General features: G+C 57.0%; 59 protein-coding genes, 2 tRNA genes and 1 pseudogene (2 of these 62 only partly in view). 44 read left to right on the forward strand and 18 right to left on the reverse strand.

Going from position 1 to position 55,059, the window contains the following annotated elements:
- The 4 genes from gpmI to ACZRKZ_RS20555 form a co-directional block, all read left to right on the forward strand.
- Positions 1-691 carry the final stretch of a 2,3-bisphosphoglycerate-independent phosphoglycerate mutase gene (gene gpmI, locus ACZRKZ_RS20540; protein ID WP_463982567.1) on the forward strand. 836 nt of this gene lie to the left of the window's left edge, so 691 of the gene's 1,527 nt are visible here — the last part of the coding sequence; the start codon falls outside the window, past its left edge; it ends in the stop codon at positions 689-691.
- 137 nt (positions 692-828) lie between these two features.
- Positions 829-2,115, forward strand: coding sequence for a murein hydrolase activator EnvC family protein (locus ACZRKZ_RS20545; protein WP_463982568.1), 1,287 nt, complete (start codon positions 829-831; stop codon positions 2,113-2,115).
- A 31-nt stretch (positions 2,116-2,146) separates the two neighbouring features.
- Entirely contained in the window at positions 2,147-3,454 is a 1,308-nt protein-coding gene (locus tag ACZRKZ_RS20550; protein WP_463968977.1) for a S41 family peptidase, read from the forward strand.
- A 1-nt stretch (position 3,455) separates the two neighbouring features.
- Positions 3,456-4,235: a divergent polysaccharide deacetylase family protein gene (locus tag ACZRKZ_RS20555; RefSeq protein ID WP_463968976.1), complete on the forward strand. Its 780-nt coding sequence runs from the start codon at positions 3,456-3,458 to the stop codon at positions 4,233-4,235.
- Here the strand turns inward: ACZRKZ_RS20555 and ACZRKZ_RS20560 are convergent.
- The 7 genes from ACZRKZ_RS20560 to ACZRKZ_RS20590 form a co-directional block, all read right to left on the reverse strand.
- Positions 4,232-4,987 (reverse strand): substrate-binding periplasmic protein, encoded by a 756-nt coding sequence (locus ACZRKZ_RS20560; protein WP_463982569.1) that lies wholly within the window; start codon positions 4,985-4,987, stop codon positions 4,232-4,234. The two genes, ACZRKZ_RS20555 and ACZRKZ_RS20560, sit on opposite strands and share 4 nt — an antisense overlap.
- Positions 4,988-5,053: 66 nt before the next feature.
- Positions 5,054-5,824 carry an imidazole glycerol phosphate synthase subunit HisF gene (gene hisF, locus ACZRKZ_RS20565; RefSeq protein ID WP_133101251.1) on the reverse strand — a complete coding sequence of 257 codons (771 nt, stop codon included), beginning with the start codon at positions 5,822-5,824 and terminating at the stop codon, positions 5,054-5,056.
- Positions 5,825-5,833: 9 nt separating this feature from the next.
- On the reverse strand, positions 5,834-6,571 hold the full coding sequence (gene hisA / locus ACZRKZ_RS20570; protein ID WP_463968974.1) for a 1-(5-phosphoribosyl)-5-[(5-phosphoribosylamino)methylideneamino]imidazole-4-carboxamide isomerase: 738 nt from the start codon (positions 6,569-6,571) through the stop codon (positions 5,834-5,836).
- 39 nt (positions 6,572-6,610) lie between these two features.
- Positions 6,611-6,868: a DUF2164 domain-containing protein gene (locus tag ACZRKZ_RS20575; protein WP_463968973.1), complete on the reverse strand. Its 258-nt coding sequence runs from the start codon at positions 6,866-6,868 to the stop codon at positions 6,611-6,613.
- A complete protein-coding gene (gene hisH, locus ACZRKZ_RS20580; protein ID WP_133101249.1) occupies positions 6,868-7,506 on the reverse strand; it encodes an imidazole glycerol phosphate synthase subunit HisH in 639 nt (212 codons plus the stop codon). Before hisH ends, ACZRKZ_RS20575 begins: the two co-directional genes overlap by 1 nt.
- Entirely contained in the window at positions 7,506-8,099 is a 594-nt protein-coding gene (gene hisB, locus ACZRKZ_RS20585) for an imidazoleglycerol-phosphate dehydratase HisB (RefSeq protein ID WP_133101248.1), read from the reverse strand. Before hisB ends, hisH begins: the two co-directional genes overlap by 1 nt.
- Before the next feature lie 170 nt (positions 8,100-8,269).
- Positions 8,270-9,931: an OFA family MFS transporter gene (locus ACZRKZ_RS20590; protein ID WP_463982570.1), complete on the reverse strand. Its 1,662-nt coding sequence runs from the start codon at positions 9,929-9,931 to the stop codon at positions 8,270-8,272.
- 346 nt (positions 9,932-10,277) lie between these two features.
- Here ACZRKZ_RS20590 and ACZRKZ_RS20595 point away from each other — a divergent pair, with 346 nt between their 5' ends.
- The 21 genes from ACZRKZ_RS20595 (at position 10,278) to ACZRKZ_RS20695 (ending at position 26,163) form a co-directional block, all read left to right on the forward strand.
- Positions 10,278-12,488, forward strand: a complete 2,211-nt coding sequence (locus tag ACZRKZ_RS20595) for an AsmA family protein (protein ID WP_463982571.1) — start codon at positions 10,278-10,280, stop codon at positions 12,486-12,488.
- A complete protein-coding gene (mutY, locus tag ACZRKZ_RS20600; protein WP_463982572.1) occupies positions 12,485-13,552 on the forward strand; it encodes an A/G-specific adenine glycosylase in 1,068 nt (355 codons plus the stop codon). The genes ACZRKZ_RS20595 and mutY overlap by 4 nt, the downstream gene beginning before the upstream one ends.
- On the forward strand, positions 13,549-13,821 hold the full coding sequence (locus ACZRKZ_RS20605) for an oxidative damage protection protein (RefSeq protein WP_133101244.1): 273 nt from the start codon (positions 13,549-13,551) through the stop codon (positions 13,819-13,821). The genes mutY and ACZRKZ_RS20605 overlap by 4 nt, the downstream gene beginning before the upstream one ends.
- A gap of 103 nt (positions 13,822-13,924) precedes the next feature.
- Positions 13,925-14,000 (forward strand) — tRNA-Phe (locus tag ACZRKZ_RS20610).
- A 230-nt stretch (positions 14,001-14,230) separates the two neighbouring features.
- Positions 14,231-15,436: a tyrosine-type recombinase/integrase gene (locus ACZRKZ_RS20615; protein ID WP_463982573.1), complete on the forward strand. Its 1,206-nt coding sequence runs from the start codon at positions 14,231-14,233 to the stop codon at positions 15,434-15,436.
- Between the two features lie 158 nt (positions 15,437-15,594).
- Entirely contained in the window at positions 15,595-16,551 is a 957-nt protein-coding gene (locus ACZRKZ_RS20620) for a hypothetical protein (protein ID WP_463982574.1), read from the forward strand.
- A gap of 125 nt (positions 16,552-16,676) precedes the next feature.
- On the forward strand, positions 16,677-16,937 hold the full coding sequence (locus ACZRKZ_RS20625) for a helix-turn-helix transcriptional regulator (protein WP_169863949.1): 261 nt from the start codon (positions 16,677-16,679) through the stop codon (positions 16,935-16,937).
- Positions 16,938-17,303 (forward strand): hypothetical protein, encoded by a 366-nt coding sequence (locus tag ACZRKZ_RS20630; RefSeq protein WP_069550819.1) that lies wholly within the window; start codon positions 16,938-16,940, stop codon positions 17,301-17,303. It begins immediately after the preceding gene.
- Positions 17,300-17,773 (forward strand): Rha family transcriptional regulator, encoded by a 474-nt coding sequence (locus tag ACZRKZ_RS20635; protein WP_463982575.1) that lies wholly within the window; start codon positions 17,300-17,302, stop codon positions 17,771-17,773. Before ACZRKZ_RS20630 ends, ACZRKZ_RS20635 begins: the two co-directional genes overlap by 4 nt.
- 490 nt (positions 17,774-18,263) lie before the next feature.
- Positions 18,264-18,584, forward strand: a complete 321-nt coding sequence (locus tag ACZRKZ_RS20640; protein WP_463982576.1) for a hypothetical protein — start codon at positions 18,264-18,266, stop codon at positions 18,582-18,584.
- A complete protein-coding gene (locus ACZRKZ_RS20645; protein WP_463982577.1) occupies positions 18,581-18,793 on the forward strand; it encodes a hypothetical protein in 213 nt (70 codons plus the stop codon). Before ACZRKZ_RS20640 ends, ACZRKZ_RS20645 begins: the two co-directional genes overlap by 4 nt.
- Positions 18,790-19,089 carry a hypothetical protein gene (locus tag ACZRKZ_RS20650; RefSeq protein WP_069550814.1) on the forward strand — a complete coding sequence of 100 codons (300 nt, stop codon included), beginning with the start codon at positions 18,790-18,792 and terminating at the stop codon, positions 19,087-19,089. Before ACZRKZ_RS20645 ends, ACZRKZ_RS20650 begins: the two co-directional genes overlap by 4 nt.
- Before the next feature lie 6 nt (positions 19,090-19,095).
- On the forward strand, positions 19,096-19,383 hold the full coding sequence (locus ACZRKZ_RS20655; RefSeq protein ID WP_069550813.1) for a hypothetical protein: 288 nt from the start codon (positions 19,096-19,098) through the stop codon (positions 19,381-19,383).
- Positions 19,376-19,600: a hypothetical protein gene (locus ACZRKZ_RS20660; RefSeq protein ID WP_069550812.1), complete on the forward strand. Its 225-nt coding sequence runs from the start codon at positions 19,376-19,378 to the stop codon at positions 19,598-19,600. The genes ACZRKZ_RS20655 and ACZRKZ_RS20660 overlap by 8 nt, the downstream gene beginning before the upstream one ends.
- On the forward strand, positions 19,597-20,475 hold the full coding sequence (locus tag ACZRKZ_RS20665; protein ID WP_069550811.1) for a toprim domain-containing protein: 879 nt from the start codon (positions 19,597-19,599) through the stop codon (positions 20,473-20,475). The genes ACZRKZ_RS20660 and ACZRKZ_RS20665 overlap by 4 nt, the downstream gene beginning before the upstream one ends.
- On the forward strand, positions 20,462-22,258 hold the full coding sequence (locus tag ACZRKZ_RS20670; protein WP_463881735.1) for a DUF927 domain-containing protein: 1,797 nt from the start codon (positions 20,462-20,464) through the stop codon (positions 22,256-22,258). Before ACZRKZ_RS20665 ends, ACZRKZ_RS20670 begins: the two co-directional genes overlap by 14 nt.
- 352 nt (positions 22,259-22,610) lie before the next feature.
- Entirely contained in the window at positions 22,611-22,916 is a 306-nt protein-coding gene (locus ACZRKZ_RS20675) for a hypothetical protein (protein ID WP_463982578.1), read from the forward strand.
- The gene (locus tag ACZRKZ_RS20680) at positions 22,913-23,842 is read left to right on the forward strand and encodes an RNA polymerase sigma factor sigma-70 region 4 domain-containing protein (RefSeq protein WP_177031690.1); all 930 of its coding nucleotides are present in this window, start codon (positions 22,913-22,915) and stop codon (positions 23,840-23,842) included. Before ACZRKZ_RS20675 ends, ACZRKZ_RS20680 begins: the two co-directional genes overlap by 4 nt.
- Positions 23,843-24,313: 471 nt before the next feature.
- Positions 24,314-24,661, forward strand: coding sequence for a hypothetical protein (locus tag ACZRKZ_RS20685; protein WP_463982579.1), 348 nt, complete (start codon positions 24,314-24,316; stop codon positions 24,659-24,661).
- A 716-nt stretch (positions 24,662-25,377) separates the two neighbouring features.
- Positions 25,378-25,578 (forward strand): hypothetical protein, encoded by a 201-nt coding sequence (locus ACZRKZ_RS20690; RefSeq protein ID WP_069550807.1) that lies wholly within the window; start codon positions 25,378-25,380, stop codon positions 25,576-25,578.
- A 306-nt stretch (positions 25,579-25,884) separates the two neighbouring features.
- Positions 25,885-26,163, forward strand: a complete 279-nt coding sequence (locus ACZRKZ_RS20695) for a hypothetical protein (RefSeq protein WP_141718192.1) — start codon at positions 25,885-25,887, stop codon at positions 26,161-26,163.
- Between the two features lie 889 nt (positions 26,164-27,052).
- Here ACZRKZ_RS20695 and ACZRKZ_RS20700 read toward each other — a convergent pair.
- The gene (locus tag ACZRKZ_RS20700) at positions 27,053-28,018 is read right to left on the reverse strand and encodes an arsenic resistance protein (RefSeq protein WP_463982580.1); all 966 of its coding nucleotides are present in this window, start codon (positions 28,016-28,018) and stop codon (positions 27,053-27,055) included.
- Between the two features lie 171 nt (positions 28,019-28,189).
- Here ACZRKZ_RS20700 and ACZRKZ_RS20705 point away from each other — a divergent pair, with 171 nt between their 5' ends.
- A complete protein-coding gene (locus ACZRKZ_RS20705; protein WP_463982581.1) occupies positions 28,190-29,110 on the forward strand; it encodes an alpha/beta hydrolase family protein in 921 nt (306 codons plus the stop codon).
- A 70-nt stretch (positions 29,111-29,180) separates the two neighbouring features.
- Complete coding sequence (locus tag ACZRKZ_RS20710; RefSeq protein ID WP_463982582.1) at positions 29,181-29,591, forward strand: hypothetical protein; 411 nt, start codon at positions 29,181-29,183, stop codon at positions 29,589-29,591.
- Between the two features lie 69 nt (positions 29,592-29,660).
- On the opposite strand, the gene gabP is transcribed toward ACZRKZ_RS20710, so the two are convergent.
- Positions 29,661-31,052 carry a GABA permease gene (gene gabP, locus ACZRKZ_RS20715; RefSeq protein WP_463982583.1) on the reverse strand — a complete coding sequence of 464 codons (1,392 nt, stop codon included), beginning with the start codon at positions 31,050-31,052 and terminating at the stop codon, positions 29,661-29,663.
- Between the two features lie 554 nt (positions 31,053-31,606).
- Here gabP and ACZRKZ_RS20720 point away from each other — a divergent pair.
- The 11 genes from ACZRKZ_RS20720 (at position 31,607) to ACZRKZ_RS20770 (ending at position 40,803) form a co-directional block, all read left to right on the forward strand.
- Entirely contained in the window at positions 31,607-32,380 is a 774-nt protein-coding gene (locus ACZRKZ_RS20720; protein WP_149411347.1) for an ABC transporter ATP-binding protein, read from the forward strand.
- 13 nt (positions 32,381-32,393) lie between these two features.
- On the forward strand, positions 32,394-33,149 hold the full coding sequence (locus ACZRKZ_RS20725) for an ABC transporter substrate-binding protein (protein WP_133103118.1): 756 nt from the start codon (positions 32,394-32,396) through the stop codon (positions 33,147-33,149).
- Positions 33,150-33,227: 78 nt separating this feature from the next.
- On the forward strand, positions 33,228-33,923 hold the full coding sequence (locus ACZRKZ_RS20730; RefSeq protein ID WP_149411348.1) for an ABC transporter permease: 696 nt from the start codon (positions 33,228-33,230) through the stop codon (positions 33,921-33,923).
- A gap of 38 nt (positions 33,924-33,961) precedes the next feature.
- Entirely contained in the window at positions 33,962-34,651 is a 690-nt protein-coding gene (locus tag ACZRKZ_RS20735; protein ID WP_463982637.1) for an ABC transporter permease, read from the forward strand.
- Complete coding sequence (locus ACZRKZ_RS20740) at positions 34,632-35,855, forward strand: methyltransferase (RefSeq protein WP_463982584.1); 1,224 nt, start codon at positions 34,632-34,634, stop codon at positions 35,853-35,855. The genes ACZRKZ_RS20735 and ACZRKZ_RS20740 overlap by 20 nt, the downstream gene beginning before the upstream one ends.
- A gap of 25 nt (positions 35,856-35,880) precedes the next feature.
- The gene (locus ACZRKZ_RS20745) at positions 35,881-36,087 is read left to right on the forward strand and encodes a hypothetical protein (RefSeq protein WP_463982585.1); all 207 of its coding nucleotides are present in this window, start codon (positions 35,881-35,883) and stop codon (positions 36,085-36,087) included.
- Positions 36,088-36,674: 587 nt separating this feature from the next.
- Positions 36,675-36,750: transfer RNA gene (locus ACZRKZ_RS20750), tRNA-Thr, on the forward strand.
- Between the two features lie 96 nt (positions 36,751-36,846).
- Positions 36,847-37,416 carry a hypothetical protein gene (locus tag ACZRKZ_RS20755; protein WP_463982639.1) on the forward strand — a complete coding sequence of 190 codons (570 nt, stop codon included), beginning with the start codon at positions 36,847-36,849 and terminating at the stop codon, positions 37,414-37,416.
- Between the two features lie 1,019 nt (positions 37,417-38,435).
- On the forward strand, positions 38,436-38,687 hold the full coding sequence (locus tag ACZRKZ_RS20760) for a hypothetical protein (RefSeq protein ID WP_463982586.1): 252 nt from the start codon (positions 38,436-38,438) through the stop codon (positions 38,685-38,687).
- A gap of 12 nt (positions 38,688-38,699) precedes the next feature.
- Positions 38,700-38,996 (forward strand): hypothetical protein, encoded by a 297-nt coding sequence (locus tag ACZRKZ_RS20765; RefSeq protein ID WP_463982587.1) that lies wholly within the window; start codon positions 38,700-38,702, stop codon positions 38,994-38,996.
- A gap of 79 nt (positions 38,997-39,075) precedes the next feature.
- Positions 39,076-40,803: a hypothetical protein gene (locus tag ACZRKZ_RS20770; RefSeq protein WP_463982588.1), complete on the forward strand. Its 1,728-nt coding sequence runs from the start codon at positions 39,076-39,078 to the stop codon at positions 40,801-40,803.
- Here the strand turns inward: ACZRKZ_RS20770 and ACZRKZ_RS20775 are convergent.
- The 6 genes from ACZRKZ_RS20775 to ACZRKZ_RS20800 are packed head-to-tail and all read right to left on the reverse strand — an operon-like array spanning position 40,783 to position 45,395.
- Positions 40,783-41,760, reverse strand: coding sequence for a hypothetical protein (locus tag ACZRKZ_RS20775; protein ID WP_463982589.1), 978 nt, complete (start codon positions 41,758-41,760; stop codon positions 40,783-40,785). The two genes, ACZRKZ_RS20770 and ACZRKZ_RS20775, sit on opposite strands and share 21 nt — an antisense overlap.
- Entirely contained in the window at positions 41,733-42,437 is a 705-nt protein-coding gene (locus ACZRKZ_RS20780) for a hypothetical protein (protein WP_463982590.1), read from the reverse strand. Before ACZRKZ_RS20780 ends, ACZRKZ_RS20775 begins: the two co-directional genes overlap by 28 nt.
- Positions 42,434-42,982 (reverse strand): baseplate complex protein, encoded by a 549-nt coding sequence (locus ACZRKZ_RS20785; RefSeq protein ID WP_463982591.1) that lies wholly within the window; start codon positions 42,980-42,982, stop codon positions 42,434-42,436. The genes ACZRKZ_RS20780 and ACZRKZ_RS20785 overlap by 4 nt, the downstream gene beginning before the upstream one ends.
- Positions 42,979-43,902, reverse strand: a complete 924-nt coding sequence (locus tag ACZRKZ_RS20790) for a hypothetical protein (protein WP_463982592.1) — start codon at positions 43,900-43,902, stop codon at positions 42,979-42,981. The genes ACZRKZ_RS20785 and ACZRKZ_RS20790 overlap by 4 nt, the downstream gene beginning before the upstream one ends.
- The gene (locus ACZRKZ_RS20795; protein ID WP_463982593.1) at positions 43,899-44,318 is read right to left on the reverse strand and encodes a phage tail assembly chaperone; all 420 of its coding nucleotides are present in this window, start codon (positions 44,316-44,318) and stop codon (positions 43,899-43,901) included. Before ACZRKZ_RS20795 ends, ACZRKZ_RS20790 begins: the two co-directional genes overlap by 4 nt.
- A gap of 12 nt (positions 44,319-44,330) precedes the next feature.
- On the reverse strand, positions 44,331-45,395 hold the full coding sequence (locus ACZRKZ_RS20800) for a gp53-like domain-containing protein (protein ID WP_463982594.1): 1,065 nt from the start codon (positions 45,393-45,395) through the stop codon (positions 44,331-44,333).
- 8 nt (positions 45,396-45,403) lie between these two features.
- Between ACZRKZ_RS20800 and ACZRKZ_RS20805 the strand changes: the two are divergent.
- Positions 45,404-46,243 (forward strand): annotated as a pseudogene (locus ACZRKZ_RS20805) (site-specific integrase); the annotation flags it as partial.
- Between the two features lie 316 nt (positions 46,244-46,559).
- On the opposite strand, the gene ACZRKZ_RS20810 reads toward ACZRKZ_RS20805, so the two are convergent.
- Both ACZRKZ_RS20810 and ACZRKZ_RS20815 read right to left on the reverse strand, forming a co-directional pair.
- Positions 46,560-46,907 (reverse strand): hypothetical protein, encoded by a 348-nt coding sequence (locus ACZRKZ_RS20810; RefSeq protein WP_133103088.1) that lies wholly within the window; start codon positions 46,905-46,907, stop codon positions 46,560-46,562.
- Between the two features lie 573 nt (positions 46,908-47,480).
- The gene (locus ACZRKZ_RS20815; RefSeq protein WP_463982595.1) at positions 47,481-47,681 is read right to left on the reverse strand and encodes a hypothetical protein; all 201 of its coding nucleotides are present in this window, start codon (positions 47,679-47,681) and stop codon (positions 47,481-47,483) included.
- 224 nt (positions 47,682-47,905) lie between these two features.
- Here ACZRKZ_RS20815 and ACZRKZ_RS20820 point away from each other — a divergent pair, with 224 nt between their 5' ends.
- The 4 genes from ACZRKZ_RS20820 (at position 47,906) to ACZRKZ_RS20835 (ending at position 52,646) form a co-directional block, all read left to right on the forward strand.
- Complete coding sequence (locus tag ACZRKZ_RS20820) at positions 47,906-48,886, forward strand: integrase domain-containing protein (RefSeq protein WP_463982596.1); 981 nt, start codon at positions 47,906-47,908, stop codon at positions 48,884-48,886.
- Complete coding sequence (locus tag ACZRKZ_RS20825; RefSeq protein WP_463982597.1) at positions 48,883-49,170, forward strand: hypothetical protein; 288 nt, start codon at positions 48,883-48,885, stop codon at positions 49,168-49,170. Before ACZRKZ_RS20820 ends, ACZRKZ_RS20825 begins: the two co-directional genes overlap by 4 nt.
- 462 nt (positions 49,171-49,632) lie before the next feature.
- On the forward strand, positions 49,633-50,367 hold the full coding sequence (locus ACZRKZ_RS20830; protein WP_463982598.1) for a hypothetical protein: 735 nt from the start codon (positions 49,633-49,635) through the stop codon (positions 50,365-50,367).
- On the forward strand, positions 50,364-52,646 hold the full coding sequence (locus ACZRKZ_RS20835; RefSeq protein WP_463982599.1) for a DEAD/DEAH box helicase: 2,283 nt from the start codon (positions 50,364-50,366) through the stop codon (positions 52,644-52,646). Before ACZRKZ_RS20830 ends, ACZRKZ_RS20835 begins: the two co-directional genes overlap by 4 nt.
- 98 nt (positions 52,647-52,744) lie before the next feature.
- Here the strand turns inward: ACZRKZ_RS20835 and ACZRKZ_RS20840 are convergent, their stop codons facing one another.
- On the reverse strand, positions 52,745-53,386 hold the full coding sequence (locus ACZRKZ_RS20840; RefSeq protein ID WP_463982600.1) for a hypothetical protein: 642 nt from the start codon (positions 53,384-53,386) through the stop codon (positions 52,745-52,747).
- Positions 53,387-54,512: 1,126 nt separating this feature from the next.
- On the opposite strand from ACZRKZ_RS20840, the gene ACZRKZ_RS20845 reads away from it, so the two are divergent.
- On the forward strand, positions 54,513-55,059 hold the start of the coding sequence (locus ACZRKZ_RS20845) for a CHASE2 domain-containing protein (protein ID WP_463982601.1). It continues 797 nt past the right edge of the window; only the first 547 of its 1,344 coding nucleotides appear in the window; its start codon is at positions 54,513-54,515; the stop codon falls past the right edge of the window.

Below are 55,059 nucleotides of genomic sequence, written 5' to 3' on the forward strand. Positions count from 1 at the left end.
GCGCGCCCGCCAGCCAAAAGCCCACTTTGTCATGCTGACCCAATACGCCGCCAACATCCCGGCCCCGTCGGCCTTTGCCCCGGGCAGCCTGGAAAACGTGCTGGGTGATTACCTGGCGAAAAACGGCAAGACCCAACTGCGTATCGCCGAAACCGAGAAATACGCCCACGTGACCTTCTTCTTCTCCGGCGGTCGCGAAGAACCGTTCCCGGGCGAAGAACGCATCCTGATCCCGTCGCCAAAAGTCGCCACCTACGACTTGCAGCCGGAAATGAGCGCACCAGAAGTCACCGACAAGATCGTCGATGCCATCGAGCACCAGCGTTATGACGTGATCGTCGTCAACTACGCCAACGGCGACATGGTCGGCCACAGCGGCAACCTGGAAGCGGCAGTCAAAGCAGTGGAATGCCTGGACCTGTGCGTGGGCCGCATCGTCGACGCACTGGAAAAAGTCGGCGGCGAAGCGCTGATCACTGCCGACCACGGCAACTGCGAGCAAATGTCCGACGAATCCACCGGCCAGGCACATACCGCCCACACCACCGAGCCAGTACCGTTCATCTACGTCGGCAAGCGCGACCTGAAAGTACGTGAAGGCGGCGTGCTGGCAGACGTGGCACCGACCATGCTGATGTTGATGGGGTTGGAGAAGCCGAAAGAGATGACTGGCACTTCGATATTGGTTTAACCGCAAAACCGACCAATGAAACAGCCATAAACGGCTTTTTATGACGAACGCCTCAAAGCAGTTGGCTTTGAGGCGTTTTTTTTGCAGCGCTTGGCGGGCATACTAGGCCGTCCCTTTCCCTGGTGTCGCCCGCCTCTATGCTTCGCGCCTTGATTACCCTTGCTCTTGTCTGCCTGCTCCAACCGGCCTTTGCCGACGAGCGCGCGCAAACCCAACAACAGTTGGACGCCACGCGTCAGGATATTACTGAGCTGAAGAAACTCCTCGGCAAACTCCAGGAAGAAAAATCCGGCGTGCAGAAAGACCTGCGCGGTACGGAAACAGAGATGGGCAATCTGGAGAAGCAGGTCCAGGAGTTGCAAAAGGAACTAAAGAAGAGCGAGTCGGAACTGGAGCGGCTCGACGGTGAGAAAAAAAAACTCCAGAGCGCCCGCGTTGAACAGCAACACCTGATCGCTATCCAGGCCCGCGCCGCCTACCAGAACGGCCGCCAGGAATACCTCAAGATGCTGCTCAACCAGCAAAACCCGGAAAAATTCGCCCGCACCCTCACTTACTATGACTATCTGAGCAAGGCCCGCCTGGAGCAGTTGCAAAGCTTCAACGAGACCCTGCGCCAGCTGGCCAATGTCGAGCAGGAAATAGCCCAGCAACAGACGCAATTGCTGGAGCAGAAAAGCAGCCTCGACACCCAGCGCGATGAGCTGGACAAGGTCCGCAAGGAGCGCCAGCAGGCGCTGGCCAAGCTCAACAATGACGTGAAGGCCCGCGATGCCAAGCTACAGGCCCGTCAGCAAGACCAGGCCGACCTGGGTAAAGTACTGAAAACCATCGAGGAAACCCTGGCACGCCAGGCTCGTGAGGCTGAAGAGGCGCGGCAAAAAGCGCTGATCGCCCAGCAGGAAGCAGAAAAAAAGCGCCAGCGTGAGGCCGAGGCGGTCGCCACCGACGCCCCGCGTAAATCGGCGCGCGCAGCCCCTGGACCACTGGTTTCCAGCACAGGCGAATCCTTTGGCGGACCTTTTGCTTCAGCTCGCGGCAAACTTCCATGGCCAGTTGATGGTCGATTGCTTGCACGCTTTGGTCAAACCCGTGGCGATGACACCCGCACCAAATGGGATGGCGTGATGATCAGCGCCTCCGCCGGCAGCCAGGTGCACGCCGTTCACGGTGGCCGCGTGGTGTTTGCCGATTGGCTGCGCGGCGCCGGTTTGCTGGTGATTCTTGACCACGGCAATGGCTATTTGAGCCTTTACGGCCACAATCAGACTTTGCTCAAAGCGGCAGGTGATCTTGTAAAAGCCGGTGAATCCATCTCCACTGTCGGTAACAGTGGTGGCCAGGATACCCCGGCGCTGTACTTCGCTATTCGTCAGCAGGGCCGCCCGAGCGACCCTGCACAATGGTGTCGCGCCCAAGGATAAGGGCCGTACCTACATTAGGAGTTCGTTCGACATGCTGCATTTGTCCCGCCTCACTTCGCTGGCCCTGACGATCGCTCTGGTGATCGGCGCGCCTCTGGCATTCGCCGACCAGACCGCTCAGACAGCCACGGCCGCGACCACCAAGGCACCGTTGCCGCTGGACGAATTGCGCACCTTTGCCGAGGTCATGGACCGGATCAAGGCAGCCTACGTCGAACCCGTGGACGACAAGACCCTGCTGGAAAATGCCATCAAGGGCATGCTCAGCAACCTCGACCCGCACTCCGCCTACCTGGGCCCGGAAGACTTTGCCGAGCTGCAGGAAAGCACCAGCGGCGAATTCGGTGGCCTGGGGATTGAAGTGGGCGCCGAGGACGGCGTCATCAAGGTGGTCTCGCCCATCGACGATACTCCCGCTTCCAAGGCCGGAATCCAGGCCGGTGACCTGATCGTCAAAATCAACGGCCAGCCGACCCGTGGCCAGACCATGACCGAAGCTGTCGACAAAATGCGCGGCAAGATCGGCCAGAAAATCACCCTGACCCTGGTTCGCGACGGCGGCAACCCGTTTGACGTGACCCTAGTGCGGGCGACCATCACGGTCAAGAGCGTGAAGAGCCAGTTGCTGGAATCGGGTTACGGTTACATCCGCATCACCCAGTTCCAGGTCAAGACCGGCGACGAAGTGGCCACGGCCCTGGCGAAGATGCGCAAGGACAACGGCAAGAAACTCAGCGGCATCGTCCTCGACCTGCGCAACAACCCAGGAGGCGTGCTGCAGTCGGCAGTGGAAGTGGTCGACCACTTCATCACCAAGGGCCTGATCGTCTACACCAAGGGCCGCATCGCCAACTCCGAACTGCGCTTCTCGGCCACCGGTAACGACCTGAGCGAAGGCGTGCCGATGGTGGTGCTGATCAACGGTGGCAGCGCCTCGGCTTCGGAAATCGTCGCCGGTGCCCTGCAAGACCAGAAACGCGGTGTGCTGATGGGCACCACCAGCTTTGGCAAGGGTTCGGTACAAACCGTGCTGCCGCTGAACAACGAGCGTGCACTGAAGATCACCACGGCGCTGTACTACACGCCGAACGGGCGCTCGATCCAGGCCCAGGGCATCGTGCCGGACATCGAAGTGCGCAGGGCCAAGATCACCAACGAGCAGGACAGCGAGTACTTCAAGGAAGCCGACTTGCAGGGCCACCTGGGCAATGGCAACGGCGGTGCCGACCAGCCAACCGGCAGCGGCACCAAAGCCAAACCGATGCCTCAGGACGATGACTATCAGTTGGCTCAGGCCTTGAGCCTGCTCAAGGGCTTGAGCATCACCCGCAGCCGTTGATATGCGCTGTGGACTGATCATCGCTCTGCTGTGCTGTGTGGCGGGGGTTGCCCAAGGCAACCCTGCCGTTACACCCTCCCCCCACAAAGCCTACCTGACCTTGATCATCGACGACCTGGGCCAGAACCTGCCGCGGGATCGGCGCGTGCTGGCGCTGCCCGGCCCGGTTACCACGGCGATCATGCCCGATACACCCCATGCCGCCGAATTCGCCCGCGAAGCCCACCGCGCCGGCAAGATCGTCATCCTGCACATGCCCATGGACCCCGCCACCGGTCCCTTCGCCTGGCATCCGGAGTTGCCCATCGAAGAGCTGGGCAAGCGCCTGGACGCTGCCTTCAAGGCCGTGCCCTACACCGCCGGCATCAACAACCACATGGGCAGCCGCATGACCGCGCAACCTGAAGCCATGGCCTGGCTGATGGGTGAGTTGCAGCGCCGTCACAAATTCTTCGTCGACAGCCGCACCAGTGCCAAGACCGTGGCAGCCGCCGAGGCGCAGAAGATCGGCCTGGCCAGCGTTTCGCGGGACGTATTCCTTGATGACGAGCGCACCGAAGCGGCGATTACCACGCAACTGCAGACCGCCATCAAGCTGGCTCATAAACAGGGATCTGCCGTGATGATCGGCCACCCCTACCCGCAAACCCTGGCGGTGCTTGAGCGCGAACTGCCCAAGCTCAAGGCCCAGGGCATCGAGTGGATTGATATCAAATTGATGATCAGTGTGCGCAGCAATAAGGCCATGGCCGGGCACGGGAAGGATGGGGCTTACCGCTAGAGATACCGCGCCATGATCTCATCCACCACGCCGTCCTTGCGTAGCTGATCAAGCGCTGCCTGCAACTTGGCCACCACCTCATCAGACACGTCCTTGTTCAGTGCCAGGAATAGCTCGGCACTGTTGAAGCGCAGCACGGTCTTGAGCCCGGTAATCCCGACCTGCCGAGCCAGGTAACGCCCGGCCGGATCGCCGGTGGCCCACAGGTCGATCTGGCCATCGTTCAGTTTTTGCGCGTTGTCCTGGTCACGCAGCACAATCACCGGTTTGAGCCCCTGTTTTTCCAGGGTCTCGGCAATGGCATCGCCCTTGTAGGCGCCGATCCTGTAGCCCCGGGCCTGCTCAAGGTCAGTCAGCTGAATCTTGCTGTCGGCCTTGGCCAGCAGCACCCAATCGTCTGGGCCGATGGGGCCAACCCACTTGAATAGCGCCTCGCGATCCGGCAGGCGCGCCATCACAAACACGCCGTAACCCGGTTTTTCCAGGGTGAGCTTGTAGATTCGCTCCCAAGGGAAGCGCAGGGTCAGGTTGTAGGGAATACCGGCACGCTTGAAGGTCTCGCGGACGATGTCCACGGCAATACCTTCGATGTTCTCGTCCTTGGCGAAGTTCTTGCCGTTTTTCGCCATGTTGTAGGGCGGGAAATTTTCCGTCAGCAGCACCAGGGAGGCGTCAGGCCGCTCTGCAGCTTGGGCCGAACCTGCCAACAAAATCGAGATGCTGGCAAGGGCAAGAAGAAGGTCTTTGAACATGAAGAGTTACCGAAATCCATGGCAAGCCCAAGAGTGCCGCGAGCCTGCCATGGTGTCCAGTGACGTTTAGCGAACGACGATGCCGCGTGCGGCCATGTAGGCCTTGGCCTCGGGCACCGTGTATTCGCCAAAGTGGAAAATACTCGCCGCCAGTACCGCGCTGGCGTGGCCTTCGATAACGCCGTCGGCCAGGTGCTGCAGGTTGCCGACACCGCCCGACGCGATCACCGGAATGCCCAGGGCATCACTGATGGCGCGGGTCACGCCCAGGTCGAAGCCGTTTTTCATGCCGTCCTGGTCCATGCTGGTCAGCAGGATTTCACCGGCGCCCAGGGCTTCCATCTTCATCGCCCACTCCACCGCGTCCAGCCCGGTAGGTTTGCGACCGCCGTGTGTGAAGATTTCCCAGCGCGGGGGTTCGCCAGGGCCTGAGACTTTTTTGGCGTCGATGGCAACGACGATACATTGCGAGCCAAAGTGCTGCGCCGCTTCGCCGACAAACTCCGGATTGAACACCGCTGCAGTGTTGATCGAGACCTTGTCGGCACCCGCGTTGAGCAAGTTGCGGATGTCCTGCACGGTGCGCACACCGCCGCCGACAGTCAGCGGGATAAACACCTGGCTGGCCATGCGCTCGACGGTATGCAGCGTAGTGTCGCGACCATCGACGCTGGCGGTGATGTCGAGAAAGGTAATCTCGTCGGCGCCCTGTTCATCGTAGCGACGGGCGATTTCCACCGGGTCGCCGGCGTCACGGATGTTCTCGAACTTGACGCCCTTGACCACCCGACCGTTGTCGACGTCCAGGCAAGGGATGATGCGTTTGGCCAGCGCCATGGTCAGTCCTCAGCCTTTGTAGGAATCGCAGAAAGCCTGGGCTTCGGCGACGTCCAAAGTACCTTCATAAATCGCCCGGCCCGTGATAGCGCCGATAATTCCTGGCGCCTTGGCGTCCAGCAGCGACTTGATATCGCCCAGGTTGTGGATACCGCCGGAAGCGATCACCGGGATCTTCGTTGCTGCGGCCAACGCGGCGGTAAACGGCACGTTGCAGCCCTGCATCATGCCGTCTTTGGCGATGTCGGTATAAACGATGGCAGACACGCCGTCGGCTTCAAAGCGCTTGGCCAGGTCAATGACCTGCACAGTGCTGATTTCAGCCCAGCCGTCGGTGGCGACAAAGCCGTCCTTGGCGTCCAGGCCGACAATGATCTTGCCCGGGAACGCGCGGCAAGCCTCAGCGACAAACGCAGGGTCTTTCACGGCCTTGGTGCCGATGATCACGTAGCTGACGCCCGCTTTCACATAATGCTCGATGGTTTCCAGGGAGCGGATACCGCCACCGATCTGGATCGGCAGGTTCGGGTAGCGCTTGGCGATGGCCGTGACCACTTCGCCGTTGACCGGGCGGCCTTCGAAGGCGCCGTTCAAGTCCACCAGGTGCAGACGGCGGCAACCGCCTTCCACCCACTTGGCAGCCATGCTCACCGGGTCATCGGAGAACACCGTGGAATCTTCCATGCGGCCCTGGCGCAGACGTACGCAGGCACCGTCCTTGAGATCGATAGCGGGAATAATCAGCATCTGGCAAACCTTATTCGATATTCAGCATTGCTCGGAAAATCAGGGTTTTTCGAGCGCCCACAAGTCGCTTTCGATGCTTTCGAACCTTTCTTTAAGGTGCGTCTGCACATCGAAAATCGCCCTGTTGTAATAGTGCGGAGCAATTTCAGTGGTGAACAGCTCGAGGATTTCCGCCACCTCGAACGAGCCGAGCTTGAGCTCGAAGCGCTCCTCCATGAAACGCTTGATCTTGTCCGTGGCCTCACTCTCCTGCTGGGGAGTGAGGTTGAGGATCGGCGGCTTGGCCTTCTTGGCCATTACCAGCGCCCGTCCCAGGCAGCGAAGTTCTGCAGCAACTGCAGGCCATGGGTATGGCTCTTCTCCGGGTGGAACTGCACGGCAAAGCGCGAACCATCGGCCAGGGCCGCGGCGAAGTCGACGCCGTAGTGTCCGCCACCTACCACCTGGCGCGGGTTACCGGCGGCGATGTAGTAGCTGTGGACGAAGTAGAAGCGCGCAAGGTCAGGGACGTTGTGCCACAGCGGGTGATCCACGGTCTGGCGAACCTCATTCCAGCCCATGTGCGGGACTTTCAGATGTTCGCCGTCTTCATGCAGGTCTTTGCCGAAGAACTTCACCTGCCCAGGGAACAGGCCGATGCAGTCGACGCCATTGTTCTCTTCACTGCTGTCGAGCAAGGCTTGCATGCCCACGCAGATACCAAGAAACGGACGGTCCTGGCTGACTTCGCGCACCAGAGCGTCGAAGCCCAGGCGGCGAATCTCGGCCATGCAGTCGCGAATCGCGCCGACACCGGGAAACACCACCCGGTCGGCTTCGCGAATCACCTCGGCATCGCTGGTGATCAACACCTTGCCAGCGCCTACGTGCTCAAGAGCCTTGGCCACCGAGTGCAGGTTACCCATGCCGTAATCGATAACCGCGACCGTCTGCATTACAGGACGCCCTTGGTCGACGGCATTTGCCCGGCCATGCGCTCATCCAGCTCCACGGCCATGCGCAGGGCACGACCGAAGGCCTTGAACACGGTCTCGATCTGGTGGTGGGTGTTGGTGCCACGCAGGTTGTCGATGTGCAGGCTGACGTTGGCGTGGTTGACGAAGCCCTGGAAAAATTCCTGGAACAGGTCAACGTCAAAACCGCCGACGGTGGCGCGGGTATACGGCACGTGCATCTGCAGGCCTGGGCGGCCGGAGAAGTCGATAACCACCCGCGACAGCGCTTCATCCAGCGGCACATAGGCGTGACCGTAGCGACGGATGCCTTTCTTGTCGCCGATGGCTTTGCTGAAGGCCTGACCCAGGGTGATACCGACATCCTCCACGGTGTGGTGGTCGTCGATATGCAGGTCGCCCTTGCTTACGATATCCAGGTCGATCAGCCCGTGACGGGCGATTTGGTCCAGCATGTGCTCAAGAAAAGGAACACCGATATCAAATCGGGCCTTTCCGGTGCCATCCAGGTTGATCGAGGCTTTGATCTGGGTTTCCAGAGTGTCGCGCTCGACTGACGCCTTACGTTCGGCCATCACCAGCTCCGCAAAATCATTGGGCGAAAAAGGCAGCCAGTATAGGGGCGCGGGCGCTAAACAGAAACATCGGAGGGGATAAGACTGACGAGTTGAAGCGAAGGGTGTCGGGGATAGACATGTCAGTACAAGCGGGCGCTCCAGGATGGTGCGCCCGCTTGACGATCAGCTTAGTGGAACAGTACCGCCGTCTTCTGCAGGGTCACCCAAACACCCCACGCCAACGGAATACCTACCGCGAGCCAGGCAGCCACAGCCAACGGCACGCTGCCGGAAGAGGCTTTCCATTCCAGCACGGTGCTGGAATCGGCGCCCTTGTCATGGCCCAGTGCCTGTTCGGCGGCCAGTTCAGCGTCGGTCATGAAGTACTTGTCTGCCACCGGACGTACCAGCATGTTGCAGACAAAGCCCAACACCAGCAGGCCGGCGAGGATGTACAAGGTGATGTCATAGGCCGCGGCGCGTTCCACGCCGATGCTCAACTGATACTCACGCAGGTAGTTGACCAGCACCGGACCCAACACGCCCGCTGCCGCCCACGCCGTCAGCAGACGGCCATGGATCGCACCGACCATTTGCGTACCGAACAGGTCCGCCAGGTAGGCCGGGACGGTGGCGAAACCGCCGCCGTACATCGACAGGATGATGCAGAACGCTGCGACGAACAGCGCCACGTTACCCAAATGGCCCAGGTTCGGGATCAATGCATACAGGGCAAAGCCCAGGGCGAAGAACACAAAGTAGGTGTTTTTACGGCCCAGGTAGTCGGAGAACGACGCCCAGAAGAACCGGCCACCGATGTTGAACAGGCTCAGCAGACCCGTGAAACCGGCAGCGATGGCAGCAATGGAAGCCAGTTGCCCTGCATCCAGTTGGCCGAACGCCAGGTCATTACCCAGCAACTTGCCACCAAACACTTCCTGCAGCAGCGGCGAAGCCATGCCAAGGATGCCGATGCCAGCGGACACGTTCAGGCACAGCACCAGCCACACCAGACAAAATTGCGGAGTTTTCCAGGCCACGTTCACGTGTACGTGACGGTGGGTGATCATCGCATTGCTGGCTTTTTTCGCAGGTGCCGTCCAGCCTTCAGGCTTCCAGCCGGTGGGCGGAACGCGGTAGGACAAGGCACCACCGATCATGAACACGAAATAGATCGCAGCCATCACCAGGAAGCTCTGCCAAACGCCAACGCTGGTCGGGGAGCCGAAGTGGCCCATCAGGGCTGCCGCCAACGGAGCACCCACCATCGCGCCGCCGCCGAAGCCCATGATCGCCATGCCGGTGGCCATGCCGCGCTTGTCCGGGAACCACTTGATCAGGGTCGAAACAGGCGAGATGTAGCCCAGGCCCAGGCCGATACCGCCAATGACCCCAGAGCCGATCCACATCAGCCATATCTGGTGGGTATAGATCCCCAACGCTGAGATCAGCAGGCCGCCACACCAGCACAGCGCCGACACGACGCCAGCCTTGCGCGGCCCGGCATGTTCCAGCCAGCCGCCCCAGATCGCTGCCGAGCAGCCCAGGAAGATGAAGAACAGGGTGTAGATCCAGCCCAACATGGAGATGGGCCAGTCACACTGGGAAGAGAAAATTTGCGCGATAAAACTCATGTCCGGCGTACAAGCGACCGGCGCGGTGACGCCCAGGGCTTTGGACAGCGGCAACCAAAACACCGAGAAGCCATAGGCCATACCGATGCACAAATGGATGGCCAGGGCGGCCGGTGGTACCAGCCAGCGGTTGAATCCCGGCTTGGCGATAATGCGTTCCTTGGACAGGAAAGCAGGCTGTGCGGCAATATGACCTGCCGCAGTGCTAGTGCTCATTGGTGTTTCCCCCAGTTATTAGTATGTGTCCGTCAGGCGCTCTCTCCCTCGGCCTTGCACGCAAAGCGTGGCCGTTTTGTTGAGTGAAGCTCCATTGACGCGCGACGTTAAGTCGCAGAAGGCGGACGAACGTGCGCAGATTAGCATCTGCGGATGACAGAAAAACCAAACTGACATCACCTTTTTTGGTCTGTCTGTTTTTTCTGACGCCAGGGTTCCGTTTGCCGCGCCTACGGGGGATCAGCAGGGGCCTCTAGATACAATGTAACGATCCGTGCACAGTCGCGGGCCTGCGGGCGTTATACTCTGCGGCTAAATTTTGAAATCGACATACAAGGACTCGCCCATGAAAGCGTTCGGCAAAATCCTGGGTCTGGTACTTCTCGGGCTGTTGCTGATCATTGTGGCTCTAGGCTTTGCCCTGACCCATCTCTTCGATCCCAACGACTACAAAGACGAGATTCGCCAGATTGCCCGCGACAAGGCCCACATCGAGCTGACGCTCAATGGCGATATCGGCTGGAGCCTGTTCCCCTGGCTGGGCCTTGAATTGCACGAAGCCAGCGTTGCGACCCTGAGCAACCCGACCCAACCGTTCGCCGACCTGCAGATGCTCGGCCTGTCGGTGCGGGTGCTGCCGCTGCTGCGCCGCGAAGTGCAGATGAGCGATGTGCGTGTCGAAGGCCTGAACCTGCGCCTCAACCGCGACAAGCAGGGCCACGGCAACTGGGAAGACATCGGCAAGGCCGCACCTGCCGCCAGCGCCGAAGCGCCAACTGCTGCGGTGCCGGCCACTGCGCCAACCCCGGAAAAACCGGCGCAACCGATCCGCCTGGACATCGACAGCCTGACGGTCAACAACGCCCGCATCGAATACAACGACGAACAAACCGGCAAGCAGTACAGCGCCGAAAGTATCCAGCTGAGCACCGGCGCCGTGCATGAAGGCACCAGCATCCCGGTCAAGCTCACCGCGTTTTTCGGCAGCAACCAGCCGGTCATGCGGGTCAAGAGCGAACTCCGCGGCGAACTGCGCTTTGATCGCGCCCTCAAGCGCTATCAGTTCGAAGACATGAAAGTCGCAGGCGAAGCCACCGGCGAGCCGCTGCAAGGCAAGACCATAACCTTCGCCACCCAGGGCCAGTTGCTGGTGGACATGTCGGCCAACATTGCCGAATGGACCAACCTCAAGTTCTCGGTTAACCAACTGCGCGCCCTTGGCGAACTGAAGGTCAACGACCTGGACAAGACCCCGCAGATCAGCGGCGCCCTGTCGGTTGCCCAGTTTGACCTGGCGAAGTTCCTCGACAGCGTCGGCCAACCCCTGCCAGCCATGGCCGAGGGCAGCCTGAGCAAGGTCGAGCTGGTCAGCCGCCTCAAGGGCACGCCTACCAGCATGGCCCTGGAAGACCTGAGCCTGAAACTCGACGCCAGCACCTTCACCGGTCGCGTGGCCGTGGACGATTTCGCCAAGCAATCCCTGCGGGTACAACTCAAGGCCGACACCTTCAACGCCGACAACTACCTGCCGGCCAAGTCCGAGGCTGCCAACAGCGCAGCGGTCGCTCGCCAGGCTGAAGTGCAAAGCAGTGAAGCGGGCGCCATGGCCGCCGGCGGCACCACGCCACTGCCGGACGCTCCGACCAAGGGTGCCTGGAGCACAGACAAGCTGCTGCCGCTGACCCGCCTGCGCACCCTGGACGTGGATGCCGACCTGTCGTTCGGCCAACTGACCCTGAGCAAACTGCCGATCCAGAACGCCGCCCTGAAGGCCTCCGGCCAAGGCGGCCAGCTCAAGCTTGATACCTTGAGCGGTGGCCTCTATAACGGCACCTTCCAGGCCAACGGCAACCTCGATGTGCGTGAGGATGTACCGGTACTGGCGCTGCAAACCCACATCAAGCAAGTACCGGTTGAACGCATCCTGCAAAGCCAGGGGCAGAACCCGCCGATCAAGGGCCAGATCACCCTCGACAGCAATCTCAGCGGTCGCGGCAACAGCCAGAAAGCGCTGATCGACAGCCTCAACGGCACCGCCAGCTTTGTGATCAACAATGGCGTGCTGCTTAACGCCAACCTTGAGCAACAGCTGTGCACCGGCATTGCCCTGCTCAACCGCAAAACCCTCACCAGCGAGCCACGGGGCAAGGACACGCCATTCCAGGAACTCAAGGGCAACCTGACATTCCGTAACGGCGTCGCCAGCAACCCGGACCTGAAAGTGCGCATCCCCGGCATGACCGTCAACGGCAACGGTGACGTCGACCTGCGGGTGCTGGGCATGGATTACCGCGTCGGCATCATCGTCGAAGGCGACAAGCGCGACATGCCGGACCCGGCCTGCCAGGTGGGTTCCAACTTCCAGGGCATCGAAGTTCCGTTGCGCTGCCGTGGCCCGCTGGAACTGGGCGCCAAGGCCTGCCGTCTGGACAAGGACGGCCTGGGCCAGGTCGCCGTCAAGGCGGCGGGCAACAAGCTCAGCGAAAAGCTTGAAGAGAAGCTCGACAAGGTCAACCCGAAGCTCAAAGACGCGCTTAAAGGCCTGTTCAATCGATGAGAACCGAGCAATTTTCCACTGCGGTGCTGGATTGGTACGACCGCCACGGTCGCCATGACTTGCCCTGGCAACAGGGCATCACCCCTTACCGGGTGTGGGTCTCGGAAATCATGCTGCAGCAGACCCAGGTCAGCACCGTGCTGAACTACTTCGACCGGTTCATGGCATCGCTGCCAACGGTCGAAGCCCTCGCCGCCGCGCCGGAAGACGAAGTGCTGCACCTGTGGACCGGGCTGGGTTACTACACCCGGGCCCGCAACCTGCAAAAGACCGCGAAAATCGTGGTTGCCGAATACGGCGGCGAGTTTCCCAAGAATGTCGAGAAACTCACCGAGCTGCCAGGCATCGGCCTGTCCACCGCAGGTGCCATTGCCAGCCTGAGCATGGGCCTGCGGGCACCGATCCTGGATGGCAACGTCAAGCGGGTGCTGGCGCGCTTTACTGCCCAGGAGGGCTACCCAGGCGAGCCCAAGGTCGCCAAGCAGCTGTGGGCCACCGCCGAGCGCTTCACCCCTCACGACCGTGTCAACGCCTACACCCAGGCGATGATGGACATGGGTGCCACCCTCTGCACCCGCAGCAAACCCAGTTGCCTACTGTGCCCGCTGGAAAAAGGCTGCGAAGCCCACATGCTGGGCCTGGAGACACGCTACCCGATCCCCAAGCCGCGCAAGACCGTGCCACAAAAGCGCACACTGATGCCGCTGCTGGCCAACGGCGAAGGCGCGATCCTGCTTTACCGCCGCCCTTCAACGGGCTTGTGGGGCGGCCTCTGGAGCTTGCCGGAGCTCGATGACCTGAGCGACCTGAAACACCTGGCCAACCAGCACTCGCTGGCACTGGGCAGGCACCAGGAGCTGCCGAGCTTGATCCACACCTTCAGCCACTTCCAACTGGCTATCGAACCCTGGCTGGTCCAGGTCGAGGAATCCGCTCATCACGTGGCCGAGGCCGACTGGCTCTGGTATAACCTCGCCACCCCGCCGCGCCTGGGCCTTGCCGCCCCGGTGAAAAAACTGCTGAAGCGCGCGGCTGAAGTATTGAACGCAGGAGTTTCGTCATGACCCGCACCATCATCTGCCGCAAGTACCACGAAGAACTGCCCGCCCTGGAACGCGCCCCGTTCCCCGGCGCCAAGGGCCAGGACATCTACGATCACGTCTCCGCCAAAGCCTGGGCCGACTGGCAAAAGCACCAGACCCTGCTGATCAACGAAAAACGCCTGAACATGATGAACGCCGAAGACCGCAAATACCTTCAGGGCGAGATGGACAAGTTCTTTTCCGGCGAGGATTACGCCAAGGCCGACGGCTACGTACCACCTGCTGAATAAGTGATCAAAATGGGGGGTTGGCCCGTAAGCGACGGTAATAATTAAATATTTTTTGAAAACTTGCTTGACGACCCCCTGAAAAACCAGTTTAATGCGCCCCGTTGCCCAGATAGCTCAGTCGGTAGAGCAGGGGATTGAAAATCCCCGTGTCGGCGGTTCGATTCCGTCTCTGGGCACCACCTTTCGTTTTCAGGTGGTACCAAAAACACCTGAAAGCCCACAGACAACCCGCCTAGTGCGGGTTTTTTGTTGCCTATGATTCCCGAGCGGCCCCTTGTAAGCCCAAACAAATGGGGGCTTAATTGGTGGCCTATCAGTTCGGTCGAAAAATAGGCCCCCAGAATGGACGCAATCCTAGAGCATACCGCCGCCGCTGCCCCTCTGCTCGCTGAGTCGGAGGGCGCCAGCCATGCCGCTGACTGACAGCGCCATCAAAACCGCCAAGCCGAGGGAGAAGTCCTACAAGCTGAGCGACGCGCAAGGGCTGTACCTGGAGATAACCCCGAACGGCTCCAAGCTATGGCGCCTCAAGTACCGAGTGGCAGGCAAAGAGAAAAAGCTAGCCTTCGGCGCCTATCCAGCAATAACCCTATCCCAAGCTCGCCAGCGCCGCGATGAAGCCCGCCAACTGCTGGCCGAAGGCACTGACCCCAGCGAACAGAAGAAAGCCGCCAAGGTCGCACAGAAGGTCGAGGGGCTGACTTTCGAGACGCTGGCGCGGGAATGGTACGACTACACCGCACCACGATGGGCCGACGCCACCGCCTACAAGACCAAGCTGTATTTGGACAACGACATCATCCCCGGCATCGGCGCCCGCCCGATAAAATCCATCACTCGGCCCGAACTGGTGGAACTGGTGCGCACGGTTGAGGCGCGGGGCACGTTGAATGCCGCTGGCAAGATCCGCCAATGGCTACACCAGATATTCCGGTACGGCTTGGCAAGGGGCGTAGTGGAGGTAAACCCGGCTACCGATTTAAACGTGGTCGCCGCTCCAGCCAAAACCGTTCGCCATCACCCGCACGTCACCTTTGCCGAATTGCCCGAACTACTGGGCAAGGTCGAAGCCGCGAACATTCATACCCTGACCAAGCACGCCGTCCGACTGTTGACGCTGACGGCGGTTCGCCCTGGTGAGTTACGCCAAGCGCCGTGGTCTGAGTTCGACCTAGACACCGCGACCTGGACGATTCCGAAAGAGCGCATGAAAGCCCGCCGCCCGCATATCGTCCCCCTGCCCCGTCAAGCCGTTGCCATCCTGCGCCAGATCCACGAAATCACCGGGCGTTACTCGCTGGTCTTTGCTGGCGCCAATCCTGAGCGCCCCATGAGCGAGAACACCATCAACAAGGCTTTACGGTTAGCCGGGTACGAAGGCCGACAGACCGGCCACGGGTTCCGCCACCTGCTCAGCACCGAGTTGAACGGGCGCGGGTACAACAAGGATTGGATCGAGCGCCAGCTTGCTCACGGTGACAGCGACGAGATACGCGGCACCTACAACCATGCGGCCTATGTCGAGCAGCGCCGGGAAATGATGCAAGCCTGGGCAGACTCGATAGATGCGCTATGCGCTGGCGCTAACGTGGTGAGCATCAAGCGGCCCGCCTAAAACTTATCCACACAAGACGCACTTGGGTAACTCTGGTTCCTGCTGGTAACATACGGCAGTCGCTGGATATTCATACAGCATGAATATCCCGCCAACTGCTTAAATACAGGCGGCCAGTCGCTTGGCCAACCCCAAAAGTGCGCGGACAGGGTAAGTGAATGCTTCAACCCGGAGAGTACATATCGCTTGAGCGCGCCATAGTCTCGCTCAAACGCGACCACCCAGAGGTGTTGAAGGCCATCGCAAAGGCCATTAACTCGGTAGACCCGCACGCCGAGTTCAACCGCGAAACCATCACTGGATCAAAATACGGAGATAGCATTCCAGGCTTCGCCATCACTTATGGGCAACTTGGCGCATATCTGAATACAGCTGTGACTAGGCTAGTTTCGGTCCTTATCGAGACCGAGGTTGGGGTTATTGAGTCGTCGCACGTCGCGGTCAATCGCGAATGGCTGCTCAAACAGCGCGAGCACGCCGCACGCCAGCCTGAGGTGGTGCGAGAGATAGAGCTAAAGTCCTATGCCTCACATGGCGCAGCTGTCACCCCGATCATTCAACCGCTGGCGGACCAAGACCCGAAAGCCGCACGCGCTGAACTTCGCAAACTAAATATCCGCATAGAGCGGAGCTTGGTAATACGTCCAGACGACGAGCGAGACGCCGAAATTGAGCGCCTACGAATCCAATTGGAGGCGTCTACTTCGAGGGAAAAATCCCTTGCTGCTACAGTCGACGCGTCCGACAAAGCGATAAAAATACTCACACGCGAGAACGACCAGCTACGCAAAGATCGGTCCAGCACGCAGTTACCTCCAGCGCCCATCGCGACCAGAAAGCCAGACACCAAGCCCAGAAAGCTATCCAATGTGGAAATGCGAAACGAAAAAGCCAGGGCGTGCCAGGCACAGGTAAAGGAGCGAGCTACATCACTATGGCGACATGACGATTACGCCAAGCATAGAACCACGGATATGGTTAACGTTATTAGGCGGCTCGCAGACTCGGAACCCGATTGGAATTTGCCAAAGAATGACGCGGCGCTGGCCAGGTGGATTTCAAGTTCTGCCCCGGAGTTTGCAAAGCGGCCTGGTCGTCCTCGTAAAGAAAAATAAAAGAATAAATCACACATCCGACCGGATAACAGAATATCCGGCGCCGCTCAGCAATTTTAACTGCGCGCACTCCCTGCCAACCTTTTCATCGTCGATTACCCAAACCGCCCTGGAGCGATTAGACGATGACAGCCACTACCCACCCTATCCGCAAGCAATCCAAGCAAGCCGTACTGGTTCCCGGCGACAAGCCCGCCATTCGTTTTATCAAGCGCCAGGCCGTGGAGGGCATCACCGGCCTTTCCTGTACCGAGATCTACCGCCGTATCGCCGCCGACAACTTCCCGAAGCAAGTAATGCTGGGGCCGAAGTGCGTTGTGTGGGTCGAGGCTGAAATTTACAGTTGGATGAACGACCGCATCGCCGAAAGCCGCGAGGTGGCCTAAATGAAAAAGAGCCAGCCTCTTTACCAGCAGACCAGCCCATCGCAAGGCGATATTACCACCCCCGCTCCCGCCAGCAAGGCGCCAAGCAAGATCGCTCGCGTGCTGGAGCACATGCTGTATGACGGCAGCCTGATCCGGTTTGAAGCCGAGCGCCTCGGCGACCACTGCCTACATTCGACCATCAGCAGCTTGGCGAACGGTTACGGACTGAAATTTCAGCGCCAGCTCGAGCGTGTGCCGAACCACTGGGGCGAACCTTGCACCGTGACGCGCTACACCCTGCCAGCCAGCGAACGTCGCCGCGCCCGCAACGTGCTGTTGATGCTGTGCAAGCCCTTGAAGCAACGCCAGAAGGTGGCGGCATGAACGCTATCGTCCTGATCCGATCCAAAGGCGAGGCCCGCGCCGACAGCCGCGTACTGGCCGAACAACTGGGCGTTAAAGCCAAGAACACGCTTGGTCTGATCGAGCGATACATCGGCAAGTTTGAGCGGTTTGGGGTTGTTCCGTTTGAAACGGAGAAACCGGGTGCCGGTACTGCTGGCGGCAGGCCGGAACGGTTTGCGCTGCTCAACGAGGATCAGTGCTATTTCCTACTGTCCCTATCTCGCAACACTGATCGCGTCGTGGAACTGAAAGCGAGCCTCATCATGGCGTTCCGCGAGGCTCGTTATGGGCACGCCTGCCAGACGCTGGAGGCCCTCAAGAAGGAAGCCAGCAGCAGTGGTCGCCGCCTGGCCCGCTGGCGCTACGACAAGCCAGGCGCGTATCAGCACGTCGCTCATTTGCGGGAGCAACTGAAACTCCCGCTCGACCTTGAAGGTGGCCACCAATGACGCCAGCCATCCACCTAGCAATGCCTTTGCTCAAACTGAAACAGGGGGTTGCATCCAAGGTTAGCCGCATGTATCGTCCGCCCGTCGTTGCAAATTCAGCGACCGGGTTTTGCCGCCCGATCAACAATAGACGCACCAGCGTCCATGTCCCGAAAACAGACGCTTTTTTTGTGCCTGAATTTTCGCGTTATGGTGGCTGTGCGTGGGACACCTTCGGGTGTGCCGGGTTCCTATTGTCCCGGTCGGCAAACCCGCGTACAGCTGCCACCCTAATTCGTTTTGCCGCGAATGGTGGTAGCTCCTCAACAATGGGAGCGTCACCAATGCAGTCCACCACCCTCGATCCGTCCGTACTCGTCAGCAAAGCCAACGCCCACCGCGCAATGGCCCTGAGCGCCCTCCGCGCAAACTCGTCCCTGTCCGTCCGCCTCACTCGCTACAACGCCCACATGGACCGCGCACGCGCCCTGGAAATCTCCGGGGGTGTCCTGTGAGTCGCACTGCCTATGACATTGCCTGCTCGGGCCTCGGCGACCTGCACACAGTGCAGAACGCATTCAACAACATTCACGCAATCTTCACGGTAATGCTCGAGCACTTCCCTGAGGGCCACACAGCTCATGCCTTCGCCAAGCTGGGCGTTCTTGAGGTCAACAGTTGGGCAGACACGGTCCTGCAATGGTACGACTGCATGACCGATGAGCTGGACGATCCGCGCTTTGAAAGCGAGTCGCAGGTCTACCAAGACAAGCACGAGCTCCGCCTTGTGCTGCAAGTCAACGCCCTGGAAAACGCAGGAGGTGTGCAATGAATTTGCATACCCCCCAACAGCTTGACGCGGATCTTGTGGCAGACCTGCGCGAAATTCTTACCCTTATTGCCTTGGCATCAGCAGTGATCGCCAGCCCCAAGACTCCGGTAATCGTCGCTCGTGTTGCCGCAATTATGGCGCAGCACACCGCCATGGCCTGGGCCGAGCTGCTGGACGGCGTGATTGAGTCGAGCGAGGCATCCCTATGAACAGCCTAAAGCTCCTGCTGATCGACGCCGAAGGTTTAGGGAGCCTGCCCGCCGAGCAGTTGGATAGCATAAGTTTGGCCGCAAATGACTTGGGCATGACCATAAGTCACGGCATATCTGCTATTGGCGTGCTTCTGGCCTGCGCCGCAACGGACGACGACAAGTTGAGCGCAGACACCCTTGTCGATATTGGCTGTCTGCTGCAAAGCCTGGGGAATCTCAGTTCGCGCGCGGCGAACATCGAAGTCAGGGCCGAGAACCACTCCCGGCATCGCGATACCAAGAAAGGGGCTTAACCCACCATGAATAACCAAATCTGCAAAACAGCGGGTACGCCGAAGGCTTGCCCGAAGAAAGCTACAGAGCTTTGGTTCGTCACCCATCCGAAGGTTCCCAAGGCGCTGCTGGGACCATTCTTGACTGAGGCCGACGCGGAGTGTGGCCGTATCGTGATGCGCAGCGCCGACGCAGTAGTGACGGCCTGCCTGGTCGATTCAATTGACGAAATCACCTACTGGCATGGCGCGAACAACGGCAAGGTCTGCCGGGCTTTTGCTGGCGCTGATCGCCGGGAGGTCGGCCATGAGTAACGTCATTCCCTTTGACCCGTTGAGCAGCATCGTGCGCGACGACCAACCACCACATATCGACCCGTACAGTTTTGCCCTCCTGGTGGGAGTGTTTAACGACCTGACGGCATTTCGTGACGGAGAGCCAAATCGTGAACGCGCCGCCCAGTTGCGCAAGACGGCCACCAAACTAAACGCCGTGCTGGCGCGGTTTGAGCCGCCCAAGGGGGCCGCATGACTGATCCCGCGATCCTATTCCGTGAAGCGCTCCAGTCAGTATTCGGGCCACTTGATTGGCTCCCCGACCCTGACGGCACCATTCACCGCTTCCACGTCCCCGGCGACAAATCCGGCACCCTCAATGGGTGGTACACGTTGTTTGCGGACGGCATCGCCTCGGGCGCGTTTGGTAGCTGGAAGGCTGGCGGCACTAATACCTGGAGCAGCCGAGAACCACACAATAACCACGAGGCCGAGCAAGTACGCCAGCGCATCGAGCAGGCCAGGCGCCAGCGTGAGGATGAGCAACGCAAGCGCCAGCTCAAGGCCGCGAACGTTGCACAACGCTGGTGGCGTGACGCACGCCGCGCCGATCCCGATCACCCGTACCTGATCGCCAAGTGCGTTCGGCCTCACGGCCTGCGCCAGCGCGGTGACGAATTGCTGATCCCGCTGTACTCCAGTGGCGTGCTGGTAAACCTGCAACGGATCACCACGAACGGGAATAAGCGTTTCCTGTTCGGGGGCCGGATCAAGGGCGCCTATTCGCCGCTGGGACGCATCACACCGGGCAAGCCGCTTTGCATATGCGAAGGCTGGGCAACGGGCGCCACGCTCCACGAAAGCGGCTACACCGTCGCCTGCGCCATGAATGCCGGGAACCTAAAGCCGGTGGCGCTGGCGCTTCGGGCTGAATACCACACCGCCGAAATAATCATCGCGGGCGACGACGACCGACAGACCGAGGGCAATCCAGGACGTGCCGCCGCCAATGCCGCCGCCGCCGCGTGTGGTGGCCTGGTGACTTTCCCGGAATGGCCCGCCGACGCACCGCTGACCCTTTCCGACTTTAACGATCTAGCAGCCTGGAGCCGCCACCATGCGCCCGCCTGAAGCCAACGTAATCAACCTGCGCCCCGAAGCGCCCATGGTCGAGCCCGAGCGTCCTTGCTGGGGCGTGTATGAGCACTGGGTAACGAACGAGAAAGGCCGTCGCCTGCGCCCCGGCGTGTACTGGCATAGCTTCAAGCGCAACGCCGCCGACGATGACAGCGACGATGACAAGTCTGACAGGCCAATCACTGACGAGTGGATCGCCACGCCCGTGACGGTGGTGGCGCGCACCACCAATAGCGACGATGGCAGCGAGGGCCGTTTCCTGCGCCTGGTGACTGAGAGCGGCGTCAAGGAATGGATCATTCCGATGGAGGTGTTCGGCGGTAGCGGGGAGGACGCCAGGCGAACGCTGTTCGGCATGGGCGTGATTATCGCACTCAAGAAACGCGGCCAATTTATGGAATACCTACTGGAACAGCGCCCCGATCAGGTGTTCGCCACCACCTGCCGTCCGGGCTGGCATGAGTCGGGCGCCTTTGTACTGCCTGGACGCACCATAGGCAGCGACAAGGTGCGTTATCAGGCCAGCGGCAAGGGGCAGAACCTATTCAGCCTGCGCGGCAATCTGGACGGCTGGAAAACCGATGTCGCGGCCAAGTGCGAAGGGAACCCGGTGCTAACGCTGGCGATTGGCTGCGCGCTGGCTGGCCCGCTGCTGAGCCTGGTGGGCGTGCTGGGCGGTGGTGTTCACCTGGTGGGCGACAGTTCTAGCGGCAAGTCACTGGCACAGCTTATTGGCTCGTCCGTATGGGGCGACCCCGGCATATTCGCCGCGTCCTGGGATATGACCAAAGGCGGTTTGGAAATCGAGGCATCGGGCCGCAATGACACCATGCTCCCCCTGGACGAAATCAAACGTGCCGACCCCAAGCGCGTACAGGAAATGGCCTACTCACTCGCCAACGGCCAAGGCAAGGGCACCATGACCCGCGAGCGTGAAGGTAGGGCCAAGCTGTCATGGCGTCTGCTGGCGCTTTCCAGCGGCGAACGATCCCTATCCGAGCACGCAGCCATTGGCGGCAATGCGGCCCACGCTGGCGCCGAATTGCGCATGGTGGACGTGAACGCGGGCACCCGCACCCACCGGGCCTTCGATGAATTGCACGGCCTTGCTGGCGCCGACTTCCACCGCCTGCTGACCGTTGCTGTCGGTGCGCACCATGGGCATATCGGGCCAGCGTTCGTGGAAAAGATGCTCGCCAGCGATGACCGCCCCGGACTGCTGGAGGACTTCGCGGGCATACGCGCCAAGTTCATCGAGGATAACGCTCAAGCCGGACGGGTAGCGGATCGCTTCGCTGTCATTGCACTGGCTGGGGAAATGGCTATCGCCTACGGCCTGTTGCCCTGGACGCCTGGTAGCGCCCTTGCTGACTGCCAGTTGCTGTACGGCGAGTGGTTGAGCCGGGTTGGCAGTGGTAACGCAGAAGACCGCCAGATCCTGGCCGGTATTCTCGATTTTATCGACAAGCACGGCAGTAGCCGCTTCTCAGACGTGAGCGACCAGACGCCCGACACCAAGGTATTCAACCGGGCCGGGTATTGGAAACTATCCGACGGCAAACAACTGTACCTGTTCAACAAGTCGGCATTGGTCGAGGCGGCACACGGGTATGGCCTGAGCCGCGTTATCAAGGCATTGGAGGGGGCGGGCGCTATTGCCGAACGTGGCGCTGATCGAAAGCGCCACGCCAAGAAGTACCGCGCCCCTGGTGGCGGCTCGCCCTGGCTGTATGTGATCGACCCGGAAGCCTTGGACGGTGAGGGTGGCGCCGTATGACCGTCGCAACTGCAAAACACGATTGCCCATATTCACAGGAACCTAGAATCGGTGGGAACAGTGGGAACAGTGGGAACAGCCAGGCAGGCCGGGGCTTTCAGCCGTTCCCACCTAATAAAAAGAGTGGGAACAAGTGGGAACACACAATCGCTTTCCAATATAAGAGAGCGATAAATATGCATGATTTGGTTATTACAGTTCCCACAAAAAATGGAGTGGGTACAAAATGGGAACAGAAAAACACCCCTGGAGGCCGCGTATTTACTGGGCTGTTCCCACTGTTCCCACTGTTCCCACACTTTTTGAATTCACAGGAACATTTGTATATGAGTAATCCGGGGGAGGTGACGCCATGAGCCTCCTTTCCGGCTTGCTCGATCACATGCCGCCGACCATTGCTGGCGATGACAAACCGACCGTTACCAAGCCCACCACGGAGCGTACACGCCTGGTTATGGTCGAGCGCCCCGCTCAATTGCAGGCAAGCACCTACACCAATGCCGCCAATGCAACGCCCGAGTGGCGCAAAGCCCGTGACCAGTACATCAACCACCTGATGGCGTGCCGGTCCTGCCATGCGCCAACCGGGCGCCACTGTTCGGCGGGTGCTGGCCTGTGCGCCGCATATGACCGGACGCCAATGGAGGCGACCCGATGAAACATGATGATTCAACCTTGAAGGTGAAACAGCGGGTTTCAGATGAGCAGCGTCGCCAAGTGCTGGAGCTGCGCCGCCGTCACTCACTGCGCGAAGTAGCCGAGGCAACCGGCCTACCACTGGGGACGGTGAAGACCATTATTAGTCGTTCGGGGGCATTCCGTGACAACGAGGCCCACCGCGCCCTATTCACCTTGCCGCCGATCAAGGCCAGCGCTGAAACGCTCCCCAGCGTGCCAGAGCTGCCACCACAGCAGCGGGTGACGGGCGACAAGGAAGTGGACGCCGTGTTGTGGCTGCGCTCGATCATCAACACCGGCCAGGCCGCGCTCATTGACCGGGCCATGGAAGGCGCCAAGAAGATCAAGACGCCGCTCGACGTGCTGGAGAAACGCTACACGGCTCACCTAGTGGCCACCAACCCCGGCCACCCGTTCGCCGCCATGTCGTCGTTCGGCTTCGCTGACCTGGATGCGCTGGCCACTCGGGCCATCGAGCAGCACCGGTTGAGGCTGGAAGGCGCGGCGCGCTTCGGTGATGACTTGCTGGCCGACACCGAGGCGGAATCGTTCTGTATCGCAGCGCTGCGCGGGCTAGAGGCTACCGGCCAATTCGGTGACTTCGACAAGGGCCAGGTGGCTGCCCGGTTCAACGCCCACCCTGAGCTGCTGCCTCACACGCTGGCCGATTGCCTGTATGAGCTGGATTACTGGAGCCGCCTGTATTGGCTACGCAACGCCGTAGACCGTGACGCCAGCGACGGACCAGCCGAAGCGACAGCGCGTGACTGGTTTGTGTTTGGCCTGCTGGCGGAGATACGGCCACGGGACAAGGCCGAAGCGCTGGCTGTATTCCGCTACCTGGTCGCCAGTGACCGCGATGACATGGCGGAGTCTGAGGCGATCATGCTGAACCTGATTGGGTAGTCCTATTCATCACCAACAACTAACCGTTTCCGCGCCACGTTTTGCGAATCACGAAAACGTGGCGCGCATCACTCGCACAGCTATTTGGTTACGCCCGGTATATGGCCGGGAACGCATGTTCTATCGAACGGTAAGAACGCGGTAAGGTTCAAAGTTCCACTAGATCGAAACAAGGGTGAGATTAGGGCGAGGCTGGTAACGGCAACGCTGGGCGGCCATCAATCCAAAAGATCGCACTAATATCACGCTAAGGCTCGACGGGGGACTAGGCGGGGGACGTGGCGCCGGTTAACAGCGTGGTTAACACGGAAAGCGAGAAGCGAATGCCGGGAAATGTAACAGGGCGAGCTGTAACAGAGCGTGTAACAGGGAAACGCACTGTTTCGCGCAAGGTTCCCGAGTGACCACCATCAGTGACCACTTCCATCTGGTCACAAAACCATCAAACAGGGTTTGGGGAAACACAACCCCATGAATGAGCCGCGTCAAGTGCCTATCGGCGTTTTTCGCGCAGTCGTCACGCATGATCGTCGCGCACTTGGAGTGCGTGAAACCGTCTCAGAGACAGGGTTGTCCGGCATTGGTACGCACCATCGGTACGCACGCCTGTTATCAATTGTTATGGTTCGCACCCTAGGTTCGCACTTCTGGTTCGCAACCACCAAGGCGCGAACCTGGCTGGCGATTACAAGCGCGGTTACCACCAATGGTTACCAGTTCGCACGGTTACTAGGCGTAGGTTTCCACTGTGGTTTCCACGGTATGGCAGTGTTTTTCACTGGACGAATGCCGGTTTGTGAAAACAAACCCCATGAATGAAGACCATTCTGCGAAAACACCCCATGAATGACCCGCCACTGGCGGTTTGAATCTCAGGTTTTCTCAGGTTCCACCGTGTCGAAAGCGACACACTGTGTAGGAATCAACACGGTGCCGAGCGCCTGCCACTTTGACCACGCTTTGACGGAGTGTGAGACAGGCATGATACGGAATTGCCGCAGGGTGGGCGTCTGAGGCCCGGCCTATGCGGGAGGCCCTCAAAGTCGAGGCTCTGGCCGTCTCATACCCCTGACAGACCCCTGACGGATTTTGGACAGCTTTGGACGGATCGGCGCCAGCGCCACCGAGCGCAATGGCGGGGAGCCAGCGGCATACCTGGGAAGCAGGCGGTTGGCTATCGTCCGGCCAGCACATCCACGTCCAAAATGGCCTAGGCGGGGCGAAATTCTTGACAGGCACTTGACGGATTGCCAGATCGCCACGCGCCAGCGCCTGGCTGGACGCCCTTATCTGTAAGGGCTGGCGCTTACTTATCGACTCGACAACAAGTGCGGCCCGTCCAAAAAAACATCAAGGGGGTGCAATAAATTTGCACCCTCTCCAGGATAATAAAAAGCTGTCTAGCCGATTCGCCAACAAACTACCGGGATCACGGTAGTTATCAGATAATCGAGCGACCCTTGAAGTCCGTTTTTCGGATAACAAACACCCCTCGATACCAGATTTTCCGGTATCGCACGCCAGAGGTTAAAGCCATGTCCGTTATCGACTGCGACTACCTACCCGCCGACAAGGTGGTGTTTCCACCCGAGCTGGCGCTATTGATTGTCAGGAAAGCCGCCGCCATGGCCGAAGCATTCGAGAGCCAGGCGCTCGACCAGCTAACAAAGGACGCCAGGCGTGCGCTTTTGCAGGGTTCGGAGCCGCGACGGATCATCAGGGAAATGCGTCTGTAGATAGCAGGAAAAAGTACCCGCTATCTAGCCCGCGACACGTTTTCGTTATGCGCGGATTGTGTCGCGGATAAACTACCCAAAATCCGGGTAGTTCTCCTGTTTGAAATCGGACAACCCCAGATCGCCACACAAGGCCGCCCAGTGTCGTAGCACCTGCCATACCGAAATGGGAGATCAGGCTAATTGCCGTGGAATCCCGTAATTACCGGAGCGGCTAAGTTTGAGCCATCCTGAACCGGGCTTGAAGGCGTACCGATAAACGGTGCCGTTCTGCCCTTTGCAATTGCTGTACAGGGACTATCCTCGATGAAAACGATAGCCAATTGCCTTCATTTTCATCGAGGACGCATCATGGGCTTTACCATTTGCTACAGCTTCAAAGGCCAAAGAAGGGTGCTTGAGCATCCGGCAGATTATCTCTCTCCGAACGTCGCCGTTTGCTACGCACTGTTGGATTCAGGAGCTGTTCTACAAGAAGCAATGCCGCATTGGGAGAGCAGCTATTTGGCTATTGTTGAGTTTGCAGAGGGACTTGGCATCACCGAAGTGAGATGGCATCAATCAATTTCTCGCCCTCATTGTTAGAGCTTCACCGTGGGCACGCTACAGACTAAAAGGGCGGTGGAAATACCTAGGAGTGGTTCGGATTCGCCCGCCTCTGCAATTGTGTGCCGACGATTAGCCTGTAAATCTTTACGGGCTGGCTATTGCAGTCAGCAGAAGTGACTACATTGGATATGAGCGCTTTCAGCCGGAGCGCAGAACGGGAGCAACCAAGTGAACGCACACCAGCACCGCCAACGCCTAGCGTTCTGGCGCGGGTCATTCTCCGTGATATTGGGGGTTGTCGTTCTGGTTCTGGCTTTGATGCTGGCTGACCGAACGGGCCAGGTGGCGCCTAAAGAACTCAATAGCGAAAACCTGACCCGGCCACCGGCCCACTCACAAGCGCCAGATCATAAGCCAGCCGCGCAAACTATTGCGGCACATCAATAGTCCAAATCGGGCCGATGAGAGGGGGTACTTTTCGTTTTGGGGGCATTTTTGGGGGCATCAACAAAAAACAAAACCATAACATCCCAGTAAATACGCTGCCTGTAGGCTACGGTTCGATTCCGTCTCTGGCACCACTAATTAGTTTCAGGTGGTGCCAGCATCATCCGAAACACACAAGAAACCCGCCTAGTGCGGGTTTTTTGTTGTCTGCGATTCACTAGCCCGTATTCGTTGATAGATCGGGGCTGGGTAAGGATAAAGTTTTCATCAATCGCGCGAACAAAACCTCGTCTACCTTGATGGCATCATTGACCTTAGTGCCATCACTGGTAGGCAACGGATATGCGCAAGAAGTCTCAACCTTGGCTCACACACCTCATCTCGGGAAGAAGGCTTCATACCAGAGCAACTGGATAGGTCCTATGCATAACCAGCTCTAGGGCAGACTCTCATTGAACGATCCTGAACACTCACCCGCTTACCGACCTGCGGGCCATACCAGCGCCGGAATCAGGCGGATATAGATCAATTCCCCCACCAGTTCCACCAGCGTCTGCATGATCACCGCTGCGGCGGCCAGCCCGCGAATGTCTTCAGGCAACGCCAGCGCCAGGGGCAGCACTACCAGGGAGTTGCGGGTCGACGCACTGAACGTCACCGCCCGCGCCGTCACCGAAGGCAACCCGAACAACCGCGAAGCCAGAGCGCCCATCAGCGGCGCCAGCAACACGAAGCCGATATACACCGGGATCACCGGCGCCAGCAGGCCGATATCGCGCACCACCGAAGTGATCTGCGAACCGATCACCACCAGCAACACCAACGCCATTGCCGGCACCGGCAACCAGGCCCAGGCATCGTTCCAGACGCTGATGGCTTTTGATCGCCGGGCCAAGGAAGTTGTCAGTACCGCCAGCAGCATCGGCGCGGCGATCAGCAACAGGAATGCCTCGACAAACGGCCCCGCTGAAACCACCACGCCCGACTGCGACCCCAGCATCAAACTCAAATACACCGGCAACAGCAGCAATTGCAGCAGCAACAGAATCGGTGTTGCTGCCAGCATCAAGCGCGAATCACCCTTGCCTATATGGGTGAACACCACCACGTAATCGATGCACGGCGTCAGCAACACCAGCAACGCCCCCACCAGAATCGCCGGGTGCTCCACCAGCCCACGGGTCAGCGCCCACACCAGCAGCGGAACCAGGATGAAGTTAGCCAAGAGCAACGCCGACATGAAGCGCTTGTTGCTCAAGCCCTCGCGCCGGTCCAGAAACGGGATTTGCAGGAACATCGCGTACATCAGCACCGCAATGGCCGGCGTGACCAGCGCGCCCAGGCCTTGGGCCATCGAAGGCACCAGCAGGCCGAGGGCGGCGGCTAGCAGCACGGCGACGAAGTAGACCGGGATCTGGTTTTGTTCGAGGGTGTCGCGAGTCATGGGGCGTCTCGGATGGGGCGAAAGGCTGTCAGCCTATGCATCTGCAGGGCCAAGGTCGAGCGTCGTAAAATCTCTACGCCTTTGGCCCGCGATTTTTGTTAGCTTCGATCTCCTATAAAACTGCGCATGGGCTTCTGTAGCCCCACCGAAAGCGCAAGGGATCGAGCCGCCATGAACCTGCCCACCCGACCGCAACCCGAAACATTCAGCGAGCCCGCCACCGACGGTCACCTTATAGGCGGCTTTACCTGGCGCCATATTCGCACCGACATCGAACGCCCCGTAGTGATCATCAACGCCGCCACTTCGGTACGTTGCCGTCACTATTCGCGCTTTGCCGATTACCTGTTCACTCACGGTTTTGACGTGATCACCTACGACTACCGTGGCATCGGTGAATCACGCAGCGGCTCGTTGCGCGGGTTCAAGGCGTCGTGGTCGGATTGGGGCATGCTGGATTTCGAGGCGATGTTGCAGCGGGCGCAGCGGGAGTTTCCAGGGCAACCAATTGATGTGGTCGGCCATAGTTTTGGTGGCTGCGCGGCGGGGCTCGGGGCGTCAGGGGCGGTGATTCGGCGGCTGGTGACGGTAGGCGCGCAGTTTGCGTACTGGCGCGACTATGAAGCGAGCGGGCGCTGGCGGATGTTTGGCAAGTGGCATGTGGTGATGCCGTTGGTGACGGCGCTCTGTGGATACTTCCCTGGTAAGCGGCTGGGCTGGCTGGAGGACACGCCTGCAGGCGTAGTGCGCGACTGGAGTACCCCGACGCCAGGTTATGAAGGACGGCCTAGTGGGCGCGCCTTGGGCGAGCTGCCATTCTCACGGGTGAAAGCGCAGATCCTGGCGATCAGCATTACCGATGATCCGTTTGGGACAGTGGCAGCCATCGAGCGTCTGCTGGGTTATTTCAAGGCGGGCGAGCGCACGCATCTGCGGATTGCGCCGCAGGATATTGGCGAAGAGGCAGTCGGGCACTTCGCGTTTTTTCGCAGCCAATATCAGGATCGGTTGTGGCCGATTGCGTTGGCGTGGCTACGACAAGGCGAACTGGCAGCGAATACACCGGGGCGTCGAGTGACGGATCGTACCTAGAAACCCTTGGGGTTTTCCCAAAGCTGCGCTTCAATAGCCTACCCAGATCCTGAACCAAGGACGTGAGCCCATGGCCTCGCCGAACAAACAGCAAAAACGCGCCCACCGGGCAAAAGCCAAGGCCAAGCAGAACCGCACACAGCGAGCCGGCGCGCCCAAGGATGCCTTTGACGGCGACGACAGCCGCATTGATCTTGAATCGGTGGATTTGACCGAGCTGTTTGTGGAAATGCGCAACGCTGGCGAAACCAGTCAACAGGCGCTGTGCGCGGCGTTCCTGGCACATCCATTGTTGGCGCTGGTGTTGGAGCAGGAAGGCGAAGAAGAAGCGACCGACTTTATCATCGCGGCGCTGATCGAGTATCGGCAGTGGGCGACCGATAGCGATGATGAAGCAGCGGCGTTGGCGTGGGTTGAATCGTCGGAGTTTCAGGTCGATTACTTGGCGGCATCCCAGGCACTGACCAACTCAGAGAACTAACACAAAACAAATGTGGGAGCCCGGCTCCCACAGGTTTTCGCATTGCTTGGCAGAGGGTATTTCAACCCATCAGTTGAGCACTGCAGCCCCCACCTTTTGGCCCCTGCGCCGACTCGCCACAAACAGCCCCGCCGCAACCACCAGCAAGCTCAAGATACCGGTGGACATGATCTCCACGCGGTGCGCTTCCTGGAACAGCATGATTGTCAGCACGCCGACGATAAACACGATCACCGCATAGGTCAGGCCCGGGAACAGCCACATTTTGAAGGCAACTTCCTCGCCCGCCGCTATACGCTTCTGACGCATGCGCAGTTGCGACACCGCGATCACCAGATACACCAACAGCGCGATGGCGCCAGAGCTGGCCAGCAGGAATTCAAATACCGCAGCCGGTGCCACGTAGTTGGCAAACACTGCCAGGAACGCCGCACCAGTGGACAACCACACCGCCCAGTAAGGCGTGCCGCTCTTGTTGGTGCGCTTGGCCACAGCGGGAGCATCACCGCGACGGCTCAGCGAGAACAGCATCCGCGAAGCGGTATACAGCGCCGAGTTCAGGCAACTGGTTACCGCAACCAATACCACCAGGTCGACGATCAGCTTGGCATTCGCAATGCCCATGCGCTCCAGCACCGTCTGGTAGGAACCGACAGCCGCCAGCGCCGGATCATTCCACGGCACCAGTGCGACAACGATGAAGATCGACACCAGGTAGAACAGGCCAATCCGCCAGATCACCGAGTTGGTGGCCTTGGAGATTTGCTGGCCAGGGTTCTTCGATTCGGCGGCGGCGATGGTGACGATCTCGGTGCCCATGAACGAGAACATGGTGGTCAGGATCGCTGCCAATACCGCGCCCATGCCATTAGGCAGGAAACCTTGAGTGTCAAACAGGTGCGATACACCGCTGACCTGGCTGCCCGGCAAGAAGCCGAAAATCGCCAGAATTCCGAGGATTACAAAACCAATGATCGCCACGACTTTGATCAAGGCGAACCAGAACTCAAACTCGCCGTAGTGCTTCACGCTGAACAGGTTGGTGGCGGTCAGCAGCAAGGTGATGATCAGGGTGAATGCCCAAATCGCCACGTCCGGGAACCAGGCATGCAAGATAGTCGCGGCGGCGTTGGCTTCCAGCGGAATCACCAAGACCCAGAACCACCAGTACAGCCAGCCAATGGTGAAGCCCGCCCAGTGGCCGATCGCCCGGTCGGCGTACGTGGAAAACGAGCCGGTGTCTGGCGAGGCCACGGCCATCTCGGCGAGCATGCGCATCACCAACACCACCAGCGTACCGGCAGCAGCGTAGGCCAACAGCACCGCTGGGCCCGCTGCGGCAATCGCGTGGCCGGAGCCGACAAACAAACCGGCACCGATCACACCGGCAATCGACAGCATGGTGACATGCCGTGGTTTAAGCCCCTGTTCGAGGTCATTGGAGCTTTGCGTACGACTCATTGACACACCTTTGCGAGGAATTGCGAATACGGTCCACCCGGCCTGCCGTCTTTTTCGTGAAAAGAAACAAACAGAGCGTTCTTTATTCTTTACGCAAGATTTGCGCCAAAATGTAACAAAGCCCGGTTTGTCGTGGCCTGTAAAGAGATTCTTCATCCGTCGCAAGTCATTGAGATTACTGGCAATTCGCCACAGCGTTACCCGGTGACTCACTTCAAGAACGAATGAGCGCACCAAGAACACACACAAAAAGTACGTGACGCCCCATTAAAGGGCTGATGCGGACCGTTTGCCCGTTTAACCCTTCCAACACCCGGCCAAAGCTGGCACCATCGCGCCTTTTTTTACGCGAAGCCTTGGGCGAATCGGGTTCAAACGACTGTTCGGTTGTTGATGGCGCGACACACTGCTGCGCCGATGCGACAACCTGCCACACACCGCCGATTTACCCCTGGTAACGCTGTTGGCTGTCATCCAGAGGCTATGCTAGCTTGGCGCCTCGCCAGGAAGGCGGCCCAACAGCAGGAACGCAACGAACACAATGAGGACCCCACATGGCCGAGGCCACGCCCGCGCTTGAAATCCGCAACTTGCATAAACGCTACGGTGAGCTGGAGGTGCTTAAAGGCATCTCGCTGACCGCTCGCGACGGCGATGTGATCTCGATCCTGGGTTCCTCCGGTTCCGGCAAGTCCACGTTCCTGCGCTGCATCAACCTGCTGGAAAACCCCCATCAAGGGCAAATTCTGGTGGCTGGCGAAGAGCTCAAGCTCAAGGCCGCGAAAAACGGTGAGCTGGTGGCGGCCGACGGTAAACAGATCAACCGCCTGCGCAGCGAAATCGGTTTTGTGTTTCAAAACTTTAACCTGTGGCCGCACATGAGCGTCCTCGACAACATCATCGAGGCCCCGCGCCGAGTGCTCGGCCAGAGCAAAGCCGAAGCCATCGAAGTCGCCGAAGCCCTGCTGGCCAAGGTTGGCATCAGCGACAAGCGCCACGCCTACCCCGCGCAGTTGTCCGGCGGCCAGCAACAACGCGCCGCGATTGCCCGTACCTTGGCGATGCAGCCCAAAGTCATTCTGTTCGATGAGCCGACCTCGGCCCTTGACCCGGAAATGGTTCAGGAAGTACTTAATGTGATCCGCGCGCTGGCCGAAGAAGGCCGCACCATGCTGCTGGTCACTCATGAAATGGGCTTCGCCCGCCAGGTGTCCAGCGAAGTGGTGTTCCTCCACCAGGGCCTGGTCGAAGAGCAAGGATCGCCACAGCAGGTGTTCGACAACCCGCTTTCGGCGCGCTGCAAACAATTCATGTCCAGCAACCGCTAACGGAGCAACATGCATGCAGAACTATAAAAAATTCCTCCTGGCCGCCGCCGTCACCATGGCCTTCAGCGCCACAGCTGCAGCCGAGACGTTGAAAATGGGGATCGAAGCGGCCTACCCGCCCTTCAACAATAAAGACGCCAGCGGCCAGGTTGTCGGCTTCGACAAAGACATCGGCGACGCCCTATGCGCCAAGATGAAAGTCGAGAAATGCGAAGTGTACGTCTCCGATTGGGACGGCATCATCCCGGCCCTGAACGCCAAGAAGTTCGACTTCCTGATCTCTTCGCTGTCGATCACCGACGAGCGCAAGCAAGCCGTCGATTTCACCGACCCGTACTACTCCAACAAGCTGCAGTTCATCGCGCCTAAAACCACGACCGACTTCAAGACCGATAAGGCCTACCTCAAAGGCAAGACCATCGGTGCGCAGCGTGCGACCCTGGCCGGCACCTGGCTGGAAGATAACCTGGGCGACGATATCAAAACCACGCTCTACGACACCCAGGAAAACGCCTACCTCGACCTGACTTCCGGTCGCGTTGACGCGATTCTGGCGGACAAGTACGTGCAATTCGATTGGCTCAAGACCGACGCTGGCAAGGCTTACGAGTTCAAGGGCGAGCCCGTGGTAGAAAGCGACAAGGTCGGTATCGCCGTGCGTAAAGGCGACCCGCTTCGCGAGCGACTGAACAAGGCCCTGGCGGAAATCAAGGCCGACGGTACCTACAAGAAAATCAACGACAAGTACTTCCCTTTCAGTATCGAATGATCCTGAATTGCCTGCCCGGCGCGCTCGCTTGAGCGCGTCGGTCCTTCGCAATGCCTGCCGCGATATGAATAAACACCCATGACTATCGATCTCTACGGATTCGGCCCGGCGCTCGCAGCCGGCGCGCTGATGACCGTCAAACTGGCACTCACGGCCCTGTGCCTGGGGCTGGTGCTCGGCCTGGCCGGTGCCTTGGCCAAGACTTCCCCGTACAAGTCGCTGCAATGGCTTGGCGGCACTTACTCGACGCTGGTTCGCGGTATCCCCGAGCTACTGTGGGTACTGCTGATTTATTTCGGCACGGTCAATATGATGCGGGCCCTGGGGGAGTTTTTCGGCAACCCCGACCTTTCCCTCAGCGCCTTCGCCGCCGGGGTGATCGCCCTGGGCCTGTGCTTCGGCGCCTACGCCACTGAAGTGTTTCGTGGCGCGATCCTGGCAATCCCCAAGGGCCACCGTGAAGCCGGTGTTGCATTGGGCCTGTCGAAGCTCCGAATCTTCACCCGTTTGATCATGCCGCAAATGTGGCGCATCGCTCTGCCGGGGCTGGGTAACCTGTTCATGATTTTGATGAAGGACACCGCGCTGGTCTCGGTGATCGGCCTGGAAGAAATCATGCGCCACGCGCAGATCGGCGTGAGCGTTTCCAAACAGCCCTTCACGTTCTATATGGTCGCCGCCTTCATGTACCTGGGCCTCACCGTCCTGGCCATGACCGGTATGTACTTCCTGGAAAAACGCGCCGCTCGCGGCTTTGCGAGGAGCACGCAATGAACGGGGACTACAGCTGGCTGTCGCATTTTGACCTGGGCCTGAACTGGGCCGTTATCATCAAATGGCTGCCAAAACTGGCCCAGGGCGCAACCCTGACCATGGAGCTGGTGGCCATTGCCGTAATCCTCGGCCTGCTGCTGGCGATCCCCCTGGGCATCGCTCGCTCGTCGCGCCTGTGGTACGTGCGTGCCCTGCCCTACGGCTACATTTTCTTCTTCCGTGGCACGCCGCTGCTGGTGCAGTTGTTCCTGGTCTATTACGGCCTGGCGCAGTTCGACGCCGTGCGCGAGAGCGCCCTGTGGCCCTATCTGCGCGACCCGTTCTGGTGTGCCACCGCCACCATGACCCTGCACACCGCCGCCTATATCGCCGAGATCCTGCGCGGCGCAATCCAGGCTATTCCACCGGGTGAGATCGAGGCGGCGCGGGCCCTGGGCATGTCCAAACCCAAGGCGCTGTTCTACATCATTCTGCCTCGGGCGGCGCGCATCGGCCTGCCGGCCTACAGCAACGAAGTGATCCTGATGCTCAAGGCCAGCGCCCTGGCCAGTACCGTGACCTTGCTGGAACTGACCGGCATGGCCCGGACCATCATTGCCCGCACTTACCTGCCGGTGGAGATCTTCTTCGCCGCCGGGCTGTTCTACCTGTTCATGGCTTACATCCTGGTACGCGGCTTCAAGCTGCTGGAACGCTGGTTGCGGGTCGATGCCTGCCAGGGACGCTGAAACCCGGTTGACGGGTGAGCACCTGCTCGCCCGCTTCCAGGCGCTGGATGCCTTCCTCACCGAACATCAAGGGTTGTGGCAGCCACGGCCCTTTACCCATCTGCAATTGCCGTGGGAAACCAGGCATCCCGAGCTGGCCCAATGGTTGCGCCGACGCTCCCTGGCCGAGGCCGAGAGCAGCCATAACCAGCCACATACCTTGCCAGCACCCGCACCGTTTCCTCAGTTGGCAGCCCAATCCCGGACGCTCAGTGCTGTGGATAACTTGCCGACGGTTGCCCTTGCACCTGCGCCACCGCGCTTGAACGTCGACGTTCCCGGCCGCAAGTGGCAGCAGATCGAAGCCTTCGGCGCCGCCCTGCAGTTTGCCAACAGCTCCACACACTGGCTCGATTGGTGCGCGGGCAAAGGCCATCTCGGCCGTAGGCTGCTGCAACCAGGACAACAACTGACATGCCTGGAATACGACCCCGCCCTGATCGCTGCCGGCATTGCCCTGAGCGAACATCATCGATTGCCCACGAGTCATTGCCAGCAGGATGTGATGGCCGAGGATGCCGCGCTGCGACTCAACCGCGAACACACACCCGTAGCCCTGCACGCTTGCGGCGACCTGCATGTACGCTTGATGCAACTGGCAAGCACCGCCGGTTGTAATCAAATGGCCGTGGCACCTTGCTGCTATAACCGCATCAGCGCCGAGCAGTACCAGCCGCTGTCCGACCCCGCCCGGCGCTCGGCTTTGCGCCTGTCGGTGGAAGAACTCGGCTTGCCGTTGAGCGAAACCGTCACCGCCGGCGCCAGGGTCCGCCAGCAACGGGACATCTCAATGGCCAGGCGCCTGGGGTTTGATCAGTTGCAACGGCAACTGCGCGGGTGCGATGACTACCTACCAACACCGTCGCTGCCCAGCAGTTGGCTGGGCAAGCCTTTCGCCGATTACTGCCAGGAACTGGCAGCGCTCAAGGGATTATCCACAGGCGAACAGGACTGGACGACGTTGGAAACGCAGGGCTGGCAACGCCTGGCCGAGGTTAGAAACCTGGAATTGGTGCGCGGTCTGTTTCGACGCCCGCTGGAAATGTGGCTGGTGCTGGATCTGGCTCTGTTTCTCGCGCAAAACGGCTACAGCGTGCAAGTGGGCCGCTTCTGCGAAACGGCGCTGACCCCGCGCAACCTGATGGTGCTGGCCGAGCGCGATTAAGGGGCAGACTTTCCAGTCACAGCCTGTGGATAACTCTGTTGATGAAATCCTGGCGAAGGCCGTAGCAGCAAGCGCTGCAGAGCAAAATGCTGACTGGTTATTTTTTGTTCAAAAAATAAAACGCACGCAAAACAGGCAGTTGCAGCCCAATGAGTACAGCACTACAAAATATCTGTTTCAGCCCATTTACAACCATCAGATTGTGCATAAGCATCTGGCGGTAACGGCATAACCCGGCTGGACAAGCTGACCCCAAGACTCATTGCGCAAGCTAGTGCGACCGATACCGGGCAAGGCGTGGCTCAAGCCAAAGTGATGATGCAAGGCATTCTGCGGGTCCAAGTCCAGGGCCAGCACCGACTGCCCCAAACGCTGAAAACCGCCCGGACTCAAATTTGGCGCATTGACGAAAAGCGCCCGTTCGACAAACCCCTTCACCCGATCCCCTTCAACCTGCTCGACCGTGCCGACAAACCGCACATCCGCCCAATCCGGCGGCCATCAGGAAAACCGAAACTCCATGGGACACCCTCACTGCCTTGCTTCCTCCAGTGGCTTGCGCTGGCCGAGTTCAGGAGGCCTGCGCGGGGTTGGGAGACTCTCGCATGACGGCAATTGGCAACCACCCACAAAATGGATATCGGGGAATCTGCGGTGCATTGGGAAACCACCTTCGCGCGGTGTCGACGGCGCGGGCGGTGAGGTTGAATCCGAGGGGTTGCTGCGGGGCGGACGGGGGAAAAGCTGGGGGTCTGAAAAATAGTAAGAATTCAGGGGTTTACAGAAATTTTCCAATCGCTATAATCAGCGCCCTAACACGCCGGTATAGCTCAGTTGGTAGAGCAACTGACTTGTAATCAGTAGGTCCCGAGTTCGACTCTTGGTGCCGGCACCATATAAATCAAAGGCTTGCAGCGATGCAGGCCTTTGTTTTTTGTGCTCCACGTAACAAGCCACGTAACAAGCACCCCAAACGGATTGGAGTAGGCGAATGGATTGGATGCAGTTTTTCTCTGCTCTCGTATCAGCTTTGGCTTGGCCAGGCGCTATCGTCTGGATCATCTTCATGCTGAAGCGCCCCATTCTTGCTGCGATCCCAAAAATCCGAAGCTTTAAATATGGAGAGCTTCACATCGATCTCTCTGAAGAGCTGAAGTCTCTGCAAGAAGATCTTCCAGTCGCAACGCCCGACCCGTCTTCCTCCACTGACAGCCAAGACGTTAAGCCATCGATACCGGTACAGCTGGCTGCCGTTTCACCGAGAGCAGGTGTTATCACCGCGTGGCTTGAGGTCGAAAAAACCCTTGGCGAAGTTATCGAGAGCAAGCAATTGGAATCGGACAGCGCTAACAAGCACCGAGCAATACACTCCCCAAGACAGAGCTTTGAATTGCTGCGCCGGCACCAGTTCATTGACAAAAACGTATTCGACGTTGGTGTTAAGGCATTCCGACTCCGAAACGAGGCGATGCACAGGCATGATCAAGAGGTGAGCTTTGAAGACGCTCTTGCCATGGCGGATATATGTGAATGGCTCACAGAGCGACTGAAGGCTGCTTAACTTTCAAGCCGTGGATGGGTCAAGCAGTTGCGGGCGTGTCCACTCAAGCGTCAGACTTTGCAACCCGCACCGAAGGGGCTCTCCACTTTCAGGTTGACCCCTCGGAAAAAGGTAATTTTGGTAATCGGTTTTCTGAAATACCCTGAAAGCCTTTAAAATCAAGGGTTTGAGAGTTATTGGTAATGGTAATTTTATAGTAATTGAATAGTAAGATTATTACTTTTGACTAGGGTAATTTGCCAAAATCAAAAAAACCTTATAAATCAATAGCTTACAAATAAATTACCTTTGAGATTACCCCTAATTACCGTCCCCGGTAATCGCTCAAAGCCAAGCCCTGCAAGGCCTGCAGACTGACCTCCAATCCAAATTACCAAATTACCCTATCCCCGCAGCCCTCCTGAAAAGCCACTTTGCCACCATCGAAAAAAGATCCCAGATCTCTCATCGATGACGTTTTTTGGGACGGTGAAAAAGGGATGACCTGGTCACAATCGCCGGGTGATTCTGTGAAATGACCGAAACCGCCTGCAGGCCTTGTACCACTTGAGGTGTAGCGGTTTTTCCTGCTCGGCGAATGTTGGTATTTCCCCACCCGAATTGATCGAGCGCGTTTTCGAAAACCCACTCAAACCCACGTTTTCCAATTTTTCGCCCAATGAAACCGGGGGTTCCAGGCTTGCCCCGCTCATGACCTCCCGCAGCGCCGCTGTGCAACCGCGCTGCATTTCTTTGCAAAACCTTGCACAAAATGAAATGGCCATTCCCCTGTGAAGCCCCACGGCCCACCTGGCCTGCAGGATCGTTTGCACTACATCCAGATTTGCACAAAAAACGGACGCAAAGCCCGTCGGCGGGAGGGGGATAAGTGCTTTTTGGTGAGTTTTTTTCTTCACGAGCCTGTTTTCTTTAACGCCGTGACCTGAACGGCAATGACCAGCACTTCATCGGTCCGCTATAGCCTGACCGCGCCTCGCAGACATACTGTTCATGCATACAGCAATCAGCAAGAGCTAGCGATGAGCGAAAAACATTCTGAAAGGTCGGTGGACCAAGCCACCGCTGTCGCGCTGTGGCACGCATTGCTACGTGATGAAGCCGCTTTGCTAGAACATCCGGGATCTCATCACAAAGCCCTACTGACATGGGCCTACGCATTGCACCGGGATCACGTGATCGACCGTGACGACCTTCGCGATTTCCTGGAGCAGGCGGATGGCGCTCTGGCCTATGCGGTCGAAGCCCTTTTTGATCGTCAGCTTGGCGAATAGGAGGGCTACCGTATGCATATGTTGATTACCCCAATGAGATGCCGAGGTGTTCCACTGACGCCACAAGAGCGGCGACTCTATCCGGCGATAAAGGGCAATGTGATTGTGAATTCAGAGAACAATGCCGAGCTGGGCCGGAGTGCCAATGTAGCCCGCGTTGAGGTGGGAATGCCTCTCGAACCAGATCCTTTACCACGATTGCTGGACGCAACGCTGGCGGGGATGGCCGTGATCGGATTTGTCTTGAGCGGGATTGAATTCATTGATGGCTGCGCATATGCGCAATCTTGGTGGTGCAGGCTTGGGTGAGCATGTGATATAGAGATTGAACATCAATCTACGACTTTCTTTATCGAAACAATAATTATTTTCCTGAAAAGGACATCACATGCTTCAGGCAAGCACCGGTAAACATTTCACACTTCCATGCAGGCATTCAAACCTACTTCGAGGCGTCCTATATACAAACATGAGTTTGTTTGGGGAAGAAGGAGTAGAAACAGTATTCGGGAAGTTTTTTCCATCTTCGATGCGAAGACACCCCAACGTCATTTCCTGCGAAATAATTGAAAATATTGAGCATGAAGGAATTGCCCCAGGAGTATTGCACTCCAATGGAATAGATATCTACTTAAGTGATTTTGCGGACATCATATCATTCTCCCTCAACATCATCTGCACCCCAGATGCAGATCTTGCAAACAGACTCTTAAGCAAACAAGAAAAACCCGGCGCACCATCACCGAAAAAACATCTAAATCGAATTTATGAAGATTCGGTATATATCAAACCTGAAGAGATCGAAGACCTTAAAATATTCACCTCGGATTTATTAGGACTCCGGAGGAAAGAATACCTATTAGCGATCAAAGCAATTAGAACATACGTAACAGCTCTACATCGACTAAGCGAGAACTTGGATCTGTCATACACGCTCTTAGTAATGTCGATAGAGGCCCTCGTTCAGAAATTCAGCACCTTTGAATCTTCATGGGGCGATATTGAAGACGCCAAGAGAAAACCAATAGAAAAAATACTAGAAGAAGTTGATCCGGAAATATCTGATAGATTGAAAGCTGTAATTGTTAAAAATGAACATCTTGCGCTAGCCAAGAAGTTTAAACATTTCATACTTGCCAACCTGCCGGCGAATTACTTCACGGATGATGCCTCACTACTTTCCCAGCCAATCGGCCGCAAAGACTTGGAGAGTGCATTACAAAACCTTTACAAGACTCGTTCTAAATACGTTCATGAGCTAAAAGCTTTGCCCAAAGATTTCGGGAAGTTTTCAGGACAGTCTGAAACAGCAGTTTTTGACAATGAAATAATACTGTCTTTCCAAGGCCTTACTCGCCTAGCGAGGGCCGTAATAAAGGAATTCATCACGAAGCAAGAAAAGATTCAACATGAATCGTGTGATTACAATTTAGAAAACCCCAACTTATCTCGACTGCCACTCTGCCCATCCATGTGGATAAGCGACACCCAACAAGTAACTAAAGATAACTTGAGCACTTTTTTTTCTGGCTTCATAGGATTAACCGAAAACCTCTATAGCGATGCTCCCAAAGGAAAACTGTATGATGTGAGAGGCGTAATAGAGAAAGGCTACTCGATGAAACACCAATTATCTACGCAGCAGTTCCGATCAGCTCTAGCCCTATGCGTTGTATTCTCAAAACTTGCAAAACATGAATACATACCCAAAATTGATATTTCCGACAAAGAATACGACTTAATAAATGGTCCGTCCGCCGAGTCACTTATTGCCCATGCCGTTTTGGGATACGATACCGAATGGAGCGTTGCTGAACACGAGATAGAATTCGAAAACTATTACAAGAAACGTTTCAAAAAAACCGGATATCGGGTTTCGCACAAATTCGAGGCATGCTTAGGTTTAGCATTAGCGGAAAGATATAGAGCTTCCGGTGACAATGATCGCGCCGAAAAACAACTTCATAAAGCCGCTGACGACTTCCCTTCTATTAAATCAATAAGAGAAGTATCGCGGAACTTTAAGCCAGACACACCTTTGCGATGGCTCGAAATAGTTTACCCAAACATTATCTATAAACCATCACAAGAAACTCTAGAGTGTAATGGACTTTAACTTTACTGATAGCGTAAGGGCTCGTGCGGCTTTTTCCGTGAATACCGCCGCATCGGTCGGGCTCGGCGTTGGACCGGGCTGGTGAGTGTGCTCAGATAATTGGACATTCATCTGTTGCACCAGGTCGAGCAAATCACAAAGTACCTGCAGCACGTTCACCCCCTCGGATCCCAACCAGGTCTTGGGCGCGACCATCCGCTGACTGACCGCCGCCACGCTCTTACGCAGCCCCTCAATCCTTTCCTCCATATCGCCACCCACCGTGGCGTTGTGCTTCTGCCCCACCACCAGGTTCAAATCCCGCCCGGTGGCCTGGTGCAGATCATCCACCGCCGCCAGGCTCGCAGACCCGCCCGATAGCAGCTTGAGCGCGCCCAGGGCTTCAAGCGTCTTGATGCCCCCTACCGATTCGGTTGAATGGTCGTCCACCGTCCTGGTGTGGCTCTGGAAGCTCTCCGTGTTCTGCATCGCCTCCACTTCCCGCTCGATCGCCTTATCCTGGATCTTGCCGTCCGTTTGGCGCAGCCAGTTGCCATCGGCGTCGACGCGCTGCTGGCAGGCTTCGCTGTGCTGCCACACCTGGTCGCCCTTCGGCACCCGGGGAAGGCTCAGGCCGTGTGGCAGGATCTGAGTGATAAAGGGCTTATGCGGCAGACCGTAGGCAAAGCTGACCACCACGGTGGTGCCCTCCTCCGGAAAGCCGAACATACCCGCCTCTTGCCCGCCCATTGGCGCCGGCAAAGGTAGGCCAGTCAGGATTGGCAGCGCGGGGTCTGGCTCGCCATCGGGCAGCAACACTTCCACGTCGACGCCAAAGCGCGGCCGGAAGTCGTCGCACAGCCCAGGTGCGGCCGGCGCATCGGGCACGGCCACCACCCGGCCAAAACGTGGCAGGTGGTAGCCGCCGGTCAGTTCAGGGAATTGCCGCTCTACACTGCGACGGATTGCGTCGTCCATTTGATCGCCATTTGGTTGCCGGCAAGGGTCACGCTGGTGATCCTCTCGCCCTGGTTGATGGTTGCACCTGGGCGCAGTCCTGGAAGGGCCGCGATCATTGCGCTCTGGTTGCCCTGGTAGCCGTCGAACAGTTCGACGGGCAGTTGCAGCGGCGAGCGGACACCGAAGAAGCTGTCGGCCCAACTGCCCACGAATACCTCGCCGTCGCCCTGCTGCTGCCAGATAAAGTCGGGGATGCTGAACACGCTGGCCAGGCTGTCCATGGCCAGGTAGCCAGCGGCCAGGCTGTAGAAGAACGGAGCCTTGACCTTGGCATAGGCCTTGTCCGGCACCCGGAAGCTCAGGCCAGTCTTGTCGCTGACCTCGGCCAGGACGCCCTGCAGGTCGACGTGGCGCAGGTTCAGCGGCATGGGCTGGGACAGGATTGCCGCCAGTTCGCGACAGATCAGGATCTGCTGCACGCTGTTGATTGCCGTCGACCGCTCGACAAAACCAATGAAGTGACGCTGTAGCGGGTTGTCGTTGTAGCCGACATCGAGCGTCACCAGGCCCTTGACCGGGGCGTCCGCCTGAATGGTGAAGGTCGCCCGGCCGGGGCTTTTGATCTCCAGCCGTACTTCGTCCTTGATCAGCGGGTGAGGCGTGCCGCCGATGGTCAATACCTTGTGAAGTTTCATGGTGTCGGGGCCAGCCAGTCGTCAACCTTTTTCAAGGTCCGTTCAAAGCCGCTCAGTTCCTCGGGTTTGCCGGTCCCGTCACCACCACCAGCGGCGGCGGCGCCGACTGCCGAGCCAGGGCCGGACTGTGATGTAACGCCCTTGCCGGCGCGCCGGTTCTCCACCCGCTCGGGGTTGGACAGCTTCTCTGACAGGGTGAATTGGACAAGCCACTGGTTGAGGGTGTCGTCTTCCCGCGCACTCACGCCGTCGCTGAACTGCACCTCGCGAATACCGAAAGCAGCGGCGGTGTCGTTGACGATCCGGTACATCTTGAGCTGGCCACCACTGGCCGTGGCCTCGGCCAATCGCATCAAGTCGCGCAGTTGCACCGCGTCAACGAACGCAATAGTGAGGCTCACGGCAAGGGTTTTGGGCTTGAAGCCCTTGTGCGCGGTCTGGCTGTTGCTGGTCTGTCCGGACAGATCGTCGCTTTCGATGCGCAGGTTGGCCGTGATTTTCAGGCGTTTGCCCAAGATCTGTTGACCGTCGAGTAATAGCGTCATAGGCCGACCAGCTCCCTCACAAAGCTCAAACCATCCAACGAACCCACCAGAAGCACGCCGGCGCACAACACCCACTCATGACCAGGTGCATCGCCTTCCAGCAAAGCGCGGCGCAATTCGTTGTTGTCGCCGGGGCCCAGGATCCGCGCACGCATGCTGTGATCGGCATTGCCGTCAGCCAGCAGGGCTTTCAGATCATTCAGCTGTTTGTCACGGCCCTGCTGCTGGGCAGCTTTACGGCCGGCCAGGGCTGCCAAGTCGCCCATGGGCGAGCTGTCGGCCGCGTAGCTCTCCAGAACGGCGATCTGGCCGGCCATGGATTGCTTGGCCGCTTTGACCACCGTGCAACGCTCCAGGGGCAGCGCCGACCAACGTGGCAAAGGCCCAGCGCTGGGGATCTCCCACTTTTCCGCCTCAAGGCGCGACAGGTTCCGTGCACGACGCTCAGCACGCACCAGGTCAGGGATCGGCAACAGCGCGTTGAAGCGCGCCAGGGTCTCAGCGAACTGGTCCAGGCGCGTGCCCAGGAACATCAGCGACAACGCATATTGAGGTCCGGCCGGTCGGCCGTTGTCGCTGGCGTCTACCAGTTTGGCGGCCAACTGCTGTAGCAAGTTGGGTGCGGACAGAAAACGCTGATGGCCACGCCCCTGGCCCACGCCACTTTGAAACGGCGTCACAGCCAGGCACGCCGGCGCCTCGCCCATCTGCCCAGCCAGTGCGGCGCGGCCGGCCTCGATCGCACCTTTGGCCGCGTCTCCCACCGGCCCCGGGTTGGTGCTGGTCATGCCGTCCAGGCCCGCCAGGCGTTGCGCGGTGCTGGCCAGCTCGCCGCCAGCCAGATCCTGGGCCGCTGACAGTTGGCTCATCCACTGGGTGGACTGCTCGGGCCAACGCATGGTCACCGGTGCCCAGGTCATGCCTCATCCATCCAGGTTGGCACCAAAGGGCGGGCAGCATGCGGAAAGCCTGACGTCTGGGGCCAGTCACGCAGGGCCTGCATGTACTGCAGCAGCTCTTTGAATTGCTCATCGCTCAGAGTAGTCGGCGTGTCGATTTCCACCTGGTCGCGGTGACGGTCGCGCAGCCCGATAGCAGCCGACAATGCCTGATCGCGCCATGCACGCTCGGTGATTGCCATCTGCTCATCCGTTGGACCTGGTGCGGCCATAGCGACCGGCACGCCATCAGCGTTTAGCTGAATCACCCGGCCACTGTCCTGAGCGCCAAGGAGGTCGGCGTAGACCTTGTCGGAGATCTTCACCGCGTCGGCCGGGATGTTCTTGCCGTGAATTTTTGACGATAAGAAACCGTCAATTGCAGAGAAAAATTTCATTGCTTCAAGCTCCTAATAGCCGATGGCGATCCAAAAAAGACTGTTGTTTGCATTGCCATTAACGTAGTCAGGGCCGAGCCCCATCAAATACTTTGAACGATCAGGGACAAGCACCCAGGTGCTATTGCCATGTGCAAAATTCGCCATGGCAACCATGGCTATTGCCGCCGTTGGAAACGTCATGGGGAAGAACCGGAAACCCGTGTCGCTATGTGTCTCTGTGCCGCATCCCCATTGAATGACCAGTCCCCCCAACCAGCTCGGCAAGGAAATAAACCCCGTGGCCCCAAGCGAAAAAGACACGCCCATCCGCAGCTTTTTGGGCGTGATATACGTCGTGTCGTCGGCGCCCACGTTGAGCTGCTCGACCGTTGAGACTCGGGCAATTCCGTGGACTGCCTCGGTAGCCTGAACATTGTTCGCCTTGTCATCCGGGTTGAAATTCGCCTCGGTCCAGAAGCGATAGCGATTGTTCCCGGCTGACCAGCCGCCAAAGGCAAACTGGTTATCCGTATCCAGGCCAAAGAAAGTTGCGTACGAACCTCCACGGTAAAATGCGATCACCGCTGGGGCCGTATCTACATCCGCGTTGAAAATGCCAATCGGGGCATGGCTTTGACTGTAATCAGCCGCTGCTGCAAGCGTTGGCAAAGCACCGGAGGAAAAATAGGTCGTAGGGTTAACTGCCCCACCCTGCTGGACAAAGCGCACATCACTTTGATCTTTGGTGAATACGTCAGCCTTGTTGGCTTTCTCCTCAATGTCCTTATTCAGCAGCCGCTTTACCCCCGCCACCATCTTGGTGCTGGCCAGCTCTGAGCTGCTATCGCTCGCACTGTCATCACTGATCGCATTGGGTAGCTTGCCCAGGCCCACGTCGTCCTTGGTCGTAGCGCGGGCCCGCAAGCTTGCGTAGTCCCCCGTCCGGGCGGCGAAGTGCTGTACCAGTGATCCCGCGATGGGCTCCATAGGGCGGCGATCGGTAATGGTGTTGGCGTTGGGCAGATCCGCAAGGGCCACGCAGTAGTGCTTTACGCCGGCGCTGTCGGTGTAGTCCGGGCGAGCTGCGCCGAACACCACCTGCCAGCCGAGACGTCTTGCTGGATATCCCGACCAAACTGGGAAAGCCGCTGGGCGATCTGGACGTCAGAAAATTCACGCCTGCCCTGGTGCAGCGCCTCATCGATCGACTGGCCGACGAGGGTACACCCTCGAAGGCAGCCCACGTTCTGAGATACCTACGGCGCGTGTTGCAGTGGGGCCGCAACCGTGGATTCATCGACGTGAACCCAGCCCTGGGCATTGAGGCCCCAGTCGAGCGTAAACAGCGACGGCTGCCGAGATCCTCCGTCATGCTCGACCTGATCGAACGCGCCCGCGTGCTGGGTCAACTCAAACGTGGCCAGCCAGGATCCTGTCCGGAGTACTTGAGCTACGTGATGGAGCTGGGCTACCTGTGCCGGCTACGCGGCATCGAAACGGTGACCCTCAGCGATGCCAACGAATTGCCAGATGGGATCCTGACGAACCGTCGCAAGGGTAGCCGGGACAACATCGTCCGTTGGACGCCTCGGCTTCGCGCAGCCTGGGATGGCGCAAAGGCGTACCGATCGGGCGTATGGCAACGCACAGCATCACCAGTGCCGATCGCTGCAGACAAGCGCTTCATTATCGTCGCTGCACACGGCGGTGCACTGCAAAAGTCGAGTCTGGACAGTGCCTGGCAGCGCTTCATCACCGCAGCCATCGAAGCAGGCGTGTTAGCCGCGGCTGACCGGTTTGGCCTTCACGACTTGAAGCGACGAGGAATCACCGACACGGTAGGCACTCGAGCAGACAAGCAACAGGCCAGCGGCCATCGGGTAGAAGCGATGATGGATGTGTACGACCTGAGCGTGCCCCTGGTAGACCCCTCCGCTCCATAAATCCTTGCGTAATAAGGATTTACCCCCCCCTATAGAATCAGCACCTTACGGCTGCCTCGACGTAACAAGGTATGCCGTAAGTCGTTGTTTTACATACAGAGAGCAGCATCCTTGTAATCAGTAGGTCCCGAGTTCGACTCTTGGTGCCGGCACCATACAAGGTTACAGAGAAGGCTTTCAAAATCTCTGGAACCCCCGAAAAACCCGCCTTCTGGCGGGTTTTTTCGTTTTGGGGTTCCGGTGAATGTTACTCGGATGAAGGTGAAGCGGATCATTGATTGAATCCGCCCGCCCCCATATCCCTGAGGTAATCCCGCTATGGGAAGATACCTAAAACCTCAGGGGTCAAGATCTGAAGCCCTATCCCCGATAACAGACTTGTACCCAGCAAGAAGAGAGCTACTTTCAACACCAAGCGAATACCACCGCCGAACCCTTTATGACGCAATAAATAGCTGGCAACAATCTTCCTGTAACCATCGCCGTGGCTAAGCGCATAGGCGATCGCTACCGCGAAAACAAACCATGCAGCGCGCTCAGGATGAGGCATTGTGATTATGGTCAACGCCAAACCAACACAAACAAAACCAATGCTATTAACTTTCTTGAAATAGCTCTTGGCGATGGCTTCATCTTCATCGTCCAGAAAGAAATTCGGTCTCATTGATATGCTCCTTTTAAGATCACAGTGCCGATCACCATGTCATCCAGTCACAGATTAAGAACTCTCCCTGACCGTTTCCACCCAAAGCAGGCGCGTTACTCCCGCAAATCGACAGGAGCATGTCACTCCACACGAATTTGTAACCAGACCGGAGCGAACGCTACTCGCCTAAAAGCAAAACGTGGCGCAACTGAGTAAGCGCTTGGCCTTCAGATCTCAGCGATCCGCTTGTCCACGCGGGTCCATCCACAGCCGCAGAACTCCCGAGAACTCGAGCCTTGACTCGAATTATCCACAGGCGTAGAAAAGATCGGGCAAAGCGCTGTCGCTGACAGCAACCCCAGGTAGCCAGAACCTTTAAGGCTACGCCACACCGTGGTGGTTCTCCCAAAGTGCGATTAGCGTCCGGCGGCTCGCACGGTCACAGCGATGTGATGGATGCCTACTTTTACCAGTGTGCCCACTGCGGCAACTTTCCCCTTTCATAGCTGCCTTGCAGCAACCTATCCGCTTGGCCATTTCATTGCGCCAACCTGCGCCCGTCTCTTTCTTCAGAAAAGAGACGGGCGCTCCTCACACTGCTGCAGCCCACGTCTGATTGGGCTCTGCGGCAATTCCCTCTGTGACAATCGGCGTGACAAACACCGAAGTCACCAGCAACAGCGACGCAGATGATGGTGCCGCAGCCCAAGTAATGGACTGCACCTGACTGACAGTCAGGCATGCCCCGGTCATCGCTTCACTGCCTTCACCCGACTCAGGATCTCGCGTCATTGGTCTCGTCAGTCAATGCAGCCTCCACCCGCCCACTTCTTCGGAAGTGCTCAGGAGGCCAGATCATGAGATGCCCAAGCTCCCGGTCGTAAGGAGCCGCCAGTCCCGCGTTAGTGGACAACCCTCACAGGTCGCAGGGGCCTTGATCCCTGATAACACTCAACATTCGTGGCGGGATGACGTGGGGAAGGTTTTAAGGGTTTGGCTTCGAGGGGAGTTTGATCATGGCGTTGGTCGATAAACGGGACGGACGCAATTTTGGCTATGGTCGGCAGTTGAGCTATGCCGGGCCGCAGGCATTGCGCGATCTGTTTGGCGGCGGGCACTACGGCACGGTCAAAGCGCACAGTGACCGCTGGCAGGCGTTTGTTCGGTGGTGCCGGTCGGAGGATGGACCAGGATTTAACGATGCACGACAAATTGATCGGCAGACCCTGCTGGAATACACCGAATATCTGCGTCAGCAAGTTGAACAAGGCGCTATAGGCATCGCCACCGCGCAAAACCGATTGTCCAGCGCGAACCGGACCATGGCTGCGCTTCGCGGTGATCAGTATGTGAAGGTCGTAAGTCCGAGCAAGGCGTTGGGAATGCGGCGCACCAGTGTTCGCCAATCGGTTCCGCAAGGCCAAGATCGCGAACATGTGAAACGGATCGTCGACGTACTCTGCGAACACCAAATGCAACGCGCTGCCGCCATCGTGCACTTGGCCCGAGCCGCCGGAATGCGCTTGCGCGAGGCCATTTTGGCCGACCTTCCTCGACTGCAACGGGAAGCCGAGCAACTCGGGAGGATCAACATCCAGGACGGCACCAAAGGTGGTCGCTCGGGAGCCTCGGCCCCTCGGTGGATAACGGTGGATGAGCACATCCGCGACGCACTGACATTCGCCCTTCAAGTCTCGCCTGATGGTAGCCACAACCTGCTTGCCGTAAATGAACGCTACCTCGATTTCCAACAGGTAATCGTTCGCCCCGCACGGGAGATTCTCCATACGCACAACCTCAAGGGCTTCCACGAATTGCGGGCGACCTATGCGTGCGAACGCTATGAGCAAATCACCCAGCATCCTGCGCCCATCAACGGTGGCAATTGCTACAAACTTGATCATCACCTCGATCAGGAGGCCCGAGCACAAATCAGCTATGAGCTGGGACACGGTCGTATCGACGTAGTGTCGGCTTACGTTGGTGGCCGAGCATGAGTAAGGCATTCGATATGGAGCTGTTTCTAGCGGGCATCCTTACCGGTTCGGTCGCAACTCGTAAGCGCCACATCCGCCAAGCTAAAGTCATTCAAACGGCTATCGCCGATCGATGGAAAATACGTAATCCATGGAAGTGGAAACAAAAACACTTGGTGTGGTTCGTACGCCACAGGATTGGTACTCGCTCTGGCGCGACCAAATATTACTACTGGTTAACCATCCAACTGATCGCGCTCAAACTCGATAAAGAATGGTTTTTACGGAACAGAGTCTGCCCATAAATGGCAATTGCACTTTGTATTCATCAACAGCGATTTACACGGTTCGCTCTTCGCGATAGCCTCCTGTTATGGCTTAAGGCCATGAAAGGACGCCGAAGGAGCCGGAATGGAAAGCCGTATTCAAGAACCGCTATGTGCCCACAATACACCGAAGTCATCGTATCGGTCGCTCCCATGCGTGGCGCCAATTCCTCTACCCCTCCCATATTTTCTTTCGGCCTCTCTCCCTGCTCGAAGAGCGCAGAAGTCGAGATCCCTAGGCCCTCTATGTCTGGTCGATCCTCCCAGGCCATTTTTTGAGTTTTTTTCGAAAAACTCCCCAAGGGATCTCGCTATTGAAAATCCTCTTGGCAATGCGACTTACAATATTAATTTAAGAGACTTGAATTTCCTATTCTTTCTCCTCGATTCATTTATTCGACCTCAGCCAGTCTCGGCCTCCCACTATTCTGGAAAAGTCTGATGAGCAATGTACCTTCGTATGGTAGCGACGTAGACGATTTGGCTTGGGGCTGCACACATACAGAAATTTTATATAAAACAGCGGCGAGCACCGTAAAAATATGTCACGTGAAAATTAGTGACGTGAAAAAAATAGCGTTTGAACTCTCAAACTCAGTTATTGATACATCGTGGATTATGGATTTAGATACAGGAACTCGCAGATCCTATCAAAAAACTGCCGCAGAAACTGCTCAGCTTCTCGTAAACATATTTGAGAGCACCGCAAGTTCTAGCATCGTCGCAGGGGAGTTCGGCGAACTCATGGTATCCATCGGCTCAGCAAGGGCGTTAGAGCTAATTTTTAATCATACTAGAATTCCCATAGCGGAACTATGGAAACCGCAAGCAAAGCAAAATGAAGGTTTCGATTTCCATACTACATGCACATCTAGCTTGATAAATTTTGGAGAAGCAAAGTATTCCTCCTCTGCAAGTCCCCACGGAAATGCGTTAGCTCAAGCTTCAGATTTCTTAGACGCCGAAAAACATTTTCGTGATCGAGTGCACTTGGTAAATTTGGTATCCGCAGATGCAATTGACAACCTTGACAATGAGAAATTCGGAGTCATTGCTGCCTTTTCGATAAACGCAGTAAATCCAGCAACCATATTTTATAACGCTCTAAAGACCGCTAGCGAGATAGTATCACTTGGCAAGATATCTAATATATATCTCGTAGGGGTCAGCAATTGATAATTGAAGAAATCAAAAATAGCTTGGACCCATACTCTGAACTACTCGATATATTAGATACACTACATAGGATAGGGCCTATCGACGGTGGAATACTGGAAAAACTTAGCTACTATAAAGAGTTTCATAGCAAAGTTTTTGCAACCATAGAAGAGCAAATAATTTCTGCACTTGGCCTATTTTACAAAGTAAAGTCCCCGAATAATTTATACTCATTCCTACTATCAGCTTTTGGTGACCAACACAAAAAGGAGTTTGGCGAATTTTTGACTCCGGTCCAAGCTAGCGTTAGGCGAGCAATCGAAAGCAAGCAATTTGTGTCCATCTCCGCGCCTACAAGTGCCGGCAAGTCCTATTCAATACGAGATTTCATTGCCGACCAAGTAGGAGATGCAGTCGTTATCGTCCCTTCTCGTGCCCTAATCGCTGAATATGTAAACACCATGAAGAGGAAGTTTAATGGTGATAAGGGAGTAATGATTTCAGCTTTTGTTGATAACATTTTTACAAGCCGAAATTTGAGACGCATTTTCGTGCTTACCCCCGAAAGAGCGCGAGATCTATTCTTAAGCAATCTCAAATTAAACATACGTGTGTTTTTCTTCGATGAGGCTCAGGTTTCAGAGGAGAAAATACGCGGGATTATGTTTGATGTACTTGTAAGAAGAGTCCAAAAAATATTTCCACTTGTGAAGCTAATATTTGCTCATCCTTTCGTAGACAACCCAGACGCACAATTTAAGAAACACAACATATCTTCAGTAAACAGCTATGCCCGCTCATATACTCATGGTGCGGTTGGAAAGCTATGCATTCATCGCCACGCAAATGGCAGAACTTACTATTTTTCTCCATACATTGAGAGTGGCCATACTCTTAAAAATTGTAGCGAATTTCACGATGGTTTTGAAGCCTTTGCCTTTAACGGACATCACTCAATTTTAATTTATGTCTCCAAGGCATCCATCTACAATGGAACATTCATCGAAAACTTCCAAAGCCACATAGATACATTTACTGAAATCACTCATCCCGAGGCAACTGAAATAATCGATACCGTGGAGCACCTTCTCGGTGCAGACCAGAGTGACCATAAGTCAAGAATGGTTTCACTTTTAAAGAAGGGTATCGTTATTCACCATGGGTCAGTCCCATTAGAGGTTCGTTTTTTGCTCGAAGACTTCATAAGAGGAGGGTTCGCAAAAATCTGCTTCGCTACTAGTACTTTGGCGCAAGGAGTAAATATGCCGTTCGATATTGTCTGGTTAGACAATATGCGATTTCTTGGCGACGGCGACGATGATAAGTCTTTGGCTTTTAAAAATCTCATAGGTAGATCTGGCCGCTTATCCACAGAGCAGCGATTCGACTACGGATATGTGTACACAGCCAACCCGAAACTATTTATCGAAAGAATTAACAATAATTTCAAACTAAACGAAAAATCCGTTATTGACTTACCACTTGACAATGAAAACTCAGACTCGAAAGAACTCATTGACTCGATCAAAGATGAAACATTTGATGATGACCTACATCTCCCCACATCGAAAGCGGAAAGGTTAATAAAAGCAGAAGCTTTAGCTAATGCAAAGAGAATACTTGACATTATATATCGACCTGGCGGAACTATAAAAGATAACATCGGGGGACAGTCGAACCTAGGCGCTAGGACCGAGGTAGTTCAATGCTTTAAATTTATATTCGAAGTCTCCCTTGATCGCGTTTTGTACGACGGAGAGATTGCAGTATTTGAAACCGCAATAAACTTATTCATACAGTCCATTCAAGGTAAATCATTTAGAGAAATCGTGGGCGGTCGCTACAGCTATCTTTCCCGTAGGGATGAAGGAAAAAATGGTACTGCTAGGTTTTCACAACCCGCAAACAAATTACCAGATAGTAAATTAAAGCGAAAATTTTCCCTTTTTCCTAATATACCGGCTAGAGAAGTAAGTTATGATGCAATTGTATTTGACACCTACGATTACATGGACCAGGTAGTATCATTCTCGCTTTCAGACACTTTTACTGGCACCTTTAAAATATATCTGAAACAAGCTCATGATCCTCGAGCCGAAAAAATCATTGAGCTGCTTCGGTTCGGGACCAACAATGTCGTACATACATTATTGATGCGTTATGGTTTCCCTCCGGAAGATGTTGCGGAAATAACCCCATACATCCAATCCATAAACGAAGCAAACATCATATTCAATAAAAATATAGATGAAGCACCTACTTACATCAGGCAGCTTGCTGATTGGTATCGCAGTTAATTAGCAAAAGTCGAAAAACTTTAAACTTGGAAGTGTACACATCCAAGTTTAACTGGCTATAGCTCACGTTGATTTAAACAACAAACGCAGCACACAATTTACTTTTTATCCGTAATGGAGTTGATAGGCCGGATCTGAAATTTCTTCGTATATAATGGCGACTTAAAGTATTGACCAACTTTCTCAGCTGTTTCTATTAGCGCATCAACTTTATCCTCCAGCTCGTCATCTCTATAAGCAGTCGATCTATCATTGGAAGAGAACGGCAAGTCAGGATTCGATGTTAAACATGGAATAGACGCGTGCCCAATTTCTTGCAAATACTGAAGAAAAGCTCCCTCCGCCATTACCAAACCATAACGACGCCACGCATATTTTTTACCCCAGTAATAGCCATCTGTTGCAGCATGAGTTACACGCTGGTCATTTTTTGCGGTATTTTCTACTAAAATATCATTTGACTGCTGCTTAGCTGCCAAAAAGCTTAGTATTTTATTAACAGAATCTCCTTTACCCATTGCCGATGGGTCAATAATATTTCGACCATCGGGCATTGTTCTAAATCCAATATTGTAGCGTTCTCCATTCAGCAACACGGGAGCGCTATTAGCTTCAAATTGATAGATGGTATCTGTCGTGAAGGGGGTGAATTGATGAAGAAACTTTCCATTGGCCAGAGGAATTATTCTGTAATTCCTAATAATCACGTCGTGACGGGTCTGTAAGTCTCGCGATTTCATTTGTCTTCCTTGAGGTTAGGCAGCAATCTAATATGCAGGCAATGTGCCATTCTTGCAAGGTTCATACGCTGTAAAATCGGGCATAAACAGTGCCAGTCATTCGGACCTATTGGCACATCTGGTAAAACGAGACTAAGTTTTTCCAAAAGGATAAATTTAGAGATACTTATCAGCATGCAACAAAAAAATCTAATAAATAACAATAGCTTAAGTTTTTATTCGACTCCTGGTGCCGCACCATATAGAACAACGACTTAGGCTCACCTTTTGGTGGGCCTTTTCCATTTTTGGGTTTTTCAGTTCTAAATTTTCCCCGTTCGTTCCCCGTTTCGTGTTCGTCCCCTCCCTCCGAGGATATTTTCCTACTGCCCAAGGTGTCCCATATCAGGATGCAATGAGCGGTCATGATCACCACACCCTCGATCAATCAAAATCCAGATCAACCGATCATCTCCACACTTTTTCGGTGGTGGTGCTGGAGCCGTGTGGCACTTCCATCACACTGAGGCGTTCTTGCCATTCCCCCCGCGCCAGCACCACCCCGGATCAGGGTAGTGGTCATTCATGGGGTTAATTTCACAAACTGCCGCATGCCTGCATGCGGTGGTCAACGTCATGGCGCGTTGAGGGTTTGCTATTGATTCGATACCGTTGAAGTGGCGTTAGCTGCGTATTTCGGCCCATCGTGACAGCTCATTTCGCTAACAACGTAACTGATTTTCCGCCTGTTCCGAAACATACGGAGCACTGCCTTACAGCCATTGCTGTAACGGGCAATGCTGCGGGTCCTCACGCCAAGGCTTCGGCGGTTTGTGTCAGGTTGAATCCGGTGCGTCGCTGCACGTCTTCAAGCTTTTCGCCGAAAAACGCGCTGATCTCGGGCACGCGGATGGCACTTAGCCATATTTCTAATTGACACCCCTCCCTTGGTCCTTTAAAAACCCATGCATTCGCTGTGGCTGTTGTGGGGCGAGCTTGCTTGCGCGATGGGTTCATGGGTGTCGTGTTTATCCCGTGAGCGCGCGTCATCGTTCGCGACCATCGCAGGCAAGCCAGCGCCTACAGAACAGCCAGAACAGCCAGAACAGCCAGAACAGCTGCATTACTCGCCTTTATCGAGACATGGATGTCGAAGAATCCCCCTCTTTTCAACTACCGCCGCTATTGGCTCGCTGCCCTTATTGTGTTGCTGGCTGTGCTCGATCCTTTTGGTCTGGCCAGCTCAAGCGACAAGGCCTCCGCGCAGTGGCTCAACCGTATGCTTGCCAGCAAATACCACAACGACGGTCAGCAGCGGATCGCGGTGGTGTTGATCGACGATGCCTATCTGATGCGCAACAACACCTCGTGGCCGATGCCGTATGGCGAGCAGAGCAAGCTGTTCAAGCGTTTGCTGGCGTACAAGCCCAAGGCGCTGTTTGTGGATTTGTTGTACAGCCACGATCACTCGTTCGGTGATCCGGCGCGGGGCAGTCAGTTGTTGGCGAATGTGTTTGAGCGTTATCAACGTCAAGGCATTGCGTTGTGGCTGGCCAATACCGGGGTGGCGCGGGGTGAGGACGGGCAGGCCAATACGCTGGAGCATTTTGCCCAGGTGAGCCAGCCGGCGCTGGTGGTGTGGGATGGCGTCGACGACAAGTATCCGCTGGCAGTGCCGACGGCGTTGGGAGTGA

The sequence above is a fragment of the Pseudomonas sp. c313 genome (assembly GCF_055407145.1).

Bases quoted from the DNA above. Each gene is read 5' to 3' on its own strand.
- mutY (WP_463982572.1), top strand. From the start codon at position 12,485: ATGAGAACCGAGCAATTTTCCACTGCGGTGCTGGATTGGTACGACCGC.
- ACZRKZ_RS20545 (WP_463982568.1), top strand. From the start codon at position 829: ATGCTTCGCGCCTTGATTACCCTTGCTCTTGTCTGCCTGCTCCAACCG.
- ACZRKZ_RS20755 (WP_463982639.1), top strand. From the start codon at position 36,847: ATGGATTGGATGCAGTTTTTCTCTGCTCTCGTATCAGCTTTGGCTTGG.
- ACZRKZ_RS20650 (WP_069550814.1), top strand. From the start codon at position 18,790: ATGAACAGCCTAAAGCTCCTGCTGATCGACGCCGAAGGTTTAGGGAGC.
- ACZRKZ_RS20615 (WP_463982573.1), top strand. From the start codon at position 14,231: ATGCCGCTGACTGACAGCGCCATCAAAACCGCCAAGCCGAGGGAGAAG.
- gabP (WP_463982583.1), bottom strand. From the start codon at position 31,052: ATGAGTCGTACGCAAAGCTCCAATGACCTCGAACAGGGGCTTAAACCA.
- ACZRKZ_RS20815 (WP_463982595.1), bottom strand. From the start codon at position 47,681: ATGACGCGAGATCCTGAGTCGGGTGAAGGCAGTGAAGCGATGACCGGG.
- ACZRKZ_RS20590 (WP_463982570.1), bottom strand. From the start codon at position 9,931: ATGAGCACTAGCACTGCGGCAGGTCATATTGCCGCACAGCCTGCTTTC.
- ACZRKZ_RS20605 (WP_133101244.1), top strand. From the start codon at position 13,549: ATGACCCGCACCATCATCTGCCGCAAGTACCACGAAGAACTGCCCGCC.
- ACZRKZ_RS20630 (WP_069550819.1), top strand. From the start codon at position 16,938: ATGAAAAAGAGCCAGCCTCTTTACCAGCAGACCAGCCCATCGCAAGGC.
- ACZRKZ_RS20665 (WP_069550811.1), top strand. From the start codon at position 19,597: ATGACTGATCCCGCGATCCTATTCCGTGAAGCGCTCCAGTCAGTATTC.
- ACZRKZ_RS20575 (WP_463968973.1), bottom strand. From the start codon at position 6,868: ATGGCCAAGAAGGCCAAGCCGCCGATCCTCAACCTCACTCCCCAGCAG.
- ACZRKZ_RS20785 (WP_463982591.1), bottom strand. From the start codon at position 42,982: ATGACGCTATTACTCGACGGTCAACAGATCTTGGGCAAACGCCTGAAA.
- hisA (WP_463968974.1), bottom strand. From the start codon at position 6,571: ATGCTGATTATTCCCGCTATCGATCTCAAGGACGGTGCCTGCGTACGT.
- hisF (WP_133101251.1), bottom strand. From the start codon at position 5,824: ATGGCGCTGGCCAAACGCATCATCCCTTGCCTGGACGTCGACAACGGT.
- ACZRKZ_RS20670 (WP_463881735.1), top strand. From the start codon at position 20,462: ATGCGCCCGCCTGAAGCCAACGTAATCAACCTGCGCCCCGAAGCGCCC.
- ACZRKZ_RS20830 (WP_463982598.1), top strand. From the start codon at position 49,633: ATGAGCAATGTACCTTCGTATGGTAGCGACGTAGACGATTTGGCTTGG.
- ACZRKZ_RS20820 (WP_463982596.1), top strand. From the start codon at position 47,906: ATGGCGTTGGTCGATAAACGGGACGGACGCAATTTTGGCTATGGTCGG.
- ACZRKZ_RS20720 (WP_149411347.1), top strand. From the start codon at position 31,607: ATGGCCGAGGCCACGCCCGCGCTTGAAATCCGCAACTTGCATAAACGC.
- hisH (WP_133101249.1), bottom strand. From the start codon at position 7,506: ATGCAGACGGTCGCGGTTATCGATTACGGCATGGGTAACCTGCACTCG.
- ACZRKZ_RS20645 (WP_463982577.1), top strand. From the start codon at position 18,581: ATGAATTTGCATACCCCCCAACAGCTTGACGCGGATCTTGTGGCAGAC.
- ACZRKZ_RS20770 (WP_463982588.1), top strand. From the start codon at position 39,076: ATGCTTCAGGCAAGCACCGGTAAACATTTCACACTTCCATGCAGGCAT.
- ACZRKZ_RS20790 (WP_463982592.1), bottom strand. From the start codon at position 43,902: ATGACCTGGGCACCGGTGACCATGCGTTGGCCCGAGCAGTCCACCCAG.
- ACZRKZ_RS20680 (WP_177031690.1), top strand. From the start codon at position 22,913: ATGAAACATGATGATTCAACCTTGAAGGTGAAACAGCGGGTTTCAGAT.
- ACZRKZ_RS20700 (WP_463982580.1), bottom strand. From the start codon at position 28,018: ATGACTCGCGACACCCTCGAACAAAACCAGATCCCGGTCTACTTCGTC.
- ACZRKZ_RS20625 (WP_169863949.1), top strand. From the start codon at position 16,677: ATGACAGCCACTACCCACCCTATCCGCAAGCAATCCAAGCAAGCCGTA.
- ACZRKZ_RS20655 (WP_069550813.1), top strand. From the start codon at position 19,096: ATGAATAACCAAATCTGCAAAACAGCGGGTACGCCGAAGGCTTGCCCG.
- ACZRKZ_RS20550 (WP_463968977.1), top strand. From the start codon at position 2,147: ATGCTGCATTTGTCCCGCCTCACTTCGCTGGCCCTGACGATCGCTCTG.
- ACZRKZ_RS20780 (WP_463982590.1), bottom strand. From the start codon at position 42,437: ATGAAACTTCACAAGGTATTGACCATCGGCGGCACGCCTCACCCGCTG.
- ACZRKZ_RS20725 (WP_133103118.1), top strand. From the start codon at position 32,394: ATGCAGAACTATAAAAAATTCCTCCTGGCCGCCGCCGTCACCATGGCC.
- ACZRKZ_RS20810 (WP_133103088.1), bottom strand. From the start codon at position 46,907: ATGAGACCGAATTTCTTTCTGGACGATGAAGATGAAGCCATCGCCAAG.
- ACZRKZ_RS20710 (WP_463982582.1), top strand. From the start codon at position 29,181: ATGGCCTCGCCGAACAAACAGCAAAAACGCGCCCACCGGGCAAAAGCC.
- ACZRKZ_RS20760 (WP_463982586.1), top strand. From the start codon at position 38,436: ATGAGCGAAAAACATTCTGAAAGGTCGGTGGACCAAGCCACCGCTGTC.
- ACZRKZ_RS20740 (WP_463982584.1), top strand. From the start codon at position 34,632: ATGCCTGCCAGGGACGCTGAAACCCGGTTGACGGGTGAGCACCTGCTC.
- ACZRKZ_RS20825 (WP_463982597.1), top strand. From the start codon at position 48,883: ATGAGTAAGGCATTCGATATGGAGCTGTTTCTAGCGGGCATCCTTACC.
- ACZRKZ_RS20705 (WP_463982581.1), top strand. From the start codon at position 28,190: ATGAACCTGCCCACCCGACCGCAACCCGAAACATTCAGCGAGCCCGCC.
- ACZRKZ_RS20795 (WP_463982593.1), bottom strand. From the start codon at position 44,318: ATGAAATTTTTCTCTGCAATTGACGGTTTCTTATCGTCAAAAATTCAC.
- ACZRKZ_RS20840 (WP_463982600.1), bottom strand. From the start codon at position 53,386: ATGAAATCGCGAGACTTACAGACCCGTCACGACGTGATTATTAGGAAT.
- ACZRKZ_RS20765 (WP_463982587.1), top strand. From the start codon at position 38,700: ATGCATATGTTGATTACCCCAATGAGATGCCGAGGTGTTCCACTGACG.
- ACZRKZ_RS20620 (WP_463982574.1), top strand. From the start codon at position 15,595: ATGCTTCAACCCGGAGAGTACATATCGCTTGAGCGCGCCATAGTCTCG.
- ACZRKZ_RS20560 (WP_463982569.1), bottom strand. From the start codon at position 4,987: ATGTTCAAAGACCTTCTTCTTGCCCTTGCCAGCATCTCGATTTTGTTG.
- ACZRKZ_RS20775 (WP_463982589.1), bottom strand. From the start codon at position 41,760: ATGGACGACGCAATCCGTCGCAGTGTAGAGCGGCAATTCCCTGAACTG.
- ACZRKZ_RS20690 (WP_069550807.1), top strand. From the start codon at position 25,378: ATGTCCGTTATCGACTGCGACTACCTACCCGCCGACAAGGTGGTGTTT.
- ACZRKZ_RS20675 (WP_463982578.1), top strand. From the start codon at position 22,611: ATGAGCCTCCTTTCCGGCTTGCTCGATCACATGCCGCCGACCATTGCT.
- ACZRKZ_RS20685 (WP_463982579.1), top strand. From the start codon at position 24,314: ATGAATGAGCCGCGTCAAGTGCCTATCGGCGTTTTTCGCGCAGTCGTC.
- ACZRKZ_RS20635 (WP_463982575.1), top strand. From the start codon at position 17,300: ATGAACGCTATCGTCCTGATCCGATCCAAAGGCGAGGCCCGCGCCGAC.
- hisB (WP_133101248.1), bottom strand. From the start codon at position 8,099: ATGGCCGAACGTAAGGCGTCAGTCGAGCGCGACACTCTGGAAACCCAG.
- ACZRKZ_RS20695 (WP_141718192.1), top strand. From the start codon at position 25,885: ATGAAAACGATAGCCAATTGCCTTCATTTTCATCGAGGACGCATCATG.
- ACZRKZ_RS20660 (WP_069550812.1), top strand. From the start codon at position 19,376: ATGAGTAACGTCATTCCCTTTGACCCGTTGAGCAGCATCGTGCGCGAC.
- ACZRKZ_RS20555 (WP_463968976.1), top strand. From the start codon at position 3,456: ATGCGCTGTGGACTGATCATCGCTCTGCTGTGCTGTGTGGCGGGGGTT.
- ACZRKZ_RS20595 (WP_463982571.1), top strand. From the start codon at position 10,278: ATGAAAGCGTTCGGCAAAATCCTGGGTCTGGTACTTCTCGGGCTGTTG.
- ACZRKZ_RS20730 (WP_149411348.1), top strand. From the start codon at position 33,228: ATGACTATCGATCTCTACGGATTCGGCCCGGCGCTCGCAGCCGGCGCG.